The 57,671-nt window shown below is 51.0% G+C and carries 47 protein-coding genes, 5 tRNA genes and 2 riboswitches (1 of these 54 running past the window's edge); of the genes, 48 read left to right on the top strand and 4 right to left on the bottom strand.

The features are described from left to right. The 18 genes from KIB08_RS04495 to KIB08_RS04410 form a co-directional block, all read left to right on the top strand. Positions 1–954 carry the 3' portion of a 3-deoxy-D-manno-octulosonic acid transferase gene (locus tag KIB08_RS04495; protein WP_303990150.1) on the top strand. 378 nt of this gene lie to the left of the window's left edge, so only the last 954 of its 1,332 coding nucleotides appear in the window; its start codon lies beyond the left edge, outside the window; it ends in the stop codon at positions 952–954. Further along, entirely contained in the window at positions 938–2,056 is a 1,119-nt protein-coding gene (lpxK, locus tag KIB08_RS04490; protein ID WP_303990148.1) for a tetraacyldisaccharide 4'-kinase, read from the top strand. The genes KIB08_RS04495 and lpxK overlap by 17 nt, the downstream gene beginning before the upstream one ends. Next, on the top strand, positions 2,053–2,805 hold the full coding sequence (kdsB, locus tag KIB08_RS04485) for a 3-deoxy-manno-octulosonate cytidylyltransferase (protein WP_303990211.1): 753 nt from the start codon (positions 2,053–2,055) through the stop codon (positions 2,803–2,805). The genes lpxK and kdsB overlap by 4 nt, the downstream gene beginning before the upstream one ends. After that, positions 2,783–3,610, top strand: coding sequence for a 3-deoxy-8-phosphooctulonate synthase (gene kdsA, locus KIB08_RS04480; protein WP_303990145.1), 828 nt, complete (start codon positions 2,783–2,785; stop codon positions 3,608–3,610). The genes kdsB and kdsA overlap by 23 nt, the downstream gene beginning before the upstream one ends. After that, positions 3,607–4,578 carry a KpsF/GutQ family sugar-phosphate isomerase gene (locus KIB08_RS04475; RefSeq protein WP_438362036.1) on the top strand — a complete coding sequence of 324 codons (972 nt, stop codon included), beginning with the start codon at positions 3,607–3,609 and terminating at the stop codon, positions 4,576–4,578. The genes kdsA and KIB08_RS04475 overlap by 4 nt, the downstream gene beginning before the upstream one ends. Then, positions 4,578–5,111, top strand: coding sequence for a KdsC family phosphatase (locus tag KIB08_RS04470; RefSeq protein WP_288218235.1), 534 nt, complete (start codon positions 4,578–4,580; stop codon positions 5,109–5,111). Before KIB08_RS04475 ends, KIB08_RS04470 begins: the two co-directional genes overlap by 1 nt. 13 nt (positions 5,112–5,124) lie before the next feature. After that, positions 5,125–6,045, top strand: coding sequence for a lysophospholipid acyltransferase family protein (locus KIB08_RS04465; RefSeq protein WP_303990141.1), 921 nt, complete (start codon positions 5,125–5,127; stop codon positions 6,043–6,045). Beyond that, a complete protein-coding gene (gene lptC, locus KIB08_RS04460; RefSeq protein WP_303990138.1) occupies positions 6,042–6,587 on the top strand; it encodes an LPS export ABC transporter periplasmic protein LptC in 546 nt (181 codons plus the stop codon). Before KIB08_RS04465 ends, lptC begins: the two co-directional genes overlap by 4 nt. After that, the gene (locus tag KIB08_RS04455; protein ID WP_303990136.1) at positions 6,584–7,291 is read left to right on the top strand and encodes an LptA/OstA family protein; all 708 of its coding nucleotides are present in this window, start codon (positions 6,584–6,586) and stop codon (positions 7,289–7,291) included. Before lptC ends, KIB08_RS04455 begins: the two co-directional genes overlap by 4 nt. 1 nt (position 7,292) lies before the next feature. Then, entirely contained in the window at positions 7,293–8,018 is a 726-nt protein-coding gene (lptB, locus tag KIB08_RS04450) for an LPS export ABC transporter ATP-binding protein (protein ID WP_303990133.1), read from the top strand. Between the two features lie 51 nt (positions 8,019–8,069). Then, positions 8,070–9,158: an LptF/LptG family permease gene (locus KIB08_RS04445; RefSeq protein ID WP_303990130.1), complete on the top strand. Its 1,089-nt coding sequence runs from the start codon at positions 8,070–8,072 to the stop codon at positions 9,156–9,158. A gap of 10 nt (positions 9,159–9,168) precedes the next feature. Then, positions 9,169–10,353: a DUF3084 domain-containing protein gene (locus KIB08_RS04440; RefSeq protein ID WP_303990128.1), complete on the top strand. Its 1,185-nt coding sequence runs from the start codon at positions 9,169–9,171 to the stop codon at positions 10,351–10,353. A 50-nt stretch (positions 10,354–10,403) separates the two neighbouring features. After that, positions 10,404–10,841: a hypothetical protein gene (locus KIB08_RS04435; RefSeq protein WP_303990126.1), complete on the top strand. Its 438-nt coding sequence runs from the start codon at positions 10,404–10,406 to the stop codon at positions 10,839–10,841. Continuing rightward, positions 10,838–12,265 (top strand): APC family permease, encoded by a 1,428-nt coding sequence (locus KIB08_RS04430; RefSeq protein ID WP_303990123.1) that lies wholly within the window; start codon positions 10,838–10,840, stop codon positions 12,263–12,265. The genes KIB08_RS04435 and KIB08_RS04430 overlap by 4 nt, the downstream gene beginning before the upstream one ends. Before the next feature lie 46 nt (positions 12,266–12,311). Further along, positions 12,312–12,388, top strand: a tRNA-Pro gene (locus KIB08_RS04425). Positions 12,389–12,391: 3 nt separating this feature from the next. Then, positions 12,392–12,468: transfer RNA gene (locus KIB08_RS04420), tRNA-Arg, on the top strand. A gap of 217 nt (positions 12,469–12,685) precedes the next feature. Continuing rightward, a tRNA-Lys gene (locus KIB08_RS04415) sits at positions 12,686–12,761 on the top strand. Between the two features lie 95 nt (positions 12,762–12,856). Next, positions 12,857–12,932, top strand: a tRNA-Ala gene (locus KIB08_RS04410). Between the two features lie 106 nt (positions 12,933–13,038). Here the strand turns inward: KIB08_RS04410 and KIB08_RS04405 are convergent. After that, complete coding sequence (locus KIB08_RS04405; protein ID WP_303990122.1) at positions 13,039–14,643, bottom strand: peptide chain release factor 3; 1,605 nt, start codon at positions 14,641–14,643, stop codon at positions 13,039–13,041. Positions 14,644–14,768: 125 nt separating this feature from the next. Here KIB08_RS04405 and KIB08_RS04400 point away from each other — a divergent pair, with 125 nt between their 5' ends. The 8 genes from KIB08_RS04400 (at position 14,769) to KIB08_RS04365 (ending at position 24,654) form a co-directional block, all read left to right on the top strand. After that, positions 14,769–15,227, top strand: coding sequence for a hypothetical protein (locus tag KIB08_RS04400; protein ID WP_273261798.1), 459 nt, complete (start codon positions 14,769–14,771; stop codon positions 15,225–15,227). Further along, entirely contained in the window at positions 15,224–15,757 is a 534-nt protein-coding gene (gene dcd / locus KIB08_RS04395; protein WP_303990115.1) for a dCTP deaminase, read from the top strand. The genes KIB08_RS04400 and dcd overlap by 4 nt, the downstream gene beginning before the upstream one ends. Continuing rightward, on the top strand, positions 15,754–16,710 hold the full coding sequence (locus tag KIB08_RS04390) for a 3'-5' exonuclease (protein WP_303990113.1): 957 nt from the start codon (positions 15,754–15,756) through the stop codon (positions 16,708–16,710). The genes dcd and KIB08_RS04390 overlap by 4 nt, the downstream gene beginning before the upstream one ends. Before the next feature lie 75 nt (positions 16,711–16,785). Beyond that, positions 16,786–18,321, top strand: coding sequence for a glutamine-hydrolyzing GMP synthase (gene guaA / locus KIB08_RS04385; protein WP_303990111.1), 1,536 nt, complete (start codon positions 16,786–16,788; stop codon positions 18,319–18,321). 297 nt (positions 18,322–18,618) lie between these two features. Next, positions 18,619–20,601 carry an HsdM family class I SAM-dependent methyltransferase gene (locus KIB08_RS04380; RefSeq protein WP_303990108.1) on the top strand — a complete coding sequence of 661 codons (1,983 nt, stop codon included), beginning with the start codon at positions 18,619–18,621 and terminating at the stop codon, positions 20,599–20,601. After that, positions 20,588–22,204, top strand: coding sequence for a restriction endonuclease subunit S (locus tag KIB08_RS04375; RefSeq protein WP_303990105.1), 1,617 nt, complete (start codon positions 20,588–20,590; stop codon positions 22,202–22,204). The genes KIB08_RS04380 and KIB08_RS04375 overlap by 14 nt, the downstream gene beginning before the upstream one ends. 51 nt (positions 22,205–22,255) lie before the next feature. Then, positions 22,256–23,188, top strand: coding sequence for a DUF4268 domain-containing protein (locus KIB08_RS04370; protein WP_303990101.1), 933 nt, complete (start codon positions 22,256–22,258; stop codon positions 23,186–23,188). A 179-nt stretch (positions 23,189–23,367) separates the two neighbouring features. After that, positions 23,368–24,654 (top strand): DUF2254 domain-containing protein, encoded by a 1,287-nt coding sequence (locus KIB08_RS04365; protein WP_303990098.1) that lies wholly within the window; start codon positions 23,368–23,370, stop codon positions 24,652–24,654. A 160-nt stretch (positions 24,655–24,814) separates the two neighbouring features. Here KIB08_RS04365 and KIB08_RS04360 read toward each other — a convergent pair whose 3' ends face one another. Continuing rightward, complete coding sequence (locus tag KIB08_RS04360; RefSeq protein ID WP_303990095.1) at positions 24,815–25,219, bottom strand: TM2 domain-containing protein; 405 nt, start codon at positions 25,217–25,219, stop codon at positions 24,815–24,817. Between the two features lie 599 nt (positions 25,220–25,818). Between KIB08_RS04360 and KIB08_RS04355 the strand changes: the two genes are divergently transcribed. The 12 genes from KIB08_RS04355 (at position 25,819) to KIB08_RS04300 (ending at position 47,746) form a co-directional block, all read left to right on the top strand. Next, positions 25,819–29,346, top strand: coding sequence for an ESPR-type extended signal peptide-containing protein (locus KIB08_RS04355; RefSeq protein WP_303990092.1), 3,528 nt, complete (start codon positions 25,819–25,821; stop codon positions 29,344–29,346). A 575-nt stretch (positions 29,347–29,921) separates the two neighbouring features. After that, entirely contained in the window at positions 29,922–34,565 is a 4,644-nt protein-coding gene (locus KIB08_RS04350; RefSeq protein ID WP_303990089.1) for an ESPR-type extended signal peptide-containing protein, read from the top strand. Between the two features lie 590 nt (positions 34,566–35,155). After that, complete coding sequence (locus KIB08_RS04345; RefSeq protein ID WP_303990086.1) at positions 35,156–37,543, top strand: ESPR-type extended signal peptide-containing protein; 2,388 nt, start codon at positions 35,156–35,158, stop codon at positions 37,541–37,543. A 531-nt stretch (positions 37,544–38,074) separates the two neighbouring features. Further along, complete coding sequence (gene folE / locus KIB08_RS04340) at positions 38,075–38,665, top strand: GTP cyclohydrolase I (RefSeq protein WP_159822271.1); 591 nt, start codon at positions 38,075–38,077, stop codon at positions 38,663–38,665. Further along, positions 38,631–39,482, top strand: coding sequence for a dihydropteroate synthase (folP, locus tag KIB08_RS04335; RefSeq protein WP_303990084.1), 852 nt, complete (start codon positions 38,631–38,633; stop codon positions 39,480–39,482). The genes folE and folP overlap by 35 nt, the downstream gene beginning before the upstream one ends. Next, entirely contained in the window at positions 39,469–39,828 is a 360-nt protein-coding gene (folB, locus tag KIB08_RS04330) for a dihydroneopterin aldolase (RefSeq protein ID WP_303990081.1), read from the top strand. Before folP ends, folB begins: the two co-directional genes overlap by 14 nt. Next, a complete protein-coding gene (gene folK, locus KIB08_RS04325) occupies positions 39,825–40,307 on the top strand; it encodes a 2-amino-4-hydroxy-6-hydroxymethyldihydropteridine diphosphokinase (RefSeq protein ID WP_303990079.1) in 483 nt (160 codons plus the stop codon). The genes folB and folK overlap by 4 nt, the downstream gene beginning before the upstream one ends. Before the next feature lie 70 nt (positions 40,308–40,377). Then, positions 40,378–43,656 carry a transcription-repair coupling factor gene (gene mfd, locus KIB08_RS04320; protein WP_303990076.1) on the top strand — a complete coding sequence of 1,093 codons (3,279 nt, stop codon included), beginning with the start codon at positions 40,378–40,380 and terminating at the stop codon, positions 43,654–43,656. 3 nt (positions 43,657–43,659) lie between these two features. Then, positions 43,660–45,258, top strand: a complete 1,599-nt coding sequence (locus KIB08_RS04315; RefSeq protein ID WP_303990073.1) for a putative polysaccharide biosynthesis protein — start codon at positions 43,660–43,662, stop codon at positions 45,256–45,258. Beyond that, a complete protein-coding gene (gene mazG / locus KIB08_RS04310) occupies positions 45,258–46,301 on the top strand; it encodes a nucleoside triphosphate pyrophosphohydrolase (RefSeq protein WP_303990071.1) in 1,044 nt (347 codons plus the stop codon). The genes KIB08_RS04315 and mazG overlap by 1 nt, the downstream gene beginning before the upstream one ends. 38 nt (positions 46,302–46,339) lie before the next feature. Further along, on the top strand, positions 46,340–46,645 hold the full coding sequence (locus KIB08_RS04305) for an HU family DNA-binding protein (protein ID WP_075938600.1): 306 nt from the start codon (positions 46,340–46,342) through the stop codon (positions 46,643–46,645). 158 nt (positions 46,646–46,803) lie between these two features. Then, positions 46,804–46,973, top strand: a riboswitch (cobalamin riboswitch). A gap of 73 nt (positions 46,974–47,046) precedes the next feature. Further along, positions 47,047–47,216: riboswitch (cobalamin riboswitch) on the top strand. Positions 47,217–47,662: 446 nt separating this feature from the next. Next, positions 47,663–47,746 (top strand) — tRNA-Leu (locus KIB08_RS04300). A gap of 249 nt (positions 47,747–47,995) precedes the next feature. Here KIB08_RS04300 and KIB08_RS04295 read toward each other — a convergent pair. Continuing rightward, positions 47,996–48,220, bottom strand: a complete 225-nt coding sequence (locus KIB08_RS04295) for a hypothetical protein (RefSeq protein WP_303990067.1) — start codon at positions 48,218–48,220, stop codon at positions 47,996–47,998. Positions 48,221–48,279: 59 nt separating this feature from the next. Further along, positions 48,280–48,456 (bottom strand): hypothetical protein, encoded by a 177-nt coding sequence (locus tag KIB08_RS04290; RefSeq protein WP_303990064.1) that lies wholly within the window; start codon positions 48,454–48,456, stop codon positions 48,280–48,282. A 269-nt stretch (positions 48,457–48,725) separates the two neighbouring features. On the opposite strand from KIB08_RS04290, the gene KIB08_RS04285 reads away from it, so the two are divergent. The 10 genes from KIB08_RS04285 (at position 48,726) to KIB08_RS04240 (ending at position 57,406) form a co-directional block, all read left to right on the top strand. After that, positions 48,726–52,145: a pyruvate carboxylase gene (locus KIB08_RS04285; protein WP_303990207.1), complete on the top strand. Its 3,420-nt coding sequence runs from the start codon at positions 48,726–48,728 to the stop codon at positions 52,143–52,145. Positions 52,146–52,218: 73 nt separating this feature from the next. Continuing rightward, positions 52,219–52,569 (top strand): YlxM family DNA-binding protein, encoded by a 351-nt coding sequence (ylxM, locus tag KIB08_RS04280; protein WP_303990060.1) that lies wholly within the window; start codon positions 52,219–52,221, stop codon positions 52,567–52,569. Then, positions 52,551–53,906, top strand: coding sequence for a signal recognition particle protein (gene ffh / locus KIB08_RS04275; protein ID WP_024048654.1), 1,356 nt, complete (start codon positions 52,551–52,553; stop codon positions 53,904–53,906). Before ylxM ends, ffh begins: the two co-directional genes overlap by 19 nt. 29 nt (positions 53,907–53,935) lie before the next feature. Next, positions 53,936–54,199, top strand: coding sequence for a 30S ribosomal protein S16 (gene rpsP / locus KIB08_RS04270; protein WP_024048655.1), 264 nt, complete (start codon positions 53,936–53,938; stop codon positions 54,197–54,199). Positions 54,200–54,213: 14 nt separating this feature from the next. Further along, positions 54,214–54,441, top strand: a complete 228-nt coding sequence (locus KIB08_RS04265) for a KH domain-containing protein (RefSeq protein WP_024048656.1) — start codon at positions 54,214–54,216, stop codon at positions 54,439–54,441. Positions 54,442–54,449: 8 nt separating this feature from the next. Then, positions 54,450–54,857 carry a YlqD family protein gene (locus KIB08_RS04260; RefSeq protein WP_024048657.1) on the top strand — a complete coding sequence of 136 codons (408 nt, stop codon included), beginning with the start codon at positions 54,450–54,452 and terminating at the stop codon, positions 54,855–54,857. Further along, positions 54,857–55,363 carry a ribosome maturation factor RimM gene (gene rimM / locus KIB08_RS04255; RefSeq protein WP_159822241.1) on the top strand — a complete coding sequence of 169 codons (507 nt, stop codon included), beginning with the start codon at positions 54,857–54,859 and terminating at the stop codon, positions 55,361–55,363. The genes KIB08_RS04260 and rimM overlap by 1 nt, the downstream gene beginning before the upstream one ends. Then, positions 55,353–56,081: a tRNA (guanosine(37)-N1)-methyltransferase TrmD gene (gene trmD / locus KIB08_RS04250; RefSeq protein WP_159822239.1), complete on the top strand. Its 729-nt coding sequence runs from the start codon at positions 55,353–55,355 to the stop codon at positions 56,079–56,081. The genes rimM and trmD overlap by 11 nt, the downstream gene beginning before the upstream one ends. Continuing rightward, positions 56,081–56,653 carry an RNA methyltransferase gene (locus KIB08_RS04245; protein ID WP_024048660.1) on the top strand — a complete coding sequence of 191 codons (573 nt, stop codon included), beginning with the start codon at positions 56,081–56,083 and terminating at the stop codon, positions 56,651–56,653. Before trmD ends, KIB08_RS04245 begins: the two co-directional genes overlap by 1 nt. 12 nt (positions 56,654–56,665) lie before the next feature. Further along, positions 56,666–57,406 carry a YebC/PmpR family DNA-binding transcriptional regulator gene (locus KIB08_RS04240; RefSeq protein WP_303990044.1) on the top strand — a complete coding sequence of 247 codons (741 nt, stop codon included), beginning with the start codon at positions 56,666–56,668 and terminating at the stop codon, positions 57,404–57,406. Positions 57,407–57,671 lie beyond the last annotated feature (265 nt).

Here is a 57,671-nt window from a genome sequence, read left to right as displayed (position 1 = left end):
CCGAAAGCGATCCTCTTGGTGGAAACGGAACTTTGGCCGAACTTTTTGCAAGTGGCGGAAAAAAATGAAATTCCGGTCATGATGGTCAACGGCCGAATCAGTGACCGCAGCATGAAACGGTACCGCCTGATTTTAGGCTTTACCCGTCGCATGCTGGCGCAAATTCGCTGGTTCTGCATGCAGTCGCACACGGACGCCCGCTACATTGAAGAAATGGGCGCGGACCCCGCGCGTGTCCAGGTGACGGGAAACACCAAGTATGATCAGACCTATGCCGAAGTCACTCCGGCGGAACGCGACGAACTGCGACGTGAATTCGGTGTCGGCGAGGCGCATCCGGTCATCGTGGCGGGTTCGTTTCATGAAGGCGAATATGAAATTTTGCTGGCGAGCTTCGGCGACGTGCGGCGGCAGTATCCCGACGCGAAATTGATCTTGGCGCCGCGGCAGATTCCGGAGGCGGCCAAGGTATTGCAATTGGTACAAAAATACGGTTTCGTCGGTGCGCGGCGTACGGAATACCATGCCGAAACGGACGCGCCGGTGTCCGTACTCGTGCTGGATACGATCGGCGAACTCGGACGCATTTACAGTTTGGCGGATATCGTGATCGTCGGCGGCAGCTTTGTCAAAGTCGGCGGCCACAATATATTGGAACCGGCGGCCCACGGCAAACCCATTTTAGTGGGACCGCATATGTTCAATTTCAAAGATATTTTCGCTCTGCTGCATAGCGAAGGCGCTTGCCGAATGACGAGCGCGGAAAATCTCACGCGGGATTTGCTGCGCCTTTTGTCCGAGCCGCAGCGACTTGCGCAAATGGGGGCGGCCGCGTTACGATTAGTGGAAGAAAATCAAGGCGCGACCAAGCGCAATGTGGATGCTTTTTGCGCGTTAGCCGAACGGGATCCGCTTCATTGGAAAGGAGCCGAACGCAGTGAGCATAGAGCGTAAAGCAACGGAACTTTTTAAAAATGGACCGAAGTCGATCGGTGACCGCGCATTATTGACGACCTTAGGCGGAGTGGAGCGAATCTACTCCTGGGGCGTTAATTTTTGGGCATCCATGTATGAATCGGGGCATCTTAAACAGCATCGTTTACATGCCTATACCATCAGCGTAGGCAATATTGTGGCGGGCGGCACCGGCAAAACGCCGTTTGTGCAGTATATGGCGCGGCGCTTGCAAAAAGCGGGCGAGCGGGTCGCGATTTTAAGTCGCGGTTACCGCGGCGCGAGTGAAAATACCGGCGCGATTGTCAGCAACGGCGCCGAGATTCTGCTCAATGCCGAGCAGGCGGGAGACGAGCCTTACCTTTTGGCGCGAACTCTGCCGGGCGTAGTTGTGGCGGTCGGCAAAAACCGCGCCGCGATCGGCGCTCAGGTCGAAAAATTATTGCATCCGACGGTCATTTTGCTCGATGACGGATTTCAGCATTGGTCCTTGCGACGCGATTACGATATCGTCTTGATTGATGCCACCAATCCGTTCAGCAACGGACGCGTGTTGCCGCGCGGATTATTGCGGGAGCCGTTGGAGCATCTGGAACGTGCGGATGCGTATGTGGTCACTAAAAGCGATCTGGTAACCGAGGCGGAACGGGAGAAAATAGCGGGCGTGTTGGAGCATTTCCGCGCGCATGTGCCGCTGCTTTGGACGGAGCATCGCCCTTTGCAGCCGGTGCGCTATGCGCAGTGGCGAAATGGCGAAACCACGGAGCAGGAAGCACTGCCGCGTCGTTTCATTACATTATGCGCTCTCGGTAATCCCGCTTCCTTTGAAGCGACGGTGGCGGCCGCGGGCTTGGTCGCGCATGATCATTTGCGACTCCCGGACCACCACATGTATACGCAGGACGATATTCGCCACGCGGAAGGAACCGCCATGAAAGCGGGAGCGCAGGGGATTATTGTCAGTGAAAAGGATGCGGTAAAATTGCAGGTACTGCAGCTTCGTGAATCGTTCTGGTATGTCCTGCCGATGGAACTGACGGCGACGGCGGGCGAAAATGAGTTTTGGGAACACATGGAGGACGAATGGGAAACCAGTCGATAAAAACCGCCTGTATTATTCCGGCGCGTTACGGTTCGACCCGCTTGCCGGGTAAACCGCTGTTGGATATTGCCGGCAAACCGTTGATCGAACGCGTCTATGAGCAGGCGAAAAAAGCGAAAGTGCCCGCTGCGGTCATTGTCGCGACGGACGACGAGCGGATTCAAAAAGTGGTAGAAGAATTTGGCGGCACGGCGGTTTTGACGCGTCGCGACCACGCCACGGGAACGGATCGACTGGCGGAAGTGGCGCAGCAGTTGGACGACTGCGAAATTATCGTCAATGTGCAGGGCGATGAACCGCTGATCGCGCCGGAGCTGATTGATCAGTTGGCGACACGTCTGGCCGCGGCCGAGGAATGGTCCATGGCGACGGTGTCGGCGCCGTTGGCGCAAGAGGATTTTCAAAATCCGAATACCGTCAAACTGGTTACCAATCTGCGGGGGGAAGCGATTTATTTTTCCCGCTCGCTCATTCCGTATCCGCGCCATGAAAATAAATATCAGCCGCGCAAACATATCGGCATTTACGCGTATCGTCGTGATTTCCTGTTGCGCTTTGCCGACCTGCCGGCTACGCCGCTCGAAGAAGCGGAGTCGTTGGAGCAATTGCGGGCGCTGGAACACGGCTATCGGATCGGCGTCATTGAAACCACGAAGAAGTTAATCGGGATCGATACACTGGAAGATCTCCTGCGCGCGCGCGCTTATTTTGAAGGAGGACAGCAAAATGAAACCGGTAACGATCGGTAATTTACGCTTGGATGGCAGTCGGCTGTTTTTAATCGCCGGCCCTTGCGTCATTGAAGAATACGAACGGACCAAAAAAATCGGCGAAACCTGTCGGGATATTTGCGCCAAACTGGGCATTGATTACATTTTCAAGGCGTCGTTTGACAAAGCGAACCGCTCCTCGTACCAATCGTTTCGCGGTCCCGGACTGGAAAAAGGCTTAGCGATCCTCGCGCAGCTGAAAGAGGAACTGCACGTACCGATCCTGTCGGACGTCCATTCGGTGGAACAACTGGAACCGGCGGCGCAGGTCTTAGATATTTTACAAATTCCCGCATTTTTATCGCGGCAGACGGATTTAGTTTACGGTGCGGCTAAGACGGGTAAGCCGGTCAACGTCAAAAAAGGGCAGTTCATGGCGCCGGAAGACATGGAAAACGTGCTTCATAAAATGCAGGAAGCCGGCAATGAAAATCTGTTACTGACGGAACGCGGCGCCAGTTTCGGGTATCACAACCTGGTCGTGGATATGCGCGGCTTTCCGATCATGCGGCAATGGGGCTACCCCGTGATTTTTGATGCGACGCACAGCGTGCAGCTGCCGGGCGGCGCGGGTACGCATTCGAGCGGTCAGCGCGAATTCGTGCCGTATCTCGCGCGAGCGGCGGCCGCGGCGGGAGCAGACGGTTTCTTCATGGAAGTGCATGACAATCCTGACGAAGCTCTTTCCGACGGACCGAACATGCTGCGCCTGGACGACTTGGAAGCCTTATTGACCGATCTTAAAGCGATTTTTGAAATTGTCAAACGGAGTGAAATACGATGACCATTCAAACGACGATGGAACATGTTCTGCGCACGGAAGCGGCCGGCATTTTAGCCTTGGCCTCGCGGTGGGACGAGTCGTTTGCCGAGGCTGTACGCATGATGAATGGCGCCGCGGGTCGCATCGTCGTCACCGGTATGGGGAAATCCGGACATATCGCGCGTAAAATTTCCGCGACGCTGGCCAGCACCGGCACGCCGTCCTTCTTTCTGCATCCCGCGGAGGCGATCCACGGCGACTTGGGCATGGTAACGGAAGATGATGTGGTGCTTGCGCTTTCCAACAGTGGCGAGACCGGAGAGATCATCGGCATTTTGCCGTCATTGCGCAGAATCGGCGCGCGCTTGATTGCCGTCGTCGGCAATCCCGGGTCGACCTTGGGAAAACGCGCCGATATCACTTTGGATGTCAGCGTGGAAGAGGAAGCCTGCCCGCTGGGTTTGGCGCCGACAACCAGCACCACCGTCGCCTTGGCGGTAGGGGATGCGTTGGCGATCGCCTTAATGGAAATGCACGGTTTCACCGCGGATCGGTTCGCGCTGTTTCATCCGGGCGGATCACTCGGGCGCAAACTTTTGTTGACGGTCGCTGACATCATGCATAAAGAGGAACAGAACCCTGTCGTGGTCTTGACGACAACCGTGCAAAACGCGCTTTTTGAAATGACGGCCAAAGGCCTGGGCGCCACATCGGTCGTTGATGAACAAGGCGTATTGGTGGGGCTGGTGACCGACGGCGATATTCGTCGGGCGCTGGAAAAAGGAACCGAAGTATTACAGGTTTCGGTGGCTGAAATTATGACGCGTGATCCGCATGTTATTACGTCTGAAAAACTAGCGGCGCAGGCCTTGCATGTCATGCAGAGTCATGAGCCGCGACCGATTACCGTATTACCGGTGGTCGGCGACGCGTCGCAGCCGATCGGCATAGTGCATCTGACCGATTTATTACGGCAGGGGGTAGTATAATGGCGGATATCAAGAAACTGAAGCTCTTAGTATTTGATGTCGACGGCACACTGACGCCGGCGACGATCGAGATCGGCAACGACGGCGAGCTCGCGAAATCGTTTTCGGTTCGTGACGGCCTGGCGATGGCGCTGGCGCCGTACGCGGGACTGAAAATCGCACTGCTCACGGGCCGCAGTTCCAAGATTACGCAACATCGCGGGGAAGAGCTGAAAGTGGCGTTTTGCCGGCAAGGCGTGCAGAATAAAGTGGCCGAGCTTTCCCAAATCATCGCGGAAGAAGGATGGAGCTGGGAAGAAATCGGTTACATGGGCGATGATTTGAATGATCTCGGCGTGCTGGCGCGCGTCGGCTTCGCGGCGGCGCCGGCCGATGCCGCGTTGGAAGTGCAGGATGGCGCCGACTGGATTGCCAGTCGTAACGGCGGTGACGGCGCCGCGCGCGAATGGATTGAAATGGTTCTGAAAGCACAGGGCCGTTGGGATGAACTGGTGCAATTTTACAAAAACCAGTCCAGCGAAGAATCGGTATAAGGACGAAGGGACGATGGCTGTGAACGCGGAGTATACTTTTTGGAACACGATGAGCCGAATGCTTTGCCAAATGCGTTATGAACGTGTTTTGGCGATCGGCCGTTGGCTGGGTCCGACCGTTTTACAACGCTTGAAAAAACCGCGTGATCGCGCGCTTTCCCAAATGATGAGCGGACTTTCGCTCACGCGTGAAGAAGCCGAACCGTTACTGCAGCAACATTTTGAACATCTCGGCATGACAGCGCTCGAAGTGCTTTATACGCCGCGGCTCGTGGCGGAACGGGAGCATTTGGAACGTTATATTACGATGGATCATCCCGAGCGTTTGCATGCCGCGCTTGCGGAGCAACGCGGCGTGATCGGTCTGACGGCGCATATCGGCAACTGGGAGTGGCTCGGAGCGGGACTTGCGCTGGCGGGATTTCCCACCACCACGATTGCGAAGCGGCAGCCCAATGACACGGTGACGGCGCTTTTAAATCGTTTCCGCACGATGGCGGGGCTGGATGTATTTCATAGCGGCGGCTCCGAAATCATCGGCGCCGCAAGAGCGATCAAACGCAAAAAAATTCTCGGCTTTTTAGCCGATAAAGACGGCGATGTCAACGGCGTGCCGGTGATGTTTTTGAATCGCGTTTCGTCCGCGGTAGAGGGGCCGGCCGTGTTCGCGCGTCGGTTTAAATCGCCGATTGTGCCGTTGTTTATTCGCCGCCGCGAAGATCTGAGCGGGCATGTGATCCATATCGGCGAGCCCTTTTACTATGAAGACACGGGTGACGAGCAAGCGGATGTCGACCGTTTAATGCAGCGCTGCACGCGGGAAATAGAAGATTTTATTCTCCGCTACCCGCCGGAATGGTTGTGGGTCCAGCGGCGTTGGTGGACGGAGCCGGAACAAATGCGACGGTATCGGGGAGACGAGGCGGTGCGATGATGAAACAACCGAAATGGTGGCTGTTGGCGATCGGCGCGCTGTTGCTGTTTGCCGGCGGTATTTGGTACGCTTTTTTCGGCGTCGGACCGGAATCTGCTCCGGATCAGGAAACCGCCCTGGTCGAATTCAAAGGCGTGGATCTGCAGCAGGAAGAAAATGGCGAATTGATTTGGAAACTGTCCGCCAAGCGTATCATGATGAATCCGAAGACGCGCGTCTTGTACCTGGAAGAAGCGGAAGCGTTATTCAGCGACGGTCCGCATCAAATTCATGTCCAGGCCCAAAAAGGCGAAGTCGATAATATGCAAAAAACGGTGCGTCTAATGGGAAGCGTCGAAATTCGCAGCGATAACGATACCTATGTCAAAGTGAATAATCTTTTATATGATGGCGGCACCGGTAAGCTGACCGCGACGGACGGCATTCGTCTTGAGCGTAACGGCATGGTGCTCACCGGTGATGAGCTGGTCGCCGATCGCGCGTTGCGACAGGCCACGGTAAGCGGCAACGCGCGGCTCGTGAAGGGGGATGAAGCGCAATGAATAAACGATGGATAACAATGGCAGCGCTTGCGCTTTTTGTCATGACGGCATGGAGCGTCGGCGCGGTCGATACTACGATTACGGCGGATACGCTGACCTATAACGGCAATGAGGATACGGCACAGGCGAAAGGCAATGTCGTGATTACGCGCGGCACGGCGAAAATGACCGGCACCGAGGGGCTTTACCGTTTCGCCGATCAAAGCGCGACGCTGTCTGGTGGCGTTTCCTATGTTGACGGCGCGACTTCGCTCACCGCGGCCACGGTGACGGCTTATGCCGATCAGTCGCTGGCGGCGTCGGGCGGCGTGGAAATGCATGCGGATGACCGCACCTTGCGCGGCGCCACTGTCACCTATCGTCCGTCGGACGGTTACGGCACGATTGACGGTAATGCGTACTTAGCTGTACCGGGTACGGAAATGACGGCGGGCCACGTCGAAGCCTATGTGAATGAAATTCGCATGATCGGCACGGGCGGAGTCAGCCTTTCGCATCCGGAGCAGGCGTTTGCAGCCACGGCGGATGCGATCACGTACACGCAAACGCCGGGCGCGGATGACGGATTCGCCGTACTTACGGGCAATGCCCATGCGGTGCAGAACGGAAACACGCTGAACGGGCCGGCGCTGGAAGTGCGCTTGAAAGAACAGGCGGTCGAAACGAAAGGGCGCAGCACGCTCGTCATCAGAGGCGGACAATAAGATGCGGCTCGCTACTCATAATCTCACGAAATCCTACCAGAAACGGCGTGTGGTCGACGGCGTCAGCGTTCATGTCGAGCGGGGCAAAGCGGTCGGTCTGCTGGGACCCAACGGCGCGGGAAAAACCACCACGTTTTATATGATGGTCGGTATCGTGCGTCCGGACACCGGCACCATTACGGTCGACGACACGGATATTACACGGGAGCCGATTCATAAACGGGCGCGGTACGGCATCGGCTATTTGCCGCAGGAAGCATCCGTTTTTCGCAAGCTCAGCGTGCGTGACAACCTCTTGGCGATCTTGCAAACGCGGGAGGATTTGACGCCGAAGGAACGCGATGAACGGGCGAACGCGTTGCTGGCGGAATTCGGCCTCGAACGCGTGGAAACGCGGTTGGGCAGCCAACTTTCGGGCGGGGAACGGCGGCGCGTGGAAATTGCGCGTTGCCTGTGTCATGATCCGCAATTCATTTTGCTCGATGAGCCGTTTGCGGGCGTCGATCCCATCGCGGTCGCGGATATTCAGACCGTCATTTCCCACTTGCGGGAACGCGATATCGGCGTGTTGATTACCGATCATAATGTGCGTGAGACCTTGGCGATTGTGGATCACGCCTACATTTTGAATGAAGGGAAGATTCTTCTCGAAGGCGATGCCAATACGGTGGCGGAACACCCGCTGGCGCGCAAATTTTATCTTGGCGAGAACTTCCGTTTAATCTAAACGCTGTGGAAAAATGTGATAAGATAAAAGAGGCAAGAGCAGGAGATGCGTATGCGGATTTTAGATAAATACATGTTACGGGAGTTTGTCGCGCCTTTTTTATTTGGCGTCGCCGCGTTTACCGCGATCTTCATCGGCGCGGACCTGTTGTTTCGTATCGCGCAGCTTTTGACTTCTTACGGGGCTTCCGTCTGGGCGGTCACTAAGGTGTTTTTCCTGGCCTTGCCGAAGATTATTGTCTATACCTTCCCGATGTCGGTCTTGCTGGGGGCGTTAATGGCTGTCGCGCGGACGTCGGGCAGCAGCGAACTCATCGTCATGCGTACGGCGGGACAAAGCTTCACTCGTCTCATCGCGCCGATTATCGCGTTGAGCTTGGTCATCAGCATGGCGACGGTATTGTTTAACGAATACGTTGTTCCGGCCGCCACATACGCATACGAATACACCATTGATCACGAAATCAAAAATAACGTCAAACCTCAGGTGCATGAACACATCGTTTTGAAAGACGTCAACGATGACTCGATCCGGCATTTGCTGTATGCGCGTAAGTACGATGATAAGCGCGAAGTTTTGCAGACGATTACCATTCAGGAATTTCAAAATAATCAGTTGGTGCGGATAGAAAACGCGCCCGAGGCGCGTTGGCAGGACGGCCATTGGGTATTATCCAACGGCACTGTTTACGATCTTTCGGGCGGCGACGGCGTGGATCGCATGTTGCGGTTTGAAGAGCAGGTTTTGCCGTTCACGACGACACCTACGCAGGTGACGGAAGTAAAGAAAAAGCCGGAAACGATGACGATTCGTGAATTGACGCAGCAGATACAGGCGTTTGAAGCGGCGTACGTCGATACGACACGCCTGCAAATGGAACTGCACCAGCGGTTTTCGTTACCCTTCGCGAGCTTCGCGTTCGCGTTAATCGGCGCGCCGCTCGGTGTGCAGCGGCAGCGTTCTTCATCGTCCCTCGGTTTCGGACTGAGCGTCATCGTTATTTTTATCTATTATGCGTTAATGACATTTACCGCGGCGCTGGGCGAGGGGCATGTGCTTGCGCCGGCGGTGGCGGTTTGGCTGCCGAATATTTTGGCGGTCGTGGCGGGAATCATCTTGATCCGTCGCGTCTCACGGTAAAGGAGCAGGTATGGAAATCGGCATTTTAATTTTTTGCGTGCTGGCCGTAATGGGCGGTTTGATCGCTTTCTTGGGCGACAAAATTGGCAGCAAGGTCGGCAAAAAACGAATTTCGCTCTTCGGCATGCGACCGAAGTACACGTCGATTCTCGTTACGGTGCTCACGGGCATCATGATCGCCTTGATGACGATCGGCGTTCTCAGCGCTCTTTCCGAGAACGTTCGGACGGCGCTTTTCGGTATGGAACAGTTGCAGGGCGAACTGAGCCGTTTGGGCAGCGAAGTGCAGCAAAAGAATGCTGAATTGGAACGCAGTAAAGCGCAATTGGCGGAACAAACCACGGAATACAATCGCATGACCGAACGCGTGCGCGAAACGAATACGCAACTGGCGCTGGCGCAGGAGCAGGAAAGCTACATGCGCGCGCAACTGCAAGTGGTGGAAGATGCGTATCGTAAAGCGCAGGACGATGTGCACGCCTCCGCCGAAGAAATCGCCCAATTGGAAACGATGCGCGGCGAACTGACCGAAAACATTCAGAAACTCGATGCGGAAGCGGAACGTTTACGCACCAATATCGTCAGCCTGCGGGAAGGGCAAGTCATCTTCCGCGTCGGTCAGATACTTTCCAGCGCCGTTGTCGAAAGCCACTTGAACGCCGATCAGGCGCGGCAGGTCTTGGCGAATGTGTTGAATGATACGAATCGGCTGCTGCAAAAACAGCTTAATACGCAGGAAGACACCACGCTTATTCGCGTGCTGCCGGCAACATTGGAGAAAGCATCGGCGGAGTTACAAAATTCCGCGCAGAAAAAACTGGTTCGCGTGGTGGCGGCGGGCAACATCATCTATGGCGAACCCGCCTGGGTCGACTTTGTCATCCATGATGATCTGTTGCTGTATCGGCAGGGCGAAACGGTGTATGCGACGGATCTTTCCGCCTACAGCGGTCGCGGCAATATCGAGATGAGCGTGTTGCAATTTCTGCAGGATGTCAATCAGCACGCGACGCAAAAAGGCGTCTTGCCGGATCCGCTGACGGGCAATGTCGGGCAGGTGGACGGATTGCAGTTGTTCAATACCATTCAGGAAATCGCGGCGAAGGGAGGCGACGTCAATCTCCGCGCCGTGGCCAAACAGGATATTTATACGGAAGGGCCTGTGCGAATCGATATTATCGTTACTGCGAAATAAATAATTCATCCCCGCTCCGGCGGGGATTTTTGTGGGGAAAAAGAGGAAGTATGATTTTAGCCATTGATCCAGGTTCGGCGAAAACGGGAACAGCGGTTGTCCGTGAAGACGCTGAACTGATTCATAAAGAAATTGTTCCGACAAACGATTTGGTGCCGTTTTGCCAAACCGTTTTTCAGCAGTATCCGATCACGCAAATCGTCAGCGGCAACGGCACGCGCAGTAAAGAAATCGGACGTTTTTTAGAGCGGTTGGCGCGGGAGCATGAGGTCGGCTACACGACAGTCGATGAAAGCTATACTACGGAAATGGGAAAAATCCGTTACTGGCGGTGCACTCCGCGGCAAGGTTGGCGCAAACTGATTCCGACATCATGGCAGACGCCGCCGGAACCGGTGGATGATTTTGTCGCTTGGATTATTGCGGAAATTTATTTGGGCAACGATATGCCGGAACAGCTGGCGCATGCCCGCAGGAGGAAACAATGAAACCAGCGGAAACAGGACATGTAAAAAAGACACTGACCGTTTCGCATTATTTTAATATCGGCTTCGGCGCGATTGTCGGCACCGGCTGGATTTTGATGGTAGGCGATTGGGTCATTGTCGGCGGCGGCCCGCTGGCGGCTATGTTGGCCTTTTTGCTGGGCGCGCTGACGCTTTTGCCGATCGCGGCGGTATTTGGGGAACTTACCTCCGCCATTCCTATCTCAGGCGGTATTGTCGAATACATTGAACGCGCGTTCGGCAGCAAGGCGTCCTTTGTCGCCGGTTGGTTGCTCGCGTTCGGAGACGGCGTTTTATGCCCTTGGGAATCATTGGCCGTGGCGACGATCATAACGCAACTTGTCGCCGAAATTTTCCCGGTTTTACGCGCATATAAGCTGTATACGATCATGGGGTCGGACGTCTATCTGTATCCGGTGTTGATCGCCTTGCTGTTTTCCGGCTACGTCATCTGGCAAAACTTTCGCGGCTCACTGCAAATGGCGCGTCTGCAGACCCTTTTAACGCGCACACTGCTCTTCGGCATGTGCGTGGCGATGGCGGTCTCCTTCTTTAAAGGCAGTCCGCAAAACTTTTTGCCGTGGTTTGAAGTCGTGACCGGTCCCGCGTCGGCGACGAACGGAACGAATTTTTGGACGGGCCTCGCCGCGGTGCTCGTATTGACGCCGTTTTTCTACACCGGCCTGGATACGATTCCCGACCAGGCGGAAGAAGCGCATGAAGATCTCGACTGGCACCAATTCGGTCGCGTCATCAGTTGGGCGCTGTTGGCTTCCTGCGTATTTTACCTCGTTTGCATTTATGCCTTCAGCACGATCTTGCCGTGGACGGAATTTGTCAAAATGCCGATTCCGGCGCTTTCCAGCTTACAATCCATCCACTTTTATCTGTATGTGGTCATGCTCACGATTGCGACGATCGGACCGCTGGGACCGATGAATTCGCTTTTCTCGGCGACGGCCCGCATCATGCTGGCGATGGGACGCAAAGGACAACTGCCCGCCGTCTTCGCCCATGTCGATCCGAAATCGGGCACGCCGAAAGCGGCTAATATTTTACTCGCGGTATTGACCGTCATCGGACCGTTTTTGGGTTACAGCATGCTGCTGCCACTCACAGAAGTCGCGGCCCTGGCCTTTATTGTGCCGTGCACCATGGTGACGATGGCCTGCTACCGTTTGCGTGACCTCGAGCCGGATTTGCCGCGGCCGTACAAAGTACCGGGCGGAAAAGTCGGCATCGGCGCGGGCGTTCTCGCCGGCGGCGCCGTGATTGCGCTGCTGGTCGTGCCGGGCAGTCCCGCCGCGCTGACTTGGGTCGAGTGGTTGATTTTATTCGGCTGGCTATGTTTCGGCGCGGTTTTATACATGTTCCGCGGCAAGCGTGTGCAGAAAGCGCAGAATTGACACGTCTTGCCAAAACTGATAAAATTACCCTGTTATACCGTAGGCTCGGGGCATAGCGCAGTTTGGTAGCGCACCTGATTTGGGATCAGGGGGTCGCAGGTTCAAATCCTGCTGCTCCGACCATTCGTCCCAGTAGCTCAGTTGGATAGAGCAACGGCCTTCTAAGCCGTGGGCCGGGGGTTCGAATCCCTCCTGGGACACCATGCGAAAAAAGCACCTTTGCCAACGCGGAGGTGTTTTTTATTGTCCGTCTTTTGACCGACGAATATATGTTGACCGTAAAATAAAATCCAAATAGGGAGACATGGTTCGGCAGAAAAACGCGCCGATCGGAGTAAATTTTCGCATGGAAAATCGGCGCGTAGTGCTAAATTATTTCTTTACAAAAGGCGCCCTGCGTAATATAATATACTTTGTCATGGACCACTAGCTCAGCTGGCAGAGCACCTGACTCTTAATCAGGGTGTCCAGGGTTCGAACCCCTGGTGGTCCACCACCCTTTTCCCCGCGGCCGTCCTACCGCGGGGTTTTACTTTGTCATGCAATCTTGACAAAAAGACATGATTTCTGTATACTATGAGCGTTACACATGGGGGTATAGCTCAGCTGGGAGAGCGCTTGAATGGCATTCAAGAGGTCAGCGGTTCGATCCCGCTTATCTCCACCAAATCAAAAATCCGTAAACTTCGGTTTACGGATTTTTTGTTGAAAACACACGGCGGTTTCCCGCGGGAAAAGGGGCGCAATAAAAAAAAGAGTCAAGCGACTCTTTTTTATTTTTCTTCCTGATCCACAGTGACGATCGGGGGCGACGCTACAAAAGTCACGCCCGGATTGCGTTCGGTGAGCCAATTCGTCTGCCATTCATTGGCGAGCAAAATGACCGGACGTTGTTTGCTGTCGTAGACGATCATCGACGTGCCGAGCCCGGTGAGGTCTTCCGGCGTAGCGTTCAGCGCCCAACGCGCGACGCTGTAGGGGAGAGGAATCAGCTCCACCGTGACGTTGTATTCGTTTTGCAGACGATACTGCAGTACGTCCCATTGCAATTGACCGACGGCGCCGATGATAAAGGATTCGCGGCCTTCGCCCTGCGTGTAAATTTGAATCGCGCCTTCCTGCGCCAGTTGGCGCATTCCCTTTAAGAATTGTTTACGCTTCAGGCTGTCTTTCGGTGCGACGCGCGCGAAAAGTTCCGGCGGAAATACCGGAAAATCGGCGAAGGTGACGACGTGTTTCGGATCGCACAAGGTATCGCCGACGCCCATCGTGCCCGGATCAAATACGCCGATGATATCGCCGGGATAGGCGGATTCGATAATGGTGCGCTCCGTCGCCAAAAATTGTTGCGGCTGGGTGAGTCGGATCGTTTTGCCCGATTGGCGATGCAAGACGCTCATGCCTTTTTCAAACTGTCCCGAGCAAATACGCATGAAGACGATGCGATCGTGATGTTTCGGGTCCATGTTCGCCTGGATTTTGAAGACGAAAGCGGAGAAGTCCTCGCTTTGCGGTGAGACGGTTTCCTCCAGCGCCCGACGCGGCGCCGGCGCGGGGGCCATTTTCAAAAAGCTTTCAAGAAACGGCTGCACGCCGAAATTCGTCATCGCGCTGCCGAAGTAGAGCGGGGTCAGCTTGCCGCGCGCGATTTTTTCCGCGTCGAACGGATCTCCCGCGACGTCTAAAAGCTCGATATCTTCTTCCAGCTGAGCGAGCACGTCCTCGCTGAGCAACGCTTGAATTTCAGGATCAGTGCGCTTGCCGCTGGTTACGGCGAGTTTGTTCTGACCATGATCGCCCGAGCGTTCAAACACGTGCACGGTATCCGTTTCGCGTTCATAGATGCCCTGGTATTTACCGTTGATGCCGACCGGCCAATTCATGGGGCAGGCGCGAATACCGAGCATGGATTCGAGCTCGGACATCAGGTCGTACGGATTGCGTCCGAAGTGGTCGATTTTATTGACAAAAGTAAAAATCGGAATGCCGCGATCAGCGCATACGCGGAAGAGTTTTTCCGTCTGCGCTTCGACGCCTTTCGCCACGTCGATCAGCATGACGGCGCTGTCCGCCGCCATCAATGTGCGGTACGTGTCCTCCGAAAAGTCCTGGTGACCCGGCGTATCCAAAATATTGACGCGGTGTCCTTCGTAATCGAATTGCAAAACGGAACTCGTGACCGAGATGCCACGCTGCTTTTCGATTTCCATCCAGTCGGAAACGGCGTGCCGCGCCGTTTTACGCGCCTTGACCGAACCGGCGAGGTGGATCGCGCCGCCGTAAAGTAATAATTTTTCCGTCAGCGTCGTTTTACCGGCATCCGGATGCGAAATAATAGCAAACGTGCGGCGACGGTTGATTTCTTGCGTAAAGTTCATGCTGTCACTCCTTCATATCTCCAAATTATAACATGATCCGCGTTTCCGTGAAAGCGCGCGGACGGTTGTTGGGGCGGGCGATAAAAGGTATAATAAAAGACATCAAAAGGAGAAAGGGTGGGCGCATGAAACCGGTTTTTATTCGTGAAGACAAGCGGGATTATCTGCAGAAAATGGGCGCGTTCGCATTTGTGACGGCCGTCTCGGTCGCGGTGTGGCAGATCATGAAAGTGCGCGGCAGTGAAATTTTTGTCGCGGCGTGTGCGATCGCCTTTTTATATTGCCTGTACGGCTACTTTTTCCCGACCAAGCTGTTGCGCTTGGACAGCAAAGGGGCGAAGCTGCTGGCCAGCAATATTTTAATTCCCTGGAATTATATCTATGAAGTGAATGTGCAGCCTTTTATCGACGGCGAATACGAGAATGCGAAAAAGCGTTACGTCGTCTGTCGCGGCTACAGCCCGCGGGCGGAAAGCGTGGTCGAATGGTGGCGTTTGCCGGTCGGCGCGCGGCGCGCGGACAAAGTGGCGGCGCAAATCTGGCGCATGAAAGAGTTGTATAGCGGCAAGGTGGGGCAAAAGTGATCTTATCCGGAAAAGAAATTGAGCGGCGACTGGGCGAAAATATTTTTATCGATCCGTTCGATCCGCGAAAATTGAACCCGAACAGTTACAATTTGAGCTTGGCGAACGAATTGCTCGTTTATGATGAACCGAAGCTCGATATGAAAAAGAAAAATACCGCCCATCGCATTGTGATCCCCGACGATGGTTTGTGGTTGGAACCGCAGCGCCTTTACTTGGGACGCACGGCGGAATACACCCGCACGGAAGGGCTTGTGCCGATGCTCGAAGGACGTTCGTCGGTCGGCCGTCTGGGGCTTTTTATCCATGTGACCGCGGGCTTCGGCGATGTCGGTTTCGCGGGGTATTGGACGCTGGAAATGTTTTGCGTGCAGCCGATCAAAATTTACCCCAACGTGGAACTTTGCCAAATTTATTACCATTTGATCGAAGGCGACTACGAGCCGTACAAGAGCGGCAAATACCAGCATAATGAAGGCATTCAGCCGAGCCTTTTGTACAAGGACTTTGAACGCGAGACCGACGCATGAACTGCATTATCTTCGACTTGGAATGGAACGAAATCGTACCGTACCAGCTGGCGATGCAAAACGAGATCGGGTTTCCGCTTTCCGGCGAAATCATCGAGATCGGCGCGGTTCGCATGACGGGCGACGGCGACTTGAGTGATCGCTTCGATCGCTTGGTGAAGCCGAGTTTTCTGCGCCGTATGCATCCGCACGTCAAGCGATTGACGGGGATTACCTGGGAGATGCTGCAGGAGGAAGACGATTTCAAAACCGTCATGACGGAATTTAACCGCTGGTGCGGCGACGACGCGTTGCTGCTTTCGTGGGGAACTTCCGATCGGCAGGTGCTGGCGGAAAACCTGCGCCTGCATCATTTGCCGCGGACTTGGCTCCGACCTTGGTACGATGCGCAAAAAATTTTCGGCCGCTATTGTTTGGACACTTACGAGCAGTACGGCTTGGCGCGCGCGGCCGAGTACATGGGCGTGGCGATGGCGGACGACGCGCATCGCGCGGTCAATGACGCGGCGTATACGGCGCAAATTTGCGAACGCCTGCCCTTGCGGCGCGCCATTCGTGAATACGATTTTCATCGTAACTTGGGGCCGCTTGAATTTCGTCCGACCGTCGAATTTCAATATTTTGACGGTTACCGTGACAGTCAATCCGCTTGGGCGGATCCGGCTATTTGGGAAATTTACCTACCCGATCAGGACGCGCCGTTGGCCTTGACCGAGCCGGAGCGGTTGCGGCGGCACACATTACTGGCGCTCGCGATGGATCACTTGGGAAAGCGCTACCTCGTTCGCTGGAAAACGTACCAATATAAAAAAGGCCGCGGCACCGTGCATGGCGTCGCGCGCGAAACGTATCGGGCGGTACCGTTGCTGATCGCCTGGTATCGGGATGTCGCCGAGCGCAATACAAGGCGCCGTCGACTGCACGAGGCGAAAGGCAACCCCGCGTTCCGTTGACGCGACAGTCGTATGCGCGACGCGCGTCATGCTATAATAAAACAGTAAAATAACTATGTATTAGAGGAGATTCATATGGTACCGACAGAACGAATTATCATCGTTGATTTCGGCGGGCAGTACGCTCAGCTGATTGCGCGCCGCGTGCGTGAATGCGGCGTATATTCGAAAATTGTTTCCTATACGCGCGACTTGGACGAGATATTGGCGGAAAAACCGCAAGGCATTATCTTTACGGGCGGACCGGCGAGCGTTTACGAAGACGGCGCGCCGCGACTTGACTCCCGCATTTTTGAGGCGGGCATCCCGATCTTCGGCATTTGCTACGGCATGCAGTGGATGTGTCGGGAACTCGGCGGCGACGTCAAACGGCCGATTACCCGTGAATACGGCTATGCCAAAGTGCAGAAATTGGCGGACGGTGATGTTTTCGCCAACGTTTCCGCGGAAACCGATGTGTGGATGAGCCACGGCGACTACGTGGAAGAGCCGCCCACCGGCTTCGAAGTCATCGGCAAAACCGCGCACACGCCGGTCGCGGCGGTGGCGGACACCCGTCGTAAACTGTACGGCGTGCAATTCCATCCGGAAGTCAACCATTCCAAAGAGGGCATGCAGATGCTGCGCTCGTTCATTTTAGACGTCTGCGGTTGCCGCGGTGACTGGACGATGGAACATTTCGCCGAGACGGCCGTTCAAGAAATTCGCGCCACCGTAGGCGACGGTAAAGTATTGCTCGCTCTTTCGGGCGGTGTCGACTCGTCTGTTTGCGCGCAGCTTTTATCGCGCGCGGTCGGCTCGCAACTTACCTGCATCTTCGTCGATCACGGCTTGATGCGTAAAAATGAAGGCGACGAAGTCGAAGCCGCCTTTGCCGACAGCGGCATGCACTTCATCCGCGTCAACGCCGCCGATCGGTTCCTCGCGCGCTTAAAAGGTATTACCGATCCGGAACAAAAACGCAAAACCATCGGGGAAGAATTTATCCGCGTATTCGAAGAAGAGGGGCGCAAAATCGGTCAAGTCGATTACCTCGCGCAGGGCACCATTTACCCTGACGTCGTGGAAAGCGGCACCGGCAACGCCGCCGTCATCAAAAGCCATCACAACGTCGGCGGGCTTCCGGCCGTTGTCGACTTCAAAGGTCTGATTGAACCGTTGCGCGACCTCTTCAAAGATGAAGTGCGCGCGCTCGGTGAAGAACTCGGCCTCGCCGATTACCTCGTCTGGCGGCAACCCTTCCCGGGACCCGGCTTGGGCATCCGCATCATGGGCGAAGTCACCAAAGAAAAACTCGACACCTTGCGGGACGCCGACGCCATTTGGCGGGAAGAAATTAAAAATGCAGGCTGGGATCGCAAAGTGAACCAATATTTCGCCGTACTCACCTCGAACCGCTCGGTCGGCGTCATGGGCGACAGCCGCACCTACGCGTACACGCTCGCGCTGCGCGGCGTCACCACCACCGACTTCATGACCGCCGAATGGGCCCGCATCCCGTACGAAGTCCTTGACATCGTATCCAACCGCATCGTCAATGAAGTCGAAGGCATCAACCGAGTCGTCTACGACATCACCGGCAAACCCCCGGCGACGATCGAATGGGAATAATAGTTGTAAAGTACTTGCATTAAATAAAAAAGGCCGTGAATTTTATATTCACGGCCTTTTTCGTGTTCATTTATTGATCATATGACAAGCAAACAGAAAACTCGCCAAACATCATAATATGAAGGACGATACTGGACATGCAGGAAGTTTTGAATACTGATATACTACAATCAAATCAAATTACATATTCAAAAAACGCAATTTGATTTGTATTGCGACAGCAAGTTGAAAAGGATAGATTTGGAAATACTTGTAAAGTTTTGTTTTATTCAGTAATACATAAGTGGAGTATGCGAGATGAAATTAAAAGAAAAAAGCACAGATTTGTGGGTCTATGATTTATTAAAAGAAGCTGAATTAAATTTAGACGCACAAGGATCTACCATAAAAGAAATCGATGACGCTCTTAAAACGGCATCTAAGCGAGGAACCGGGAAAGTTGGCTTTCCGGAATACGTAGGAGTCGTTAAAGATTTTATTATCGTTATTGAAGATAAAAGCTCTCTTTCGATGCATGAAAAAAGAACGGATGAAGATATCTTAGCAGAAGATACTGCTTCTATTTGTGACTATGCGGTAAATGGCGCGTTGTTTTATGGGAAGCATCTGATAAAAAATACTTCCTATACAAAAGTAATTGCCATTGGCGTTTCCGGAACTGAGAAAAAGCATAGAATAAGTCCGTTGTTTTTAAATGACAGAATGGACTACTATGAACTTCCCGAAATAGAAACCTTCATTTCTTTTAACGAAGACAATATTTATGAATATTACACAAAAGAAATTCTGAAAGAAAATACAGATTTTGAAAAAGAAACGACAGAGATTTTAAAGGATGCGGCGCTCTTACATGAAGATTTAAGAAATTATGGGTCAATCCAAGATAAGGACAAGCCGTTGATTGTATCCGGCATTTTACTTGCGCTTAGAGAAATAGAATATGGAAATTTTTCTATTGACATGCTAACAGGTGATTCTAAAAAAACAGACGGCCAAAAAATTTATGAAGCGATAAGAGATAATTTGAATCGAGCCAATGTGTCTCCGGACGTTAAAAGAGATAAATTGTTAAATCAATTTTCTGTTATCAAAGACACTACAAAAATAAACCAAATCAATACCACTTTAGGCAAAACACCCAATCGACACTACACAGAGTTTTTATATAAAAGCATATTCCAATCCATTCGATTCCACCAAAGCGGAGAGGATTATTTAGGACGATTTTACGGAGAATTCATGTCCTACTCCGGTGGCGATGGCCAATCTCTGGGCATTATTTTAACGCCCAGACATATCACAGAACTGTTTTGCGACTTGCTTGACTTAAAACCGGATGATAAAGTGATGGATCCGTGCTGCGGAACGGCAGGATTTTTAATAGCCGCCATGCATGATATGCTGCAAAAAACAGACGATGAATTCGAAAAAAATAATATCAGAAAACATCAGCTTTTCGGCATAGAAGACCAATCCTATATGTTTACCATTGCTACAACCAACATGATCTTAAGAGGCGATGGCAAAAGCAATCTTGAAAATCAAGACTTTTTAAAACAAAATCCGGCAAAATTGCAACTCAAAGGCTGTACTGTGGGCATGATGAATCCTCCGTACTCCCAAGGATCCAAAGACAATCCGAGCCTTTATGAAATTTCTTTTACGGAACACTTGCTCGATTCTCTTGTCGAAGGCGCCAGAGTGGCGGTTATTGTTCCACAGTCTTCAATGACCGGCAAAACAAAATATGAAAAAGAAACGAAGTCAAACATCTTAAAACACCATACATTAGAAGGAGTTATCACTTTAAATAAAAACACCTTCTACGGGGTGGGCACGAACCCTTGCGTTGCTGTTTTTACCGCAGGCATACCGCACCATAAGGACAAGGCATGTAAATTTATCAACTTTGAAGATGACGGATATGAAGTTGCAAAGCACAGAGGCCTTGTGGAAACCCCATCGGCAAAAGATAAAAAGCAGCACTTACTTGATGTATGGTTTGACCGTGTAGACGCGGAGACTAAATTTTGCGTTGAAACAACGATCGAGTCTGATGATGAATGGTTGCACTCTTTTTATTACTTCAATGATGAGATTCCGACAGAGGAAGAATTTAGAAATACAATAGCGGACTATATTACTTTTGAAGTAAATATGATAACCCATGGCAGGGGATATCTTTTTGGACTTGAAGATGATGACGAAGATAAAGAGAATGAAGAAAACATTCAAGAGTTGATGGTGGCTGAAGACGGTGAAGAATATGATGCAAAGTAGATTGTCACTCAGTGAGGTTGAGTGGGATAAGTTTTTTATAGGCGGAGTGAACGGAGTTTTTGAGGTCTCATCAACTAAAAGCGGGATTGATAAAAATAAACTCAACACAGAAATAGGTGATGTGCCATATATAACTCGTAGTGACATACAAAACGGAATTAATTCATTCATTACTGATAATCAATCCTCTATGTATTCGAAAAACAAAGGGAATGTTATAACTATAGGATTAGACACACAAACGGTATTTTATCAAAACAATGATTTTTTTACTGGGCAAAATATACAAATATTAAAAAACGACTACATTAATAAATCAGTAGCAATGTTTATAATTCCACTTTTAAAAATACAAATGCGGAAGTTTAATTGGGGTGGAAATGGAGCAACGCTTTCAAGACTAAAGAGAACAAAAATATTATTACCTGTAGATAATTCTGGAAATCCCAACTGGCAATTTATGGAAGATTATATCAAGCAAGAGGAAAAAGATATTGCGCAAAAAGTTATATCTTATTATGAGCAAAAGATGCTCGAAGCTTCCTTTGATTTAGTGGGACTTGAAGGTGTTGAGTGGAAAGAATTTAACTTTAGTGACGTATTTCGAAAAATCCAAAGAGGTAAAAGGTTAAAAAAAGATGATCATATATGTGGAAATAATCCGTATGTATCCTCAACATCTCTAAGTAATGGCATTGATCAATTTATTGGCAATGAAGAGAATATACGAAAGTTTAAAAACAACCTTACTGTAGCCAATAGTGGGAGTGTAGGCTCATGTTTTTATCATGAATATGAGTATATCGCAAGCGACCATGTAACGTCTTTGACGCTGAATAAAACAGACAAATATGTTTATTTGTTTATGGCAACTATTATTAAAAGATTGGAAGAAAAGTACTCATTTAATAGGGAAATAAATGACAAAAGAATTAGGAATGAAAAGTTTATTCTCCCTGTTGATAAAAATGGAAATCCTCATTGGGAATATATGAGTCAATTCATGCGAAGGCTGGAAAAAGAAAAGATTCAAAAAATGTTAACCTATATATATAGGTTAACAGTAGCCTGCGAGTCTACATTCAGTCCGCTTAATGAAAAAGAGTGGAAAGCGTTTTGGCTGGAAGATATTGTGACTATAGAATCCGGTGTAAGACTTACAAAAGCAAACCAAGAAGATGGGAATATAGCATTTATCGGCGCGACGGATAATAACAATGGAATCACTAACTTCATAAAAAACAGAAACTCCAGTTTAGATAGTAATGTATTGGGTGTAAATTATAACGGATCTGTTGTAGAAAACTTTTATCATCCTTATGAGGCTGTTTTTTCTGATGACGTTAAACGTCTTCATTGGAAAGATAAAGAAAAAGGAAACAAATACACTTACTTGTTTCTTAAACAAGCAATACTCAAACAAAAGGAGAAATATGCCTATGGGTATAAATTCAATGCATCAAGGATGAATCGGCAAAAAATATTATTACCTGTTAATAAATCAGGGAATGTGGATTTTGATTATATGAAAAAATATATGCAGATAGAAGAAATCAAGCAAAGTTACAAAATAATAGAACATTTTAAACGCACGATTCAATGAGCAAATACTATACATAAAGTTTAATAATTCGTACACTTGGAAAAAAGGACCGTGAACAAATTGAAACTGGGAAAATTGGAAGAAGTCGATATCCGGGAACTGTGGAGGCACGAGCAATACGATTTCTCGGGATGGCTCGCCAAAGAAGAAAATATGGAAATGCTGAGCAATGAGATCGGTTTGACATTGACCGATGTAAATCAAGAGGTCTTTGTCGGCGCGTATCGTTGCGATTTAGTGGCGAAAGATGAGACCACCGGGATTACAGTGGTCATTGAAAATCAGTTGGAGGCCACCAATCACGATCATCTGGGTAAAATCATCACCTACGCTTCCGGATTGGACGCCGATGTCGTGATTTGGATCGTCAAAGAGGCGCGAGAAGAACACAGAAGCGCGATCGAATGGCTGAACAATAAGATGACGAAAGGCGTTTCCTTTTTCCTGATGGAAATTCACGCGTTCAGAATCGGCGACTCTTTGCCGGCCCCTCAATTTGTCATTATCGAAAAGCCGAATGATTTTGTTAAAACGGCGAGTGTGAGCAGAGACAACGGCGAGTTAAGCAAGGCGCAATCGGAACGATTTAACTTTTGGACCCAATTTAATGAAATGGTGGCGGCAAGGAATAAACCGTTTAATATACGAAAAGCGACGACGGATCATTGGTACAATGTCGCGTTGGGTACAAGCGATGCGCATATATCCGTTACGTTGGTCAATAAAAGCAACTGTATCGGGATCGAAGTTCGTATCAAGGATAATAAGGAACTTTTCAACAGATTGCACGCGGAGTCCGAGGCCATCGAAAATGAACTTGGCTTCGCTATGGATTGGCAACGATTGGACGATAAAAAAGCGTCAAGAATTATTTATTATATCGGCGGCTTGGACTTCGATAATCATGAAAACTATGCCGTGTTGATTAATGAAGTGATCGACCGAGTGATCGATATCAGAAACGTTTTCAGAAGTCGTTTATAGCGGCACCGGGATTGAAAGCCGAGCTGTTGCGCCGAGATGTTGACCTCAAATAAAAAAGGCCGTGAATGCATTCACGGCCTTTTCGTATTCCGCTATTAATCGTAAGGAGATCGGGATAAAATGTAAGCAGATATGATAAGATAATGATGATAAAAAATGCTTTAATGCAGGAGGAAAATATGGTATCTGAAATCAGGATGTGGTTTTTTAATCAAAAAAACCTTTTAAAGATGTCAAAGTTTATCATTTGGACGTTATTACTTCTTTTAATCACTTGGTTTTTTGATCTCAGATATCCTTTCATGAAATCCTATATCCCGAGGTCGTTACTGCTGTCGGTGGAAGTGTCTGTTGATTTTCTTTCGAACATCTCGGGTGTATTTTTAACCATCAGCATTTTTTGTTTTACCATTATTGTTACTGTGCTCAACAAATACAGCAGCAGCATATCGCCGCGGATGCTGCAAGCGTTTATCGACAGAACGGGAGTGATCGGTTTATACGGTGTATTTGTCAGCGGCTTCTTTTATTCCGCGATCAGTATTTTGCTTTTACAAGGTCTCGGACCGGATCAACGTGTCGTTGCCGGAAGTTTCGGGATCGCGTATCTCATCATTGCAATGATGGGGTTTATCACGTTTTCCAAACAGGTTATCGATAACATTAAAATTTCAAATATTATCGAAGCGGTCTATGCTGACTGTGACAAGCTTATTGACGAACAGGTAGAACTCAGAAAAAAGGCGGAACATTATAAAGAAGATGAACAAGCAACCGAGATCCCTATCGTAGCAGGGAGTTCGGGGTATCTGTTCAAAATAAATGAGGATGATATTTTAAAAGAGCTTAAAGGGATCAAAGCGGAGCTGGTCATCGATAAGAGAATTAGTGAATACGCAGCCGAAGGCGAATCCTTGGGCGATTTAAAAATTTTTCAAGGGGAATTAAATACTGAAAAAACGGAAGAGCTGAAAGAAAAAATCAGTGCATTGTTTTTAATAAACATGTACAACAATGAAGAAGAAGACTATCATCAGGGCATTGTCAAACTTACCGAAATTGCGAACATGGCGTTGAGCCCCGGGATAAATGATCCCAATACCGCGATTACATGTATCAATAAAATGTCATCGTTGCTGGGGAAGCTCTTGGCCACAGATAATCAATTTATAGTTCTCAAAGAAGGTGAAGATACCAAAATAATCTACCAAAGTTATTCTGTCGAAGATGAGTTATACCTTGCATTCAGCCAGATTATTTCCTACTCCGGTGGAGATCCGATGGTGACCAAGGCGATTTTACAGGGCATTTATATCATTTATATGATGGCGGGGATGAGCGCTAAAAAAGATGTCAAGAAATTTTTTGATGCCTCGTATGAAATATTGACAGAAAACTTTAGCCACGAAGTGCATCTGAATAAGTTCAAAGCGATCAAACAGAAGCTTGAAGAACACGCAGCTTAGAAAAAAGGTTAATCAAAGAGGATGCGGATTATTCCGCGAAACAAAAAGACCGTGAACGCACATTCACGGTCTTTTTCGTGTTCCGTTATTGATCATTTGAAAAAGCTAAAGAAAAGAAAAACATGCACCTGAACCGTACCCATTAAATCGGTATGTCGGCTTATACATGGATCTGGCCGTTCGCATCTGCGGATGCGAAAGCGGCCCGCACGATGTCATACAGACAAAATATCAGTTCAATGCCCAATATAATAAAGCCGATTCCTAAGAACCATGTCAGGCTCCAGCCGATGATGCTGCAAAGAAGATAGCATATTCCAGCAAAAGCATGGCCCGCATAAAAACGATGCACTCCGATCGTACCGAAGAAAAAAGCTAACAGGATATACACTACCCGATTTACACCTTTGTTCACAGGGACTTCTTTGATGATCGTCGTCCTTTCGATGATGCGTTCCTCTACCGGTTCCGCCTGCGATTCGGTCTCCTTCGCGGTGGCATCATCCATTACTGAAGAATCAACTTCCTCGTTTACCTGTTCCGACTTTCGGTTGTTTTCATCCATAGTAGCACCCCTTTCTGGTAACGCTTTCCGTTTTTGTCGCGAATGCCGCGTGTATTTTTTGCAGAATCAACCATGGCATCTGACAAAACCATTTGTGATTAGAATACCATAAGTTTTAGATTTAGAAAACTGTTTTTATAAAGAATAAAACACAAGGAATCTGTTAAGAGGTTCTTTTTTTATTCTTTCGACTACAAAAACGGGCATCCGTTATCACAAAGGCGGATCCCTCAAATTCTGTCAGCGCTTAGAATGCATGCTCACGTACCAATGCGTTAAAATCATATATAACATGCGAAATTTATATAGAGATAGGGGGGGAATTAATCTGTAATCGACCTATAATATAGATAAGTATAATCGACCTATAATATAGATAAGTATTTGTATATAGAATCATAATTATGCGTTAAGATCGCAAAGAGGTTGCCGGAAATAGTCACAATTTCCAAGCAAACGCAAGTCTTTATGAAAGGAAGTGCTTACTCCAAGACGATAAAGTATGCAAGAAAGCATATCTGGAAGTCCTTCGGAAGGTTCATTTTCTATCGGACAAAATGGTGATTCGGAAAGAATTCAAAAAAGTATAGGAGACAAACATGAACAAAATCTACAAACTTGTGTGGAGTAAGGTAAAGGGCGCTTGGGTAGTGACATCTGAAATCGCGAAAGGCCACGGGAAAGCGGCCGCAAGTCGGCAAAGAAAATCCATCGCGGCCGTCATGGCGGTTCTTGCGTTGGGTTTCATCCCCGGCGTGGCATACGCGGCGATTGACGGAGTGACGACCTTCGTCGAACCGGGCAACCAGAATGTCCAAATCGGCAATGGCATTTCGTTACGGAATAATAACGGCAAAAACGGGGCGGTTGCGATTGGCGATCATGTGCAAATTGATGATTATGTCATGCAGGAAGGCAGCGTTGCCATAGGCAAGAACGCCTTTGTCGAAAATCTGTGGGGAAATCAGGAAAAACTTTTCAAATTTAATCAGGAAGATGTGACAAAGTTGGCGAGCAGCATCGCTATCGGGCAGAACGCGTATGCCCGGTCCGGAAGCACCATGATCGGCGACCATAAATACATAGGAAAATTGGGAGATACAGACGTCGACGGCTCCGATGTGCAAAAAGTGAAATCGAAAAACATCAACATTAATGCCACGACAATCGGCGCGAACAGCTATAATCAGGGCGCGTTTTCCTCCGTCCTCGGGACGTATTCGATTATTTCAGGGAAATACAATGGTAGCCGTTTCTCGCCCTATGGCATACAAAATATGGGAGCCAGTATTGTAGGCTCGCTCAACAGTATCGAATCTGACGGTTCATCAGACAAGTTATCCGGAATCGCCAACAGTGTGGTGGGCATTGCGAACAGAACGAATAACGCGAATGGCGCGCTGATTTTTGGCGCGGGGAATGAAATTGAAAATTCAATAGGTACACTTTCCGGGATTACGGGTGGCGGAGCTTCCGCCAAGGATTTGGCGGATAAACTCCGTAATACGGTAAAATCTTCCAATGGCGGTGGCGCCGTTCTTGCCATCGGCGGGGGAAATAAAGCGAATTATGCCAAGGCCTCCCAGCTGATGGGCGTCAATAATACGCTGACCGGCGCGGAAAATGCCGCAAGCGATTACAATCTTCTTAACGGTTTCAAAAATGTGGGCACAAACATCAGTCATGTATCTGTTATCGGCTCGGAAAACCAAGTCACCGATACGAAGAATGCGCTCGTTTTCGGTGATAAGAGAAAATTAACGAAAGCTAACGGCAGCGTCGTCCTCGGGGTTTCCGATACCGTTAAAGAAATCAAAGTAGAAGATGTCACAGTGATCGGACACAATGCCCTCGCGGAGGGGGCGAACGCTGTTGCGATCGGTCATGCCGCGAGCGCCGATTCGTTAAGCACCGTAGCGATCGGTGACGAAGCCAGAGTATCATCGAACGCGAACTTGTCCGGCGGCGTGGCGATCGGCAAAAAATCGAATGTCATCAATGGTAACGGAAAACAGGAAAAATATTTAGGCTTTGGCACGCTGAATGATCCGCAGCGGTCCGCGACAGGAGTGGCTATCGGCGCTTACTCTTTCGCCCGCACCGGCAGCATCCAGATCGGCGCGCATACCTACTTGGGCACGATGGGCGGAACCGATATTACGGATGGAACGAATGGGGAAGCCAACCACATCAACCAGACCACCGTGGGCACGAATACCTTTAATAAGGGTATTTTCGGCACGATGATCGGCGCTTACTCCATCAGCACCGGCAGCTTCACGGCGAAAGGCGGAATGAACAGCTTGCGTTATGGATCACAAAACTTCGGCTCCACCGTCGTCGGCTCTTTGAATACGATCCAGTCCAAAGGACATACGGGTTCGGCAGGCATTTCCAACAGCATTGTCGGTCTCGCTAACGTGACAGAAAATACGAACGGCACTTTGATTTTTGGCGCGGGAAATAAAGTGACCAACTCGATCAAGAGCATTTCCGGAGTTCCTAACGGCGTTACCAGCGGCGCGGCTACGCCGGACGAGTTAATTGAAAAACTCCGTCAAGGAACCATTGACAGCGAATCCGGCGGCTCGACCATGGTAGTCGGCGGCGGTAATACTGCGGACTACACCAGAGCGTCTCAGATTATGGGCGTCAATAATACCCTCACGGGAACTAAGGATAAGGTAAGCACCTATAACCTCGTGGACGGTTTCAAAAATAAAGCGGAAAATGTCACTCATGTCACCATGATCGGCTCGGACAATGAAGTGAAAAACACGACCGGCGCGGTTCTTCTCGGCGACAAGAGAAAACTGACGGCAGCCGACGGAAGCATCGTTCTCGGTTCGGCGGATGAAAACGCGGAAACGAACGTTAAGAACGCCACCGTCATCGGCCATAACGCCAACACCACCGTCGAAAGCGGCGTAGCTCTCGGCAGCGATTCCGTGGCGGATCGCGGCAAAGCGGATGCGGAAACCGTATATCTTCATGAAGATAAAGGTGTAAAAGCCACGGTAAAAGGCGAGTTGGCGGCCGTTTCGGTAGGAAATGAGGATGCGACTCGTCAGATCACGGGCGTCGCCGCGGGTACGAAAGACACCGACGCGGTCAACGTCGCGCAATTAAAAGCGGCCGCAAAGAATATTACTGACAGCTTCGACGATACGACGTTGAAAGCGGATACCAACGCGCTATCCCTCAACGGGAGCACGTTGAAACTTTCCGTGAAAGATACGAAAGACAATGAAGTCACCGGCAGCGTGGACCTGAAAGATCTTAAGGGCGCAGTGAATACCGATACCATCTACACGCTGGAAGGCAAAGAAAATGACAACAACACGACCACGATTTTCCTTACGGACAGCAATGATAAAAAACAGCAAGTAACCGTCGCGACCAAAGACACGCGAAACACCATCGTGGACAGTGACACCGTAACCGTAGAAGCTAAAGCGCAAGAAGACGGCAGCAACGAATACAAGCTGAACGTCAAGACGGACGGTAAGGTCGAGAAAGACAATAAAGGCATCGTCACGGGCGGCACCGTTTACAACGAAACAAGAATTGAAAAAGACGGTAACTACATCAAAGCCGAAAACACGGCAAGTCAGAACCTGACCGTCTTGGACAAGCAGGTCGACGCCAATACGACCAACATCACCAAGTTGGAAAATAACATTTACGACATGGGCGGTCGTATCGGAGAACTGGGCAACCGTGTCGACCGCGTCGGCGCGGGCGCGGCTGCGCTTGCCGCCCTCCATCCGCTCGACTTTGATCGTGATGACAAATGGGACTTCGCGGCCGGCTACGGCAATTACAGCGGCGCGAACGCCGTCGCCATCGGCGCGTACTACCGTCCGAATGAAGACACCATGTTCAGCGTCGGCGGCTCCTTCGGCGGCGGTGAAAACATGGTGAACGCGGGCGTTTCCGTCAAACTCGGACAGGGCAACAATGTATCGACTTCCAGAGTTGTTATGGCGAACGAAATCCAAGAGCTGAAAACAGCGAACGCGCAGATGCAGGACGAAAACAGAGAAATCAAGAATGAAAACAAAGAGATGAGGAACGAAATCGAAATTTTGAAACAACAGATGCAAAAACTCATGGCAGGGAAATAACGAACAGTGACGAAAAGATTCCTCGCCCAACGGAAAAGGGTCGCGGTGCTTAGCCACGGCCCTTTTTGCATAGGGAAATTTGTGTTTTTAAGGCGTATTGACGCAACAACGAAAGGCTCTTTCGCTTGTTGGGAAAAGCGTTGGAAACTGATGGAAAGCGCACGTGAGCGGAAGTGGAAGAAAAAATCATGCGTCAGTACGAGATTTTACCGTTGCGCGCGGATACGTACCTTTGGTTTCGCGAGTTTAATCGACACCCCACATTCATGGACCGTTTATCCTAAAGCAGAAATAAATTATATTTTCTCCATTTTTGTAAAAGCAATGAACTTTTGCTATTCAAAAATTCTTTCTCGTAAAGATATCTTGTTTACCGGTGTGGCATGCTTTAATTATTACATTTCCATAATAAAACATATGCATGCGTGGTTGCATAGGTCCGTTTACTATGCTGAAGCATGGAATATATTTGATTTGGAAGTCAATATGCTTTATAATAAACACAATTATAAAGACATTGTGTATAACTTATTAATTGGTTATTCAGGAGAGAGTCGTTTGTTTTGGAGGGTATCGTGAATAAAATTTACAAGTTGATTTGGAGCAAAGTCAAAAATTGCTGGGTTGTCACTTCAGAGTTAGCGAGCTCGCATGCTAAAAGCGCTTCATGCTGGGCCAAAGGCAGCGTGTTTGCGGCATCCGTGCTGGCGGTTCTTTTGGGGAACGTGCTTTTTCCGGTGGGGACGGTTTATGCCGCGGATCCCACGGACGATGGAAAAACGCACTATGTTACCGTAGCCGTGGATACGAGCAAGAGGATAGAAGCAGTGGATTTTCAGAGAGGTCACTTTCTAACATCCTTCGTTGATTTAAAATCGAACTATAATCCTCCTACAAACCCCGCCGCTAACTTCATCAATATCGGCGCAGAAGCAAAAGGATCCGCGAATGGCGCTATCGGTATAGGATTCAAGACAACGGCGTTGGCAGAATATTCGACCGTTCTCGGGACCGGGTCGCGAGCTCATTCAAAAGGGGATCTTGTCCTCGGTTGGAAGGCATTTGCAGGCCCTAATGGACCGAATAAAATTGCTATCGGTACGGAAGCTGCTTCTGTGGGGGAAAACAATGTCGCTATTGGTTACAGGAGTACGGCTTTACAGAAGAATGCTATCGCTATCGGCAATGCAGCAGAGACAGCGGGTTATTTCGGCGAGAATTCCATTGCAGTCGGAAACCAAGCAAAGGTCTACACAAATAAGAGCGTTGCTATCGGTTCTGGTGTCACTGTAGGAACATCAGATCCAATGACACAATTTAACGGGGAAGGCAATATGGTTGCCATTGGTAGCGACTCTCACGCTTATGATACGGACAGCATTGTCATCGGTGGAAACAGTGAAGTGCATGAAAACGCTGCCGTCATCGGTAATTATTCGAAAGCCGGCATGCAATCGGTTGCTTTGGGGAGCCGTATTGAAGCAGGTGAGGGATCGGTCGCTATTGGGGTGGGCAGCAAAGCGCACAATTACGCGGTTGCCATGGGTATGGATTCTGATGTACCCGGTGAAAACTCCATCGGCATCGGCAGAGAAGCACGAACTCCTTTTGCGGAGGCGATATCCCTCGGCTATCAGGCGCGTGCAGAAGCGAAAGAATCTATTGCTATCGGCAACAAGGCCTTTGTTGCCGGAGAAAAAATTACAGAAGAAGCTTATGAGAAATTATCTGACGCGGAGAAAGAGAATTATACAAAAGCCGGTAACGAATATTTCAAAAACAATGGCGACTCCTATAGTAGCACTGCTGTAGGACCGCAAGCCAAAGTATACGGCAAAAACGCGACGGCATTGGGCAGCGCCTCGGTGGGAGACGGTAATACGGTCTCTGACGGCGGTACGGCAGTCGGAAGTCAAGCCAGCGCGTTTTATACTAACGCCACGGCTCTCGGATTTCATTCGGTAGCTTATGCGAAAGACGCGGTCACTCTCGGCGCGAATACCAGCGCAGATATAGAAGGTGGTGTGGCCTTGGGGAGTGAATCCCATGTAGGCACTTCGGGATCTTTGAGTTACGGTAAAGCGGGCAAAGTCGGTTATGACCCGATGGGAGCCGGTGCGAAGGAAACCTCCACATGGAAATCCACAAGAGCGGCCGTTTCTGTTGGAGATGGGGAAAAGAATATTACTAGACAGATTATCAATGTTGCAGCAGGGACGGAGAATACCGACGCGGTGAACGTAGCCCAGCTAAAAGCATTGAATACCAAAATAGACAAAGGCGCGATTCATTATTTTTCCGTCAACTCGGATGACAGCGCAAATCCTGACGGAACGAACTGGAATAACGACGGCGCGACGGGTAAAAACGCCGTTGCGATCGGAAAAAATGCGGTCTCAACAGGTAAAGGATCTGTCGCTATTGGGAATGGTGCAAAAGTCGATAATGGTAAGCAGGATGGACTTGCTATTGGAAACGGAGCCGAGTCTTCCAATGGAAGTATTGTTATCGGGGGAGGGGCCACAGACTATATTGCCGATTTGAATGAGGCCGGTTTTGGTATATATATCGGCTTGGACGCAAAAAGTCTCGGCGGCACCAATCAGACCGTACTAGGTAATTACGGACAGGCCAACGGTGAAAATGCCACTGCCATTGGGTCTAATGCAAATGCTCTTGGCATAGATTCTTTGGCGGTCGGGGCAGGAGCAGAAGCGATGGAAACGGATACCGCGGCTTTTGGTGCGTACAGCAGTGCAAAAAATGAATACTCCACCGCTCTTGGTGCTTATGCACATGCATTTAATAAAGGACTAACGACCATTGGATATATGTCATCAGGAAACGCAGAGGATGGAGTCGCTCTTGGTTCTTACTCTGTAGCGAATGTTGACAAGGGGATTTCTGGTTATTTAGCGGACGGTAAAACTACAGAAACGTGGCAATCTACTTTGGGAGCAGTATCTGTAGGTGGGCACCGCGAAGGTAGTAAATTCAAACAAACCCGCCAAATTATCAATCTTGCTGCCGGTACGGAAGATACTGATGCAGTCAATGTGGCTCAGCTCAAAGTAGTAAATGCCAAAGCGGATAAGAACGCGACCGACATTACCGACTTGAAGAAGATGGTCAACACCAGCGGCAAAGCGACTAAAGTCATGGTAGACGGAAAAGAAAACAGCACCGATGGCAATCTGAAAATCACGAAAACAGACACCGACGGACAGCTGACTTATGACCTCTCCCTGAATGACGAAATCACCATTGGCAAAGCCGGAGAAGACGGCAAAGACGGAAAAATCGGCCTTACCGGTAAAGACGGGACGAGCGCTGCAATCCGCGTAGGGCAAGGAAAAGCCGGTGCAGATGGCAAAGACGGTGAAACCACTACCCGTATCATCTACAAAGACAAAGACGGCAACGACCATGAAGTGGCCACCTTGGACGACGGCCTGAAATTCAAAGGAGACAACGACACCGTCGTGACCCGCAAGCTGAATCAGCAACTGAACATTACAGGTGGTGCGAAAGCAGAAGACCTCTCTGATGACAATATCGGCGTGGAAGGAACAGCCGGCGATAACGGCGGCATGACGGTCAAACTGTCCAAGAAACTCAAAGGTCTCACCAGCGCGGAATTTAAAGACGGAGATAACGTCACCAACATCACCGGCGGAAACGTAACCATTACAAGAAAAGAAGGAAATGTCGACCTTTGGGAACTCAATAAAACCGTCAATAACATCACCGCAGGAACAACGGACGTCAGCAGCTGGAAACTTCAAGCCAACGGTAAAGATGAACGAATCATCAAGAAAGACAGCGTCGTCAACTTCAAAAACGGAGAAAATACAAAAGTCACCGTCAAAGGAAATGATGTCACGGTCGACCTGAATGACGCTACTAAGAAACAGATCAACGACAATACAACGAATATTGAGAACATTGATGGCAGAGTGACCAAGATTGAAAACAGTATCGACCAAAAAATAGAAGGTGCTAAGGTCACGGTCGAGGGAGATAAGGACACCGGCGTCAAAGTTGAAAATACGGCAGAAGACGGCAAGCCGGTTAATTACAAGGTAAGCCTTGATGACAAAGTCAAAGTAGGCAAAGTAAGCATTGACGGGACAGGTGACAAGGGTGAAATCACCGGACTGACGAATACAACGATTGATGCTGATGACTTTGCCACAAAAGGTAGAGCAGCTACCGAAGAGCAGCTGAAAAAAGCCATGGCGGCTACACAGGAAGCGAGCCGCACGATGGTCAAAGCCGGAGATAATATCACAGTTACACCGGCTACGGAAGGCGCATCGGAGTATACGGTTTCTCTCAAGAAAGATATTTCCGTAGACAGCGTCACGGCCAATGAATATAAAGTCGGCGATAAAACCTACATCAATGACAAAGGCATTAACGCTAACAGCAAGAAGATCACGAACGTGGCTGACGGTAAAGCGGACAATGACGCGGTCAACGTCAAACAACTTAATGTCGTCAGAGACGGCGTGGCAATGAACAGTCAGAACATCTCCGTTCTCGGAGGCAAAGTGAGTGAACTGGACGGCCGTATCGATAGAGTTGGCGCGGGTGCGGCTGCGCTTGCCGCTCTCCATCCGCTGGACTTTGATCCGGATAACAAATGGGACTTCGCGGCCGGCTACGGTAATTACAGCGGCGCGAACGCCGTCGCTATCGGCGCGTACTATCGTCCGAATGAAGACACCATGTTCAGCGTCGGCGGTTCGTTCGGCGGCGGAGAAAACATGGTGAACGCGGGCGTTTCCGTCAAACTCGGTCAGGGCAACAACGTCACGACCTCCAAAATCGCCATGGCGAAAGAGATCAAAGATCTCCGCGCCGAAGTCGAAGTATTGCGACAGGCGATCGTTGGCGTCGGTCAGGGACAGGAACTCAATCCGATGAAGATGAAACTCTTCCCGGACATCGAGAAAAACCACTGGGCTTATGAAGCGGTCGAAGAACTCGCGAAACAGGGATTGCTGGAAGGTTATCCGGACGGCACCTTCGGCGGCGATCGCATGATGACCCGCTATGAATTCGCGGCGCTTGTTTACAGAGCCATGCAAAAAGGCCTCAATGTAAACGAAAAACTGATTCAGGAATTTGAGCCGGAATTGGAACGTTTCCGTATCGACATCATTTCCCAAGACAAAGACGGAAATCCGGTCATCGAACGAGTCCGCGTCAATTAGCAGAAAGCCAACTGAAACTTCATAAAACGGCACGACCGATGAACTAAGAAAAAGCCGAGGCGCTAAGCCTCGGCTTTTTTCATGCGTTATATTGGAACATAAACCGCAACAAATCTTGCTGATGTCTCTCAGATGAAAGAAATCACTCACGGCAAAAATTACGTCTTTTCGCGTCGGAAACGGCAGCGCGACGGAACGAGCAAGCATGAGCGAAACATAAAGATTTGATGAAAAAGGAGAAAATAATCAAAAAAAATATAAGCGCGCGTGTCAAAAAAGTAAACTAGAGCAAGCGCGCGAAAATGAAATTACATCGCAAAACGGATGAAAACCGTGGAAACAGGAGGAATAGTCAAGAACGAACATGTAACAATTAAAAAGCCCCGTGAATGAAATAATTTACATGGAAACAAAGAAATAGAACGACTAAACGACAAGCAAATCCATGTAACTTGGCGAAAAAATTAGTCGGTGACAGAACTTTATTTAATTATAAATTGTGTTAAAATGAAGCGAAGCAACATTAATAGAAACAGTAAAGTATTTTGTTTTGATGGGGTATTTCGGTGTTAAGGAAAGGGAGAGTATGTATGAACAAGATTTACAAACTGGTTTGGAGCAAAGTAAGGAACACCTGGGTGGTGGCTTCTGAAATTGCCAAGGGACACGGGAAAAGCTCTTCGCCGGAGGGAAACGGAAAACTTCTGAAATCTTTAGTTCTCATGGCACTTCTCGGGTGCTTCGTGACAGCAGGTACGTCACCTGTTGCTGCGGAACTGACCTCGGACCAGAAGGCTGTCTATGATGCTGTCCTGCAAAAACTGGAAACAGAAAAGAAAATAGTACACTATTTCTCGGTGAACAGTGGTGAACCTGCAAAACCTGCCGGGACCAACTGGAATAATGACGGAGCGACAGGACAAGATGCGATCGCGATTGGTAAAAATGCCGTATCAGAAGGACAAGATACGATCGCGATTGGTAAAAATGCCGTATCAGAAAGACAAGGATCTACTGCCATAGGAAGTCAAGCGGAAGCATACCAGGACTATTCCACGGCTATAGGAAGTACAGCACTAGCAGGTGGGCACCATGCCACGGTATTAGGATATGGAGCACAAACACACTCGAACCGTTCCACGGCTATAGGAAGTACAGCAATAGCAGGTGGGCACTATTCCACGGCATTAGGATATGGAGCACAAGCAGACTGGACCTATTCCACGGCATTAGGAAGTAATGCAGAAGCACAAGGGATATATTCCACGGCATTAGGAGGTATAGCCAAAGCACAAGGGCACTATTCCACGGCATTAGGATATTTAGCACAAGCAGCAGCAAATAACAGTGTGGCAATTGGTAGAAGGTCAAAAGCCCTGGTAAATGGAAGCGTCGCTTTAGGCGCAGGCGCTGTGGCGGATACGAAAGCAGGCGCAGTCGGTTACATCGCGACAGGGGGCAGTGCGACCTTTGAAGAAGCTTTAGCAACGCTGGATAAAAAAGAAGACTACGATAAGTGGACAGCTACGATTAACGCATCAAAAGCGGAATATGATAACTTAACGAAGGCGTTTAAAGATGCTCCTAAAGGTAAAAAAGAGGAAGCGAAGCAAGCTCTTGAGAAATGGAAAACTGAACATACGGACTTCGTAGAAGCTTTGACGGCGAAGGAGAAACTCGAAGCGACATGGAAAGCAACCGAAGCGGCAGTCAGTGTAGGCGCGGACAGAGTAAATAAGGCAGGAAACAGAATTATCAAGAGCCGCCAGATTACCAATGTAGCCGCAGGTACAAAAGACACCGATGCGGTAAACGTGGCGCAGCTGAAGAGTCTTGCCACGGCGCCGATGAATTTCTACTTCGGCGGTTCTAAGGATAAGAACAATACCTACACGCCGGGGAAGACAAACTGGAGCATGCCGCTCAATGAATTCCGTATGGATTTCGGCGACGGTCTGAAAGCGGAACAAGTGACCGACCAAGACGGCAAGAAATACACTCTCGTCACGCTCAATAAAGACAGCTTGAAAGGTGACCCTGATTTCAAAGGCGACAAAGGTGAAAAAGGACCGCAAGGACCTAAGGGTGAAGACGGTGCAGTAGGACCGCAAGGACCTGACGGCAAGTCGGCTTATGAAGTTTGGAAAAATCACACCGAAGATGACGGCAGTCAACCGAACAAGGACAAATCGGAAAAAGACTTCCTTGATTCCTTGAAAGGTAAAGGCGGTACGGACTTTACGGTGACGGCGGACGGCCCGAAAGCGGACTCTAAGTTCAAAGTGGAAGCGGATCATGCACAACTGAACATCGTCGGTGACAAGACGAATATCACCACGTCGATTGAAAAAGACAACACCGTAAAAGTGGCGTTGAACAAAGACATCAAGGTTGACTCCGTGGAAGTCGGCAGCAAAGACGGCAAGCCGGGCGTGAAGATTGACGGCGACGGCATCAACATGAACGGCAAAAAGATTGAAAACCTGGCACCGGGTACGGCGGCCAATGACGCGGCGACAGTCGGTCAGGTCAATGAAGTGCGGGATGAAAGCCGCGAAGGTGATGCGATGAACGCGGCGCTGGCAGCGCTCAAACCGCTCGACTTCGACCCGTACAATCGCAGTCAGGTCATGGCCGGTGTATCGACCTACAAAGGCAAACAGGCGGTCGCAGTCGGCTTGGCGCACTACTCGAACGAAGACACGCTCGTACATGCGGGTATCGCTTACGGCGGCAGTTCGGATCTGATGGCGAACGCGGGCATCAGCTGGCGCTTCGGCAACAAGGACGATCGCGACGCGCGGGCGAAACGCGCGGAACGTTTGCCGCAGTATGCGGATGGTCCGATCAGCTCCGTTTATGTGATGCAGGATGAAATGGCGGCATTGCGAGCGGAAAATCAATCGCTGAAGGAAGAAAATCAGGAAATCAAGCGGCAGGTGGAAATGCTCATGAAGCATGCCGGCTTGAATGCCTAAACGATCAGCGATACAGGCAGCAAAATAAAGAATCATCACCGGAAGAGTCATTCTTTCGAAACAGAAAAAGGTCACGGCATACGCCGTGACCTTTTTCGCATGGGAAAAACCTATCGGCCCGCGACGTATTGACGGGGGATCGGTCGGCAACGCGTGTGAAAAAGGTGAATGACGTCGGAAAACGGATAGCATGAAAATAAAAAAGAAAACATGATGACGATGCATCGTATCTATTTGCTTTCGTCTGTCAGCGGTCGTGTCCGAAGCAATCAATACGAGTGGAAATCGATAAAACAAAAATAAAAGCGACAAAAACAGCATTTTGATTTACATGCGATTAAAAAGCAAGGCGGAAGAGGCGGATCGTTATGGAGTTTATTTTATTGAAAGATTTTTCGCATAGGGCAAAATCCTCGCGGTATCGAAGAAAGAACGAGTGGAATTGCTTTTCCATGCTCAAAAGTACCCGCACGCGCGCGCTAACGTGTATAATAAATGGAAAGTGATTAAATCAGATGACGGAGGCAAGGGATGAATGAAAAGGCGGCGCGAGCGTATCGCGCGTTTTTGGAAGCGTACGGGTTGGATCTGCAAGCGCTCGGAATGGAAAAAACGCCGGCGCGGGTAGCGGAACTGTATGAGGTGTTGTTATCCGGTGTCGGGCGAGGAACCAAAGAGATTTGGGGCGAAGTTTTCGCGTCGGACTACCACGGACTTTTGACGGTGACGGGTTTGCGTTTTCATTCGCTTTGCGAGCATCATATGCTGCCGTTTTTCGGAACGGCGGATATTATTTACGACCCGCGCGACGGTATGGTGGCGGGCCTTTCCAAAATGGAAAAATTGGTGCAGATGTTGTCGCGTCGTCCGCAGTTGCAGGAACGGTTGACGGAAGAAATCGCCCGCGCGGTGATGGACGATCTGCGCGCGCGGGGCGTATTTGTCCGCGTTAGCGCGGCGCATTTATGCATGACGATGAAGGGCGACAGTTCGCCCGATACGAAGATTACCACCGTGCGCGGCTTGGGCACATTGGCGCCGGGCGGTCAGAATGAAGCGCGCGTTTTAGCGCTTTTGGGAGGAATAGATGGCGGAACAACGGACGTATGTACTGAAGAATAATCGCAGCTGGACGCTCGGCGACGCGACACAGGTAATGGGTATCTTGAATTTGACGCCGGATTCATTTTCCGACGGCGGACAATGGTTCGACGTGGAGCGGGCGTTGGCGCATGTGACGGAAATGGAAGAAGCGGGCGCGGATCTGATCGACATCGGCGGCGAATCATCGCACCCGGGTTTCGTGCCGGTAGGCGCGGACGAAGAGATCGCGCGTTTGGAGCCGCTTCTCGCGCCGGTATTGGCGCGCGCGACGGTGCCGACGTCGATTGACACGTTCAAGGCGAAAACGGCGGATTGGGGGCTGCGTCAAGGCGTGGATATGATCAATGATATTTGGGGACTGCAGTATGATCCGGAAATGGCGGCGGTGGCGGCGTACCACCAATGTCCGGTGATCGTGATGCATAACCAAGACGGCACGGATTATGAAGGCGATATTCTGGACGCGATGACGGAATTTTTTGAACATTCGCTGAGCCTCGCGCAAAACGCGGGCGTGAAAGAAAAAAATATTATTCTCGATCCGGGCATCGGCTTCGGTAAGACGGCGCTTCAAAATATGGAAGTGCTGCGCCGTTTACCGGAACTGATTGAACGGCTGCCGTATCCGTGGCTGTTGGGCACGAGCCGCAAGGGTTTCATCGGTCAGGCGCTGGATTTGCCGGTGACGGAACGAATGGAAGGCACGGCGGCGACCTGCCTTTACGGACAAATGGCGGGGTGCAAGATTTTGCGCGTGCATGATGTGGCACCGATCGTGCGCATGACGAAGATGATGGACATGATTATAGGGAAGCGACCGTATGGATCAAATTGAAATGAAAGGCATCGCGGCATTCGGCTACCACGGCGTGTTGCCGCAGGAACGGGAACTCGGCCAGCGTTTTTATGCCGATATTACGCTGGAAACGGATATGACGACGATCGGCCGGAGCGACGAGATCGCGGACGGCGTGAATTACGCGGAAGTGTATCAGACGGCGCAGAAGATTTTGACGGGAGCGCCGGTCAACACCTTGGAAGCGCTGGTGACGAATATCAACGCGGCGATTTTACGCGCGTATCCTTTGGTCAGCGCGGTCACGACGACGGTGTACAAGCCGTCCGCGCCGGTGCCGGGACCGCTGACGCATGTGGCGGTGACGCGGCGGGAGGAACGATGAGCCGCTACTATGTAGCATTCGGCTCCAATGTGGGTGATCGCCTGGCGTATTTGCGTGCGGCGTTGCGCGAACTGAAGGAAAGCGGCGCGACGGTATTGCGCGCTTCAGCGGTCTACGAGACGCCGCCATGGGGCAAGACGGATCAACCGGCGTTTTTGAACGCGGTGGCGTTGGTGGAGAGCGATCTTTCGCCGACGGATTTTTTGGCGCTTTTGCAGGCGATTGAAGCGGCTAACGAACGCACGCGCGATGTCCATTGGGGGCCGCGCACGTTGGATTTGGATATCATTTACGCCGAGGGCGTACAATGCGATTCGGCGTATTTGACTTTGCCGCATCCCTATTTTTGGGACCGCGCTTTTGTGCTGGTACCGCTGCGCGACGTGGCGGCGGAATTTACCTATCGGGGCGAAACGATCGCGCACCGTATCGCGGCGCTGCCCGACGCGGCGGCGATACGCGAAGTGGCGACCTTGTGATGTGGTATAATAAACTTAATTTAAATACCTCGGCTTCGCGCGGCGAAGCCCTTTTTGCGTGAGTGATACTATGAAATCCGGATTTTGGCAAAAAATAAAAAATTCCGCGCGCTTGCAGGAACTTTTGACTGTGTTTCAGACGCGCGGCGCGGAACTGATCCACGGCGGGAGCACGGCGCAGGAGGCGGCGCTGGTGGCGGCCGCCATGCAAGGCGGTTTGCGGCACGCGGTCATCCTCGTGGAAGACGCGGCGACGCGGCAGAAATGGGAAGATGACCTGCGCTTTTTCGCGCCCGAAATTCCCGTTTACGAATTTCCGTGGGTCGAACCCGCACCGCAGCACGTGGCGGCGCAAAGCACGGAGACGCGGGCCTTGCGCACGCGCGCGCTCGCGGCGCTCCGGACCGATGAGCCGGCCGCGGTCATCGCGACGGTTCGCGAGGCGAGCGCTAAAATCGCCGCGCCGTCAGATCTCGCCAAGCAAATGACGACGCTTTCCTTAGGCGACGCGCAGGACCGGGAGGCATGGTTCGCGCGTTTGGTGGCGCAAGGCTACACGCGTGAGGAGCAGGTGGAAAGTTGCGGCGAATTCGCGGTACGCGGCGATATTGTCGATATTTACGCGCCGAATTACGAGTATCCGCTGCGGTTGGAATTTTTCGGCGATGAAATTGACAGCATTCGCAGCTTTGATCCGGTGACGCAACGTTCCGTCAGTACCTACGAGACGGTGACGTTGGCGCCGTTTGCGCTGCCCGAAGGCGCGAGTAGTTTGCTGGCGTATTTGGCGGACGGGGCATTGATTTGCGATGAACCGAGCCGCACGGCGGAAGCGTTGCGCGCGCTGCGCAAAGAAGACTCGGAGAAAAGCAAGCGGCATTGGTCGTGGACGGAACTTTTACGCGACTCGCAAGCGCGCAGCACCGTTTTCTTCGCGCTGATTTCGTTGCGCGTGCCGGGCGCGGAGGTTCATGCGCGCTATCCGCTGGACGGTCGACCGGTGCCCACATTTCGTAACCAATGGCCGCATTTTGTGCAAACGGTGCAAAAATGGTCACGGCAAGGTTACGCGACGATCATTGCCGCGGCGGATGAAACGAAACGGGCGACACTGGAAACGAACCTGCGCGAGGCGGGCATTTTCCCGACGGACGAAGTGGCGGCGGGCATGGTCACGATCGTTGCGGAAAATGTCGATACCGGTTTTATGTGGCCGCAGGAAAAAGTGGTTGTGCTCGCCACCGCGGATATTTTCGGTACGCAGAAAAAACGGCGGCGCAGACACGTTCGTCACGGTAACGAGATCCGCTATTTCTCGGATCTGACGGAAGGCGACTACGTGGTGCACCAAGTGCACGGCATCGGTCGTTATACGGGTCTGGAAACGATTACGCTGAACGGCGCGAACCGCGATTATTTGCGGATCGAGTACGCGGGCGAGGATCGTCTGTTTTTGCCGGTTGAACGTATTCAGCAGCTGGAAAAATATATCGCGCCGGACGGAACGGTGCCGACACTGCACAAAATGGGCGGCGCGCAATGGACGAAAACAAAGGCCCGCGCGCAAAAATCGATTGATGATTTGGCGGATAAGTTGGTGGCGCTGTACGCCGAGCGTGAAGTGGAACCGGGTTTCGCGTTCCCGCCGGACACGCCCTGGCAGCGTGAATTTGAAGACGCGTTCATGTACGAAGAAACGCCCGATCAGTTGCAGGCCGCGGCCGAGATCAAAGCGTCAATGGAAAAGCCGCAGCCGATGGACCGACTGCTTTGCGGCGATGTCGGCTTCGGTAAGACGGAGGTCGCGATGCGCGCCGTTTTTAAGGCGGTTATGGCGAATAAACAGGTCGCCGTCTTGGTACCTACGACCGTTCTTTCGCAGCAGCATTATCGCACGTTTAGCGCGCGTTTGGGCCCGTTCGGCGTCAATGTGGCGGTATTGAATCGGTTCCGCAGCGCGGCGGAGAAAAAGGAAATTTTGCGCGGCGTCAAAAACGGCACGATTGATGTTTTAATCGGCACGCACGCGTTGTTGAATAAAGCGGTGCAATTCCGCGATTTGGGACTTTTGGTAGTCGATGAAGAGCAACGGTTCGGTGTGGCGCAAAAAGAAAAGTGGAAAGCGCGCAACACGATGGTTGATGTGCTCACGCTTTCGGCGACGCCGATCCCGCGTACGCTGCATATGTCGCTTGCCGGCGTGCGCGAGCTTTCGGTGATGTATACGGCGCCGGCGGATCGTCAGCCGGTGCAAACGTATGTGGTGGAAACATCGGACGCGATTTTGCGCGACGCGATTTTGGCGGAAGTGCAGCGCGGCGGGCAGGTCTATTTCGTGTACAATCGGATCGTGACAATTCGCGACATGGTGCGCAAGCTGGAAACGCTCGTCGGACCGTCGGTCACGTTTGATATCGCGCACGGCGCGATGTCCGGTGAAGAGCTGGAACGGGTCATGGCGGATTTTTACGCGGGCGATTTTGATGTGCTCGTCTGCACCAGTTTGATTGAAAACGGACTGGACCAGCCGAACGCCAATACCATTATCGTGTACGACGCGGATCGGCTCGGCCTTTCGCAGCTCTATCAGATGCGTGGGCGCGTAGGCCGTTCGGAGCGCAACGCGTTCGCGTATTTCCTGTACCGTCCGGATCAGATTATGAATGAGGCGGCGGAAAAACGTCTGTATGCGATTCGGGAATTCACCGAACTCGGCGCCGGATTTAAAATCGCGATGCGTGATTTGGAAATTCGCGGCGCGGGCAATTTGCTCGGCAGCGAACAGCACGGCAACATGGTCGGCGTCGGCTTCACAACGTATACGACGATGCTCGATGAGGCGATCGCCGCTCGACAGGGCGAACGCGCGCCGCACAAAACGGTGGCAGCGCCGCTCTTGGAACTGACCGCGGAAGCGTATATTCCGGATCGTTACATCGAGGATCCGGTGCAAAAACTCGAAATGTACCGGCGTTTGGCGGAAGTGGATACGGCGGTCGAAGTATCCGACTTGATCGACGAATTGGTGGACCGGTTCGGTACGCCGCCCGCGCCTGTGGAACAATTACTGCGCGTGGCGCAGTTGCGCGTGCTTGCGGCGAAAGCCGGCATCGGCAGTATTCGAGAGTTGCAAAACACGGTGGAGATCACGTGGAACCGACCGGAAGCGATGGCGACTTGGGACGTTGCCAAAGTGCCCGCGAAAGTGATGAAAAGTTTACGCTTTTTGCCAGGCGAGGTGCCGCGTGCTACAATAAATAAGTTACAGTGGAGTCATTCCGCGGTGGATTTTCTGCCGGAAATATTAGCGGCTTTTTTACAGGAAGATATTGCGCAAAGCAAGGAGTAATGTGTGAGTAAAGATACATTTATTCGCGGGGCGATGATTTTAACGATCGCGGGCATCATCGTGAAAATCATCGGCGCGGTCAACCGTATTTTGCTATCCCGCTTACTGGGCGGCGAAGGCATCGGTTTATACCAGATGGCCTATCCGATTTATCTGTTGGCCTTAAGTATTTCGTCGGCGGGCTTGCCGGTGGCGATCTCGATCATGGTGGCGGAAAAGAACGCGATCCGCGACTACATCGGCGCGCAACGAGTATTTAAGATCTCGTCGTTGGCGCTGACCGTCACGGGCTTTGTTTTCAGTCTGCTTTTATACGTAGGCGCGCATTGGCTGGTCGATACGGGACTGGTGCGGGATCCGCGCGCGTACTGGGCGCTGGTCGCGCTTTCGCCGGCGATTTTTATCGTTACGATCGTTTCCTGTCTGCGCGGCTACTTCCAAGGCTTGCAGGAAATGAAACCGACCGCGATCAGTCAAATTTTGGAACAGTTGTTCCGCGTCGTGACCATGATCGCGTTCGCCGTTTTACTGTTGCCGTACGGTTTGGAATACGCGGCGGCGGGGGCGACGTTCGGCGCGTTCCCGGGCGCGTTGATCGCGCTCGTGGCGCTGGGAATATTCTATTACCGCGATCGCCATGAACGCCGGCGCATGCTGGCCGATCAGGATACGACGTTGCCGCGTGAATCGCTCAAAACGATTTTGAAACGTTTATTGGTGCTGGCGTTGCCGGTTTCATTGGCGAATATCATGCTGCCGGTAGTGGCCAACATCGATTTATTTGTCGTGCCGCACCGTTTGGCGGTGGCGGGATATTCAGTCGAGGAATCGACCGAACTTTTCGGATACTTGACGGGGATGGCGACATCGCTCGTGAACTTGCCGACCATTTTAACGGCATCTCTTGCCGCAAGCCTCGTGCCGGCGATTTCGGCGGCGTACATGGTGCATGACCGCGCGCAGATTTTCCGCCGTACGGATGTCGCCATGCGGATCGCCAATATTTTAACGATTCCTTCCTTTGTCGGACTTTGCGTCATCGCGACGCCGATTTCGCTCATGCTCTACGCTACACCGAATGCGGGATCGTCGATTCAGATCATGAGTTTCGGCATCTTTCTGCTGGGGGTACAGCAGGTAACGACAGGTATTTTGCAAGGTATGGGGCGGACGGCTATTCCGCTCATCAACATGGTCGTGAGCGCCGTCGTAAAATTTGTTTTGAACTGGACATTGACGGCGATACCGGCGCTCGGTATTCAAGGCGCCGCTTGGGCAACCAACGCCGATTTCGGTGTCGCGGCATTGTTAAATCTTTACTTCCTGCACAAATATCTTGATTACCGCATGGATTGGCAGCATACCGCGCGTATTTTCGCCGCCGCCATCGGTATGGGCGTCTTTACGTATTTCGGCTATACGAGCCTCGTGACGGCTGTGCACAGCAATACGCTGGCGACGTTGGGCGCGATTATCATCGGCATGATCGTCTATACGGTCGGTTTGATTTTGGCGAAAGGCATCTCGTCCAAAGATGTCGCCATGTTGCCTAAAATCGGACCGAAATTGGCGCTGCTCATCGCCCGTTGGGAGCATCGCTGATGCGACACGAGCAATGGCTGCGGGAACTGGGTTGGAACCCCGCTGACGGGTATCGCATTTGTGATGAGATTCCCTCCGAACGCGTGGTGCCGATTATATTGACGAAAGAAGCACTTGCAAAACTCGTCGGCACGCTCATTGCCGGCGAGTTTCGCGCATATCGCGATGGCATGTGGAAAAAATATATTGACGCGCCGCTGCCGGCGGACAGTGAAGCGGTAATATTGGCGCCGCGCGCGGCCGTTGCCGCGGAAGTGCTCACGCTCTACCGCATTATGAAAACATTACGCGGCGAAACGGGTTGCCCTTGGGATCGCAAGCAAACGCATGCCAGCCTGCGCCGTTACCTGATCGAAGAAACGCATGAAGTGTTGGACGCTATCGATCGGCATGATATGAAACTCTTGCAAGAGGAGCTGGGCGACGTTTTATTGCAGGTCGTTTTTCATAGCGAACTGGCGGCGGAACGCGGAGAATTTAATTTCGCTGACGTCGCGCGTGGCATCGCGCACAAAATGATGGTTCGCCATCCACATGTTTTTGGCGATGCGGACGGCCGAAAAGCCGATTTTTCCGATTTTGACTGGGAAAAACAGAAAAAAGTCCATAAAAAACGGCAAAATATCCTTGACGGCGTGCCTAAAGGCTTGCCAAGTCTTTTGTTAGCGTGTAAAATACAAGAGAAAACAGCACGTGTCGGCTTTGATTGGCCGTCGGTTGGTCCCGCATTGGAAAAATTGACAGAAGAATGGCAGGAAGTCCGTGAAGCTCTTTCTGAAGAAAGCCCAACTCATTTAGAAGAAGAGTGCGGCGATGTCCTCTTTGCGACTGTCAATGTTCTCCGTCATCTGGGAGTAGAGCCCGAAACCGCATTGCGGCGGGCGAACGCCAAATATGCTGAACGCTTTCATTTTATCGAAGAGCGGCTCCGTAAGATGAACAAATCTTGGGACTCAACGACTCCGGAAGAGTTGAGTGCGTACTGGAATGACGCCAAAGCGCAATTGGCGCAGCGTGGCGTAACGGGTTCACCGTTCGAGTGAGTTCGCAAAGCGGACTCTAATCAAGAGGAGGGTTCATAATGAACAAAACAGAATTGATTGCTAATGTTGCAGAGATGTCCGAGATTACGAAAAAGGATGCGGAAAAAGTCGTAAAAGCGATGTTTGAATGCATCAGCGAAACTTTGGCTAAAGGCGAAAAAGTTCAGATCATCGGTTTCGGTACCTTCGAAGTTCGCGAACGTAAAGCTCGTGAAGGTCACAACCCGTCGAATCCGACGCAGAAAATTAAAATTCCGGCTTCCAAGAGCCCGGCTTTCAAAGCTGGTAAACAGCTCAAAGAACGCGTTAACGTAAAACCGGCTAAAAAAGCTCGCAGAAAATAAGATACGTTCATAAAATAACGTATGAAATAACTCCCCGACAATGCTCGGGGAGTTATTTAGTATATAAAGTCGGTCACTATATAAAAAATAATGATTAAGGTGTGAATAGATACGATTTACATTTGACACTCGGTTTTACCTGTGCTACTATATACACAAGTTCAGATTGATCTATAGGTGCCGAAAGGCCATAGAGGGAAGCCGGTGCGAATCCGGCACGGTCCCGCCACTGTAAAGCGGAGCGAGTTCCAAAAGCCACTGGGAAACCGGGAAGGCGGAGCAAGCGATGATGCGAAGTCAGGAGACCTGCCTATGGGAAGTTTCCATTTGACCTACGAGCGATAGGGAAGGAGAATACGAGCGATACGCCGTGCCTCTTTGCCCGCGCAAAGAGCTTTTTAATTGCATATTTCCGTATGGATGCCGAAAGGCCATAGAGGGAAGCCGGTGCAAATTCGGCACGGTCCCGCCACTGTGAAGCGGAGCAAGTTCCAAAAGCCACTGGGAAACCGGGAAGGCGGAGCAAGCGATGATGCGAAGTCAGGAGACCTGTTCATATGCAGAACCCGTCAGACTCACGAGCGATGAGAAGGGGAGATTTGTTCTCTTCGCGTTGTGAGAGAACATTTTTTTCTTGGTAACTTGCTCTTAGGGGCAGTTATATAAAAGGATCTCAGGATCCGGTAACAAGATATATTGGCCTATGTATTGTTACATCCATCTCCTTGTGAAGAGGATACTGACAAGGAACAGTATTCTCTTCCCTCCTTTGTTAATCATGTCATGTGTATAATGATGATTCATCCCCCCACCCGGCAGAGAAAACTCTGCCTCTTTTTTTGTCATCTTATAGAGAAGTAAAAGAGATGCTTTTATTGCTATGTGATACAAAAGCAAATGCGGAAGATACGCACGGGGATTGAATAGCTCGATAACGCCAAATATTGACGGATGATGAACTCGTAGTATACAATAATCGCATACCCTTTGAGCGCGGTTTATTTCCGCGGAACGCTTGCGAGAGTGGCGGAATGGCAGACGCACCAGATTTAGGATCTGGCGCCTTCGGGCGTGGGGGTTCAAGTCCCTTCTCTCGCACCAATCTTTTTATATAGGTTTCCGTAGGTTTTCACAAGCGTTCAAAATAGGTATAATCGCCGTAACAATAGTGTTTGCGGCGTTTTTTTTATTTCCGTTGTTTTTCGTAAGTTTGCACGAGCTTGCCCTTTTTTTGCCCTTTTTGTTTTTCACTGATTTTTATCCGTTTTTGCAGGTCAAAACATGAGAAAGCTTTTAGGTACGGCGTTTTTGCCGACAAAAAAAGAGGCAGCAGATGCTGCCTTTTTTTATTTATTGCGGTTTGACCAAGACGCCGAACGGCGTTTCTTTATAGACGGTGGTGTCCAGCACTTCGGTCGCGTAGCGATAATAATCAAAATGTTTGTACACATACTCCAGGGTTTCTTTGTCGGCGGGATCTTTCACCAAGGATGTTTTTGGCATTTCCTGTAAAATATTGTACGCGGCGCCGTCTAAAGTGCTTTTGTAGAAGAAATCGAAAAGACAGGTGACCATTATGTCATCCGCTTCGGCGGGGCCATATCCTCATCTGGATAGACGTGCAGGTAGGCCAGCTATTCGGCGAGCAGGCGGTCATCGGTGAGGAGCGCTTCCGACAAGTGATCCCTATGCGTTTCACGGTAGGCGGCAAGCTCTTTCGTCAGGGGGGCTTCGTCGACGGTGAGGTCGTGTTCGGGAACGGCGTCTTGTAAATACTTGCGAGCGAGTTCGGCCAGATTGTCTTGGTTCATGGCGGTCTCCCTTACGAGAATAAGTAATGATGTAAAAACAGCGCGAATGATATTGGATATTTCCATACGTGTATTATAACAGCGGTTCTCAACGTTTCATGCGGTAAGGTTGTGTGTGCAAGGCGCGCGATATCCCATTATCATACCGGCCGACGGGAGCGCATGTATACATTACACATGACGCTGACGGTTGTGTTTTGGGGGAAGATTATTTACAATAGACGTAATGACTTAAAGGAGGGAACGATATGACGCAACAGCAAGAGACGATTCGTAAATTTAAAAGCGTACTGGTCGCCAATCGCGGTGAAATTGCGATTCGTGTCTTTCGCGCATGTAATGAGCTGGGCATTCGCACGGTCGCGATCTACTCGAAAGAGGACTCGCTATCCCTACATCGCAATCGCGCCGATGAGGCGTACTTGGTAGGGAAAGATAAATCAGCGATTGATGCGTACCTGGATATCGAAGATATTATTCGCGTCGCTAAAGAACAGGAAGTCGACGCGATCCATCCGGGGTACGGCTTTTTAGCGGAAAATCCTGAATTTGCACGGCGTTGTGAGGCGGAAGGGATTCGTTTTATCGGTCCGCGTCCGGAGCATTTGGAAATGTTCGGCGATAAGATTAATGCGCGCAAACGGGCTGAGGCCGCCGGTATCAAAATGGTGCCGGGGAGCAACGGTCCGGTAGAAAGCGCGGAGGCCGTCAAGGCGTTCGCGGAAAAAGTCGGTTTGCCGATTATCATCAAAGCGGTCTACGGCGGCGGCGGGCGCGGCATGCGCGTTGTCGAACGTTTGGAAGATATTGAGGAAGCGTTTGAACGTTCGACGTCGGAGGCGCAAATCAGCTTCGGTAACGGCGCGGTGTATCTCGAAAAGTACATTCGCAATCCAAAGCATATTGAGGTTCAAATCTTAGGCGACAACAAAGGTAATGTCGTGCATTTGTTTGAACGTGACTGCTCGATCCAGCGCCGCCATCAGAAAGTGGTGGAAATCGCTCCGGCCTTCGCGTTGCCGTTGGAGTTGCGTGAGAAGATCTGCGAAGCGGCCGTGCGGTTGATGAAAAATGTCAATTACGTCAATTCGGGTACGGTGGAATTTTTGGTCGCGCCCGAAGGTGAATTTTATTTCATCGAAGTCAATCCGCGTATCCAGGTCGAGCATACCGTGACGGAAATGATCACGGATATCGACATCGTTCAGACGCAAATTATGATTGCGGAAGGATATAATTTCGCCGATCCGGAAATCGGGATTCTCGCGCAGGATAAAATCGAGCATCACGGCAATGCCATTCAATGCCGCATCACGACGGAAGATCCGGAAAATCATTTCTTCCCGGATACGGGGAAAATTATCGCTTACCGCAGCGGCGGCGGCTTCGGCATTCGGCTGGATGCCGGCACGGCATACACCGGCGCGGTCATCACGCCGTACTATGATTCGCTGTTGGTGAAAGCGACCACGCATGCGCTGACGCATGAGCTGGCCGTGAAAAAGATGGCGCGCGTATTGCGGGAGTTCCGCGTGCGCGGTGTGAAAACGAATATTTATTTCCTGCTGAATTTGCTGGCGGCTCCGGAATTTTTGGACGGAACGTATGATGTGAATTTCCTTGATTCTCATCCGGAACTGTTCGAGTTGCCGAAACCGAAAGATCGCGGCACGAAGTTGTTGCGCTACATCGCGGATACGACGGTGAACGGTTACGCGCATGAAGGGCCGCAAAATAAGCCGGATTTCCCCGAACTCGCGTTTCCGGAAGCGAAGGGGCCTGCGCCGCGCGGCACAAAGCAGCTGCTCGATGAAATGGGACCCGAGAAATTCGCTAAATGGGTACAGGAGCAAAAGGAAGTATTCTTTACGGATACCACGTATCGTGACGCGCACCAGTCGCTGTTCGCGACGCGTTTGCGCAGCTACGATATTTTAGGCGCGATCGGCGCGACGGCGCGTCGTCTGCCGCAACTGTTTTCCTTTGAGAATTGGGGCGGCGCGACGTTTGATGTGGCGTATCGTTTCTTGGATGAAAGTCCCTGGGATCGTTTGCGTCGCATGCGCGAAGCGGCGCCGAATATTTTATTCCAGATGCTGACCCGCGGCGCGAATACGGTAGGCTATACGAATTATGACGAAACCGTTATTCGTCACTTCATCACGCAGGCGGCGGAACACGGCGTCGATGTTTTCCGTATCTTTGACTGCCTGAACAATCTGGATCATATGACGATCACGATTGATGAAGTGCGCAAGCAAAATAAACTCGCGGAAGTGGCGCTTTGCTACACGGGCGACCTGCTTGATAAAAAACGGCAGAAATACGATCTCGCTTACTATGTGAAAATGGCGAAAGAATGCGCGGCCGCCGGCGCGCACATGATCGCCATCAAGGATATGGCGGGGCTCATTAAGCCGGAAGCCGCCTACGCATTGACGGCGGCGATCAAAGATGCGGTCGATTTACCGCTGCACCTGCACTCGCATGAGGGCGCGGGAAATATGATTTATTCCTACGCGAAAGCGGTTGACGCGGGCGTTGATATCATCGATCTCGCGATGCCGGCATTTTCCAACGGCACGAGTCAGCCTTCGATGTCCACCATGTGGTACGCGTTGTCCGATCATCCGCGGCAACCGAAACTGGATATTCGCGCGGTGGAAGAATTGAATCAGTATTGGGAAGGCGTACGACCGTACTATCGCGGTGTCGATCATACCTCGTCGTATCCGAACACCACGGTTTACATGCATGAAATGCCGGGTGGCCAGTTCTCGAACTTGCGTCAGCAGGCGGCGGCTGTCGGTCTCGGTGATCGCTGGAATGAAGTTTGTGAACGGTACGCCGAAGTGAATATGATGTTCGGCGATATCATCAAAGTTACGCCGTCATCGAAGGTCGTCGGTGATATGGCGTTGTTCATGGTACAGAACGGTTTGCATGAACAGGATATCTACGAGCGCGGCAACACGCTGAGTTATCCGAAGTCGGTCATCGAATTTTTCGAAGGCAAATTGGGTACGCCGTACGGCGGTTTCCCGGAAAAATTACGCAACGTGATTCTGCGCGGCCGCGTGCCGGAAGGCGAACCGGTGCCGGCTCCGGTCGATTTGGCGAAAGTCAAAGCAGAGATGACGGAAAAAGGTTTGCCGACGCGACCGGAAGATGTTTCGGCCTATACCATTTATCCCGATGTCTTCAGCCAATACGCCGATCGCTATGAAAAATACGGTGATTTGTCCGTTTTGGATACGCCGACGTTCTTCTTCGGCATGACCCGCGGCGAAGAAATTCGCACGACGATTGAAAAAGGCAAGACGCTGGTCATTCGGCTGATGAGTATTCATCAACCGGACGAAAAAGGCAATCGCGTGGTGCAGTTTGAGTTGAACGGCATGCCGCGTGAAGTCGTCGTTCATGATAACAATCTGGAAACGACAATGACGGGCGGGCGCAAAGCCGAAAAATCCAATCCGGGCGAAGTCGGCGCGACGCTTTCCGGTTCGGTTGTTAAAGTTCTTGTGAACTTGGGTGATGCCGTGGAAAAAGGCGATCCTTTAGTCGTTACCGAAGCGATGAAGATGGAAACGAGCATTACCGCGCCGATCAGCGGCAATGTGGGCGATATCCTCGTCAAAGCGGGTTCGCGTATCGAATCCGGCGATTTGCTGATCGTGATTGAATAAAAAAGAGTGTCAAGCAAAAAGCTTGACACTCTTTTTTCCTCTTGCTATAATAAGCGGGTAAGAGAGGGCTGCGATGGAACTCAAAAAACTCGTTTGGCATGGGGAATTACTTGCCACTTACGGCGCATTGCTCGCCGAACGTCCCCGTCAATGTATGGAATTATATTATAATGATGACTATACGCTGGCTGAGATTGCGGACCGGTTAGGCGTGTCGCGGCAGGCGGTGCATGATAATTTGCAGCGCGCGCTGCGCGACTTGGAGCAATACGAAGCGGCGCTGAAACTGGTCGAAGACCAAAAGCGGCGGCGCGAAGTCATGGCGCGCATGGAACGTGATTTACCCCCGGCGTTTCTGCAAAAATGGCAGACGGAGTGGAAGATATTGAGCGGAAAGGAGAGCACATGGCATTTGAAGGTTTAGGCGAAAAGCTGCAACAGGCATTTGCGGATTTGCGCGGCAAGGGAAAACTTTCCGAACGCGATATCGACGCGGCTCTGCGTGAGATACGACGTGCCCTCTTGGAAGCGGACGTCAATTTCAAAGTCGCTAAAGATTTTATCGCCAACGTTCGCACCAAAGCGATGGGTGAGGAAGTATTCGGCAGTTTGAAGCCGGATCAGACGGTGATCAAAATCGTTCGCGATGAATTGACCGAGCTTTTGGGCGGCACCAGCAGTAAGCTGATGTTGAGTTCCAACGGCGTGACGGTCATCATGCTTGTCGGCTTGCAAGGCGCCGGTAAGACGACGACCGCCGGTAAGCTCGCGCTCATGCTCAAGAAAAAAGGGCGTAAGCCGCTGTTGGCCGCCTGCGACGTGTACCGTCCGGCCGCGATCAAACAGCTGCAGGTACTCGGTGAACAAATCGATATTCCGGTTTTCCGCATGGATGAGAAAGTCGATCCCGTACGGATTGCCAAGTACGCTTTACAAACGGCGAAATCATATGGTCAGGACGTATTGATTTTGGATACGGCGGGCCGTTTGCATATTGATGAAAAATTGATGGCCGAGCTGCAAAATATTAAAGCGGAAGTACATCCGCACGAAATTTTGCTCGTGCTCGACTCCATGACCGGTCAAGACGCGGTCACGACGGCGCAGGCGTTCGATGAAACGCTCGGCATCGACGGCACCATTCTGACGAAGATGGACGGCGATGCGCGCGGCGGCGCGGCGTTGTCTATCAAGGCGGTCACCGGCAAACCGATCAAATTGATCGGCGTCAGCGAAAAACTCGCCGACGGTTTGGAAGAATTTTATCCGGATCGCATGGCGGGACGTATTTTGGATCTCGGCGATTTGCAGAGTCTGCTCGAAAAGGCGCAACGCGAATTCGATGAAGACGAAGCCAAACGCATGCAGGAACAAATGGTTGCCGGCCAGTTCACAATGGATGATTTCCTCAATCAGCTGAATCAGATTCGGCGCCTCGGCTCGTTCCAGAGTATTCTCGGCATGATCCCGGGCATGGGGAAATTTAAAGACCAACTGAAAGATGTGGATTTGGAAGGCGGCGAGATCAAAAAGATCGAAGCCATCATTCAGTCCATGACACTGAAAGAACGACAGGAACCGAGCATTTTGAACGGTAGCCGCCGTAAACGCATCGCGCAAGGCTCGGGGACGCGTGTGCAAGATGTCAATCGTTTCGTCAAGCAGTTCATGGAAATGCGCAAGATGATGAAGCGGATGAAACGTTTCAATAAAAATAAGAATACAAAAGGCGGATTCAACTTGCCTTTTATGCCTAAATAAGATTATTTCACAAGGAGGTGAAAGAACAGATGTTAAAAATTCGTTTAACCCGTCGCGGCGCGAAAAAAGTCCCGTTCTACCGTATTGTAGTCATGGAATCTTCGCTCCCGCAGAGTGGTCGTCCGGCCGACACGATCGGTTACTACGACTCGGTCAAACAACCGGCGGAACTCAAAATTGACGAAGAAAAAGCGTTGGCATGGCTCGCCAAAGGCGCCCAGCCGACGGATACCGTACGCACATTGTTCCGGCAACAAGGCATCATGGCTAAATTTGCCGAACTGAAAAAGTAAGCGAGGCGATTAGCATGCAAGAATTGGTCACGGTAATTGCCAAAGCGCTGGTCCGCAATCCCGACGCTGTGCGCGTTGACGTTGTCACCAAAGGAGATCTCGAAGTGTATAAATTGCACGTCGCTCCGGAAGATATGGGCAAAGTCATCGGTCGTCAGGGTCGGATTGCCAAGGCGCTGCGCACGGTAGTGCGCGCAGGTGCCATTAAGGAAAACAAAAAAGTTACAGTCGATATCGTCTAGGAGGCAATATGGAAGAAATGATTCTTCGCTGCCCCGTTTTGATCAAGTCCAAGGTTACGCAGGCATTGAAAGACAACATGCTGCGCGAAGTGCAAACCAACCTGGGCCAGGTCGAACAAGAATTGCAGCAGATCGAATTTCAGGCCAAACGCCTGTTAACCGAACAGGCTCGCATTGATGCACAGGGTCTGATCAATTTGCGCGCGCAGATTGAACAGAATAAAGACAAACTGATGCAGATGAAAGCGAAGCTTACCGAAGAGCAAAAACGCATCAGCGAGCTTGAAATGGGCGCGGAAATTCCGCGCGGCCAAATGGAGCAGACCGTTACTGTCAAAGTCGGCGACGACTTGAACAAGTACATGGGAGCAGAAATTTTGCTGGAAGACGGCAAAATTATCGCGTTTCGCAACTGATGTCTACGGATATGCTGGTGGTCGGCCGGATCGTCGCCGCGCATGGAGTGCGCGGTGAGGTACGGCTGAAACCGGACACGGACCGACCGGAGATGTTGACGGCGTTGCCGCATCTTTACTTGGGCGGCAACCGTTACCAAATCCAAAGTGCGCGTTTTCATAAACAAATGCTGATTGTGCAGTTCAAAGGCATCACTGACCGCAACGCGGCGGATGCGTTAATCGGCCTTTGGGCGGAACTTCCTCGCGAAGAACTGCCGCCGCGCGCGCAAGGACAATTTTATATTGTCGATTTGGTCGGCATGGAAGTCGTCACCGAAAGCGGCACCGTGCTCGGTACCTTGCAGGATGTTTTACAGCCGGGAGCCAACGATGTGTTTGTCGTGCGCGGTGAATGCGAAGAAATTCTCGTTCCGGCGCTGAAACGTGTTGTGAGTGACATCGATCTCGATGCCAAACGACTCACGGTGACCGACGAGTTCTGGGCGAACTATCATGAAAATTGATATTGTCACGCTCTTTCCGGAATTTGCCGATGCTTTTTTTTCTCATAGCATTATTTCGCGAGCCCGCCAAGCGGGCTATTTGACGTTAGGTACAGTCAATCCGCGCGATTTTACGGATAATAAATTCCGGCACGTCGATGATACGCCATACGGCGGCGGCAACGGCATGCTGCTGCAAGCCGAGCCGATCTTTAAAGCGGTCGAGAGCGTTTTGCCGCAAAAAACGCCTGACGCCCGCGTGATTTTACTCAGTCCGACCGGCTCGCCTTTTACGCAAAAAAAGGCGAGCGAGCTGACGAGATACGAGCACTTGGTACTCGTCTGCGGTCATTATGAGGGCATTGACGCGCGCGTGGAAGATCATCTGGTCGACGAAAGCATTTCCATCGGCGACTACGTGCTCACGGGCGGAGAATTGCCCGCGTTCATTGTGGCGGACGCCGTGGCGCGTTTGCTGCCGGGAGTTCTCGGCACGCACGCCAGCGCGTTTGATGAATCGTTCATCGAGGGCACATTGGAATATCCGCAGTATACGAAGCCGGCGGAATTTCGCGGGTATAAAGTACCGGAAATATTGCTGTCGGGTCATCACGCCAATATCGCGCGGTGGCGTCGCAAGCAATCATTGTTGCGCACGCGTGAGCGCCGTCCCGATTTATGGCGAAAACTGGTATTAAGCGATACCGACCGAAAATTACTGGCAGAGGAAGATACTTGATGGCGCATTTTTCTATCGGACTTGTCCATTATCCTATTTATAATAAACACGGCGACATCATCACAACGGCGCTGACCAACTATGATATTCACGACTTGGCGCGGTCAGCGACGACTTACGGCGTGGAAAATTATTATATTATCCATCCGAACTTTGCCCAGCGCAAGCTGGCCGAGGAAATCATGGAGCATTGGCAGACCGGGTTCGGCAGTACCTATAATCCGGATCGCAAAGACGCCTTCGCCCATGTTAAGCTTCGTGAAAATCTCGCGCAAGTACGGGAAGAAATTCATCGCGAAACGGGGCATCCGCCGCAAATCATTACCACGGATGCGCGTACTTACCCCAATACCGTCACATACCGGCAGGTACGGGAATGGTTGCAAACCACCGACAACTCATACTTGCTGCTTTTCGGTACGGGGTACGGCATGACGAAAGAAGCCATGCAATCGTTCGATTATATTTTAGAGCCGATTTACGGCGCCGGCGCTTACAATCATTTGAGCGTACGGTCCGCGGCCGCCATCATGTTGGACCGCCTTTGCGGAACCGAATGGTGGCAAGCATAAGGGGGAATTTTCATGTCCGGACACTCTAAATGGTCCAACATTAAACATAAAAAAGGTAAAAACGACGCCATTCGCGCTAAAATTACGACGAAAATCGGTAAGGAAATTACCGTAGCCGCTCGCTTGGGCGGCGCCGATCCGACCGGTAACATGCGTTTGAAACTCGCCTTGCAGAAGGCGCGTGAAAACAACGTTCCGAAAGACAACATTCAGCGCGCCATCCAGAAAGGGATCGGCGCAACCGACGGCGGCGACTACGAAGAAATTACCTACGAAGGTTACGGCCCGTCCGGCGTCGCTCTTGTGGTCGAAGTCATGACCGATAATCGCAACCGCGCGGCGGCTGACGTACGCCATGCCTTCTCCAAGCACGGCGGCAACCTCGGTGAATCCGGCAGCGTCACCTGGATGTTTAAACGTAAAGGCGTGTTCGTTCTCCCGGGCGATGCCGGTGATGAGGAAGAACTCATGATGATGGCGCTTGACGCCGGCGCGGAAGACTTCAAAGATGATGAAGACGACTATGAAGTATTAACGACTCCGGAAAATTACGATGCCGTCGAAAAGGCATTTCAAGACGCCGATATTGAAATGACGATCAGCAAAATCACCATGGTGCCCGACACCACCATCGCCTTAGACGGCGATGACGCCCGCAAAATGCAAAATCTGCTGGACGCGTTGGATGATCTTGACGATGTCAAAGACGTTTACAGCAACGCGGAACTGCCCGACGACGAAGAGGAAGAATAATAGAAGCAAAAAAAGACGATGCGAGCGCATCGTCTTTTTTATTTTACAAAATAGATTGGCAATTATAATAAAGCGCGTCAAGATATGAAACATAAAATGCAAGCACTAAAAAAACACTCCGAAGAGTGCTTTTAGCCTACATAGGCAGAGCCCCGAAGGGCGATGTGGATAAATTTTTATTTGTACTCATAGTACCATGCATATAAAACAGTTGAAAGGCAAAAAAATGAAGATGCTGGTCAGGAAGAAAAGTATCTTCACTTTA

This window comes from Negativicoccus succinicivorans (assembly GCF_018372215.1).
Classification (GTDB): Bacteria; Bacillota; Negativicutes; order Veillonellales; family Negativicoccaceae; genus Negativicoccus.
Note: the sequence above shows the minus strand (reverse complement) of the source record. Positions and strands in the feature narration are given on the sequence as shown.

Excerpts from the sequence above, each read along its gene's own strand:
- KIB08_RS04305 (WP_075938600.1), top strand. The coding sequence starts at position 46,340 with ATGAACAAAACAGAATTGATTGCTAATGTTGCAGAGATGTCCGAGATT.
- KIB08_RS04355 (WP_303990092.1), top strand. The coding sequence starts at position 25,819 with ATGAACAAAATCTACAAACTTGTGTGGAGTAAGGTAAAGGGCGCTTGG.
- KIB08_RS04440 (WP_303990128.1), top strand. The coding sequence starts at position 9,169 with ATGGAAATCGGCATTTTAATTTTTTGCGTGCTGGCCGTAATGGGCGGT.
- KIB08_RS04470 (WP_288218235.1), top strand. The coding sequence starts at position 4,578 with ATGGCGGATATCAAGAAACTGAAGCTCTTAGTATTTGATGTCGACGGC.
- ffh (WP_024048654.1), top strand. The coding sequence starts at position 52,551 with ATGGCATTTGAAGGTTTAGGCGAAAAGCTGCAACAGGCATTTGCGGAT.
- KIB08_RS04430 (WP_303990123.1), top strand. The coding sequence starts at position 10,838 with ATGAAACCAGCGGAAACAGGACATGTAAAAAAGACACTGACCGTTTCG.
- folE (WP_159822271.1), top strand. The coding sequence starts at position 38,075 with ATGAATGAAAAGGCGGCGCGAGCGTATCGCGCGTTTTTGGAAGCGTAC.
- KIB08_RS04365 (WP_303990098.1), top strand. The coding sequence starts at position 23,368 with ATGGTATCTGAAATCAGGATGTGGTTTTTTAATCAAAAAAACCTTTTA.
- KIB08_RS04290 (WP_303990064.1), bottom strand. The coding sequence starts at position 48,456 with ATGAACCAAGACAATCTGGCCGAACTCGCTCGCAAGTATTTACAAGAC.
- rimM (WP_159822241.1), top strand. The coding sequence starts at position 54,857 with ATGTCTACGGATATGCTGGTGGTCGGCCGGATCGTCGCCGCGCATGGA.
- KIB08_RS04400 (WP_273261798.1), top strand. The coding sequence starts at position 14,769 with ATGAAACCGGTTTTTATTCGTGAAGACAAGCGGGATTATCTGCAGAAA.
- kdsA (WP_303990145.1), top strand. The coding sequence starts at position 2,783 with ATGAAACCGGTAACGATCGGTAATTTACGCTTGGATGGCAGTCGGCTG.
- ylxM (WP_303990060.1), top strand. The coding sequence starts at position 52,219 with ATGGAACTCAAAAAACTCGTTTGGCATGGGGAATTACTTGCCACTTAC.
- KIB08_RS04465 (WP_303990141.1), top strand. The coding sequence starts at position 5,125 with ATGGCTGTGAACGCGGAGTATACTTTTTGGAACACGATGAGCCGAATG.
- KIB08_RS04405 (WP_303990122.1), bottom strand. The coding sequence starts at position 14,643 with ATGAACTTTACGCAAGAAATCAACCGTCGCCGCACGTTTGCTATTATT.
- trmD (WP_159822239.1), top strand. The coding sequence starts at position 55,353 with ATGAAAATTGATATTGTCACGCTCTTTCCGGAATTTGCCGATGCTTTT.
- mazG (WP_303990071.1), top strand. The coding sequence starts at position 45,258 with ATGCGACACGAGCAATGGCTGCGGGAACTGGGTTGGAACCCCGCTGAC.
- lptB (WP_303990133.1), top strand. The coding sequence starts at position 7,293 with ATGCGGCTCGCTACTCATAATCTCACGAAATCCTACCAGAAACGGCGT.
- KIB08_RS04240 (WP_303990044.1), top strand. The coding sequence starts at position 56,666 with ATGTCCGGACACTCTAAATGGTCCAACATTAAACATAAAAAAGGTAAA.
- KIB08_RS04295 (WP_303990067.1), bottom strand. The coding sequence starts at position 48,220 with ATGGTCACCTGTCTTTTCGATTTCTTCTACAAAAGCACTTTAGACGGC.
- rpsP (WP_024048655.1), top strand. The coding sequence starts at position 53,936 with ATGTTAAAAATTCGTTTAACCCGTCGCGGCGCGAAAAAAGTCCCGTTC.
- KIB08_RS04345 (WP_303990086.1), top strand. The coding sequence starts at position 35,156 with ATGAACAAGATTTACAAACTGGTTTGGAGCAAAGTAAGGAACACCTGG.
- KIB08_RS04380 (WP_303990108.1), top strand. The coding sequence starts at position 18,619 with ATGAAATTAAAAGAAAAAAGCACAGATTTGTGGGTCTATGATTTATTA.
- KIB08_RS04445 (WP_303990130.1), top strand. The coding sequence starts at position 8,070 with ATGCGGATTTTAGATAAATACATGTTACGGGAGTTTGTCGCGCCTTTT.
- guaA (WP_303990111.1), top strand. The coding sequence starts at position 16,786 with ATGGTACCGACAGAACGAATTATCATCGTTGATTTCGGCGGGCAGTAC.
- KIB08_RS04360 (WP_303990095.1), bottom strand. The coding sequence starts at position 25,219 with ATGGATGAAAACAACCGAAAGTCGGAACAGGTAAACGAGGAAGTTGAT.
- KIB08_RS04245 (WP_024048660.1), top strand. The coding sequence starts at position 56,081 with ATGGCGCATTTTTCTATCGGACTTGTCCATTATCCTATTTATAATAAA.
- mfd (WP_303990076.1), top strand. The coding sequence starts at position 40,378 with ATGAAATCCGGATTTTGGCAAAAAATAAAAAATTCCGCGCGCTTGCAG.
- KIB08_RS04390 (WP_303990113.1), top strand. The coding sequence starts at position 15,754 with ATGAACTGCATTATCTTCGACTTGGAATGGAACGAAATCGTACCGTAC.
- folK (WP_303990079.1), top strand. The coding sequence starts at position 39,825 with ATGAGCCGCTACTATGTAGCATTCGGCTCCAATGTGGGTGATCGCCTG.
- KIB08_RS04435 (WP_303990126.1), top strand. The coding sequence starts at position 10,404 with ATGATTTTAGCCATTGATCCAGGTTCGGCGAAAACGGGAACAGCGGTT.
- folB (WP_303990081.1), top strand. The coding sequence starts at position 39,469 with ATGGATCAAATTGAAATGAAAGGCATCGCGGCATTCGGCTACCACGGC.
- KIB08_RS04475 (WP_438362036.1), top strand. The coding sequence starts at position 3,607 with ATGACCATTCAAACGACGATGGAACATGTTCTGCGCACGGAAGCGGCC.
- KIB08_RS04265 (WP_024048656.1), top strand. The coding sequence starts at position 54,214 with ATGCAAGAATTGGTCACGGTAATTGCCAAAGCGCTGGTCCGCAATCCC.
- KIB08_RS04455 (WP_303990136.1), top strand. The coding sequence starts at position 6,584 with ATGAATAAACGATGGATAACAATGGCAGCGCTTGCGCTTTTTGTCATG.
- KIB08_RS04375 (WP_303990105.1), top strand. The coding sequence starts at position 20,588 with ATGATGCAAAGTAGATTGTCACTCAGTGAGGTTGAGTGGGATAAGTTT.
- lptC (WP_303990138.1), top strand. The coding sequence starts at position 6,042 with ATGATGAAACAACCGAAATGGTGGCTGTTGGCGATCGGCGCGCTGTTG.
- KIB08_RS04260 (WP_024048657.1), top strand. The coding sequence starts at position 54,450 with ATGGAAGAAATGATTCTTCGCTGCCCCGTTTTGATCAAGTCCAAGGTT.
- folP (WP_303990084.1), top strand. The coding sequence starts at position 38,631 with ATGGCGGAACAACGGACGTATGTACTGAAGAATAATCGCAGCTGGACG.